The organism is Lentzea alba, from assembly GCF_011067745.1.
GTDB lineage: Bacteria > Actinomycetota > Actinomycetes > Mycobacteriales > Pseudonocardiaceae > Lentzea > Lentzea alba.
The window spans coordinates 1,285,519-1,341,269 of record NZ_JAAMPJ010000001.1; the positions used below are offsets into that span (position 1 = coordinate 1,285,519).

The window sequence follows — 55,751 nt, forward strand, 5'->3', positions numbered from 1 at the left end:
CGAATCCGTCGCAGAACGCGACGCCCGCCGCCTCTCCCGCCGAATCCGGCTGACCACCCCGCGCTGGAACGTCACTCTCGCGGACGCCGACGACCTGATCATCGGCAGACCGGACGCCTGGTTCGACGACGTGGGCCTGGCCTGGGAAATCGACTCGAAGGCCTTCCACTACGGCCCGCGCGACTACGAACGGACCCTCGCCCGCAACAGCAGATACGCGGCCGCGGGGATCCTCGTCGTGCAAACGCTGCCGAACCGGCTGCGCGACAACCCGGAGCAGGTCGCGCGGGAGCTGAAGAAGGCACACCGAGCGGCAGCGGCCCGGCCACGCCCACCAGTGCGGATCGTGGAGGTGGCCTGACGACGCAAGTGCCGCGACGGGTACGCCCCCGTGTGATGCCGCGCCGGGTGACAAGCGGCTGGGTCGGCATGAGCGCATGCCCCGCTGGGCAACAACCGGCTGGGTAGCGGTAGGCACCCACGCAAGGCCGACCCGCACGGCCGAAGGCCCCGAAGGGCTGACCCACCTACCGCCGCCGCCACCGCAACCCGAGCAACGCCCCGACCACAGCCCCCGCCCCCAGCATCAACGAAGGCGAAGGCCCAGTCCGAACCGAAACCACAGGCTGAATCACAGCCGGCGGCGGCGCCGGAACCGGCTCAGGCTCCCGGTTCTCCCGAGCCGTGGCCGTCCAAGCAGCGATGAACAGCAAGAACTGCGCCACCAGGTTCGCGAACACCAGAACACCGATGACCGACCCGAACGCGGCCGAAGTCGGCGATGACGTCACGAACGACAGAAAGATCGTCGCCGCCTGCTTCAGCACCTCGAACCCGATCGCGGCCGCCAGGGCCCCGCGCAGCGCCGAACGCCAGCCGACGGGCTTGCGCGGCAACCGCGCGAGCACCCACAGGAACACCATCCAGTTCGCCAGCAACGACAGGAGGATCGAGCCGATCTTCAGCAGCGCGCGGGCCCAGCCGGCGTCCTCAAGCCCCAGCCACTCCAGCACTTCCTTGGCGAACCCGGAACCCAGAGCGGTGATGCCGAACGACAGAACGATCGCCAGCCCCAGACCGACCAACGACAGCAGGTCGCGCCACAACGTGCCGAAGAACGGCAGGTTTTCCTTGGCGTGCCCCCATTGCGCGGTCAGCGCGTCCCGGAGGTTGCTCATCCAGCCAAGACCGGAGTACGCGGCACCGAGCAGACCGATGATGCCGACGGTGCCCTTGGAGTCCAGGGCGGTGTTCACGGCCTCGTTGATCTGCTCGCGAAGCTGCTTGTCCGGCACCGCCTCGGCGATCGCCGAACGCAGGTCGGCCAGCAGCTCCGGCTGCGACTGCAGCACGAAACCGGCGACGGCGAAACCGATCATCAGGATGGGCACCAGCGACAGCACGCTGAAGTACGTCACCGCAGCTGCGTAGTGGGTGCCGTACCTCTCCGTGTAGCGCTCGTACGCCAGCATGATGTGGTCGAGCCACGCGTACTTCCGCCGCCACTTGTCCACGGGCAAGACGCTAGTGCAAGTGCACTACTCAGGCAGGACAAAACCGATCTTCTCGTACGTGCGGCGCAACGTGCCGGACGCGACGTCACGTGCGCGCTCGGCGCCGCGGGCCAGGATCTTGTCCAGCGAGGCCACGTCGTCGAGGTACGTCCGGACGCGTTCCTGGATCGGCGTGACCCACTCGGTGAAGACCTCGCCGAGGTCCTTCTTCAGGTCGCCGTAGCCCTTGCCGTCGTAGTCGAGGACCAGCGACTCCACCGAACGGCCCGTCAGGGCCGAGTAGATGGTCAGCAGGTTCGAGACGCCCGGCTTGTTCTCGACGTCGAAGATGATCTCGCGGCCCGTGTCGGTGACGGCCGAGCGGATCTTCTTGGCCGAGCGCTTCGGGTCTTCCAGCAGCTCGACGACGCCGCCGGGCACCGACTTGCTCATCTTCGCCGTCGGGTCCTGCAGGTCGAAGATCTTGGCGGTGTCCTTGACGATGTACGCCTCTGGCAGGCGGAAGGTCTTGCCGTAGCGCGAGTTGAAGCGGGTCGCGAGGTCGCGGGTCAGCTCCAGGTGCTGGCGCTGGTCCTCGCCGACCGGCACGTAGTGCGCCTGGTACAGCAGGATGTCCGCGGCCTGCAGGATCGGGTAGGTGAACAGGCCCACGCCGACGGACTGCTCCTGGCGCGCGGACTTGTCCTTGAACTGCGTCATCCGCGACGCCTCGCCGAAGCCGGTCATGCACTGCATGACCCAGCCGAGCTGGGCGTGCTCCGGAACGTGCGACTGGACGAACAGCGTCGCGCGGTTCGGGTCGATGCCCAGCGCGAGCAGCTGGGCAGCCGACACTCGGGTGTTCTGGCGCAGTTCCTTCGGGTTCTGCTCCACGGTGATCGCGTGCAGGTCGACGACGCAGTAGAACGCGTCGTGGTCTTCCTGCAGCGCCACCCACTGCCGCACCGCACCCAGGTAGTTGCCGAGGTGGAACGACCCGGCCGTCGGCTGGATGCCGGACAGGACGCGGGGGCGCTTGACGGGCTGTGCTGGCGCGTTCTCCGTGGACACGACGAAATCTTCTCAGACCAGGTGAATCAGTTCTGCGCGGTGTCCTGCGGTGCCAGGTCGATGCGCTGGTTCGCCGCCGTGACCGTGGCCGGCTTGCGCCGCTTGACCAGGCCGTACACCAGACCGCCGACGCCCGCCGTGACCGCGACCAGGCCCACCGGACCCGCAGCGGTACCGGTCATGCTGCTCTCAACCGCAGCGCTCAGTACCAGACTCATGCCGTGCACTTGCCGAGCCTCCCCAAGGCACAGACTCACCCCGGAAGGGTGAACCTTGCTGACTGATTGGCCGCCAAGCTACCGATGGCCGGTAGCGTCGATGCGCCGAATCAGACTATCGGTCACTGGTGATCGGTTCGCACTCGCCCATATGTCGTAGTCCGCTGACGGGCGTTACGCCCTGCGAGCGAAGCCAGGGTTTCAAGCTCACGCACAGTACGCGCGGACCCGTGTTCGGACCCGGCCATGCGGCTGATGGTCTCCTCCATCAGCGTCCCGCCGATGTCGTTCGCACCACCGTTGAGGATCTCCGCGGTGCCCTCGTCGCCGAGCTTGACCCACGAGCACTGGATGTTGTCGATCCGACCGTGCAACGCCAACCGCGCGAACGCGTGCACGGCGCGGTTGTCGCGGCGAGTGGGGCCCGGGCGGGCGACTCCGGCCAGGTAGATCGGGGCGTTGCGGTGCACGAACGGCAGCGCGACGAACTCGGTGAGCCCGCCGGTGCGGTCCTGCAGGTTCGCCAGCACGCGGAAGTGGCTGAGCCAGTGGCCGGGGTGGTCCACGTGGCCGTACATCATCGTGCTGGAGGAGCGAATGCCCAGCTCGTGGGCCGTTCCGACGACGTCCAGCCAGGTCGCGGTCGGCAGCTTGCCCTTGGTCAGCACCCACCGCACGTCGTCGTCGAGGATCTCGGCCGCCGTACCGGGGATCGTGTCGAGGCCGGCTTCCTTGAGCTCGCTGAGCCACTCGCGCACGCTCACGCCCGCCTTCGCGGCGGCGGAGACGATCTCCATCGGGCTGAACGCGTGCACGTGCATCTCGGGCAGCCGCTTCTTGATCGCGCGCACGACGTCCGCGTAGTAGGTCACCGGCAGCTTGGGGTCGATGCCGCCCTGCATGCAGACCTCGGTGGCACCCGAGTCCCACGCCTCCTGCGCGCGGTCGGCGACCTCCTCCGCCGAGAGCCGGAACGCGTCCGCGTCGCGCTCGCGCTGGGCGAAGGCGCAGAAGCGGCAACCGACGTAGCAGACGTTCGAGAAGTTGATGTTCCGGTTGACGACGTACGTGACGTCGTCGCCCACGACCTCGCGGCGCAGGTCGTCGGCGAGCCTGGTCATCTCTTCGAGCGCCTCGCCGTCGGCGGTGAGCAGCGCCATCGCGGCGTCGGTGTCGCCGAGCAGCGCGGCCGGGTCGTTCGCGGCGATCTTCAGTCCACGTTGGACGTCTTCGGAAAGCCGTTGTGGCGCAACGGGAATCTTCAGCTCGTCCCAGTCGCCGTAGACCTCGTCGAAGTCTCCGCGCCGGTCGCTCGTGCGGCCTTCGGTGTCGATCGCGGTGTTGAGGTCCGCGCGCCCGAACGTGTCGAGCCCGCCGTCCGGCTCCTGCCACTCACGACCGACGACCTCGGCGTCCGGGTTCGCGAGGCCGTTCTCCAGCGCCAGCGCGGAAACGTGCGCGGTGAGCCGGGTGTCGATCCACTGCCCCGCCGCCGCGCGGACGAAGCGCGGGTAGACGTTCAACCGTTCCTGCAAGGAGAAACCGGCTTCACGGGTGATGTCGACGAGCTCGTCGACCTGAGGCCACGGCTTCTCGGGGTTCACGTGGTCGGGCGTGATCGGCGAGACGCCACCCCAGTCGTCGACGCCGGCGCGCAGCATGAGGTCGAACTCCTCGCCGACCAGGTTCGGCGGCGCCTGCACGCTCACGGTCGACGGCATCACCAGGCGCGCAACGGCAATCGTGGCCGCGAGCTCGGTGAGGTCGGCGTCGGGCATGCCGCGCATCGCCGTGTCCGGCTTGGCGCGGAAGTTCTGGATGATCACTTCCTGGATGTGCCCGTACTGCTTGGCGACCTGGCGCATCGCGAGCAACGACTCGGCGCGCTCGGCGATGGTCTCGCCGATCCCGATCAGGATTCCGGTGGTGAACGGGACGTTCACGCGCCCGGCGTCGGTCAGCACCCGCAGGCGGACAGCGGGATCCTTGTCCGGGCTGCCGTAGTGCGGGCCGCCCTTCTCGCTCCACAGGCGCTCGGCCGTGGTCTCCAGCATCATGCCCATGCTGGACGCGACGGGCCGCAGCCGGGTCAGCTCCTCCCAGCTCAGCACGCCGGGATTGAGGTGCGGCAGCAGACCGGTCTCCTCAAGCACCGCAATGGCACTGGCCCGCACGTAGTCCAAAGTGGACTCGTATCCGCGCGCCTCCAGCCACTCCTTCGCGGCGGGCCAGCGGTCCTCCGGCCGGTCGCCGAGGGTGAACAGCGCCTCCTTGCACCCCTGCGCCGCGCCCGCCCGTGCGATCGCCAGCACCTCGTCGCGTTCGAGGAACGCGGCGGGCACCTTGTGCGGCACGGTCGCGAACGTGCAGTAGTGACAGCGGTCGCGACACAGTCTGGTCAGCGGGATGAACACCGACCGGCTGTACGTGACGACCCCGGGCCGTCCCTCCGCGAGCAGGTGCGCGTCCCGCACCTTGCCCGCCGACGTCAACAGCGCGTCGAGGTCCTCCCCGCGCGCGTGCAACAACACGGCTGCCTCGGTCGCGTCGAGCACAGCGCCGTCAGCGGCCCGACGCAACGCACGCCGCATGGCCGCCGCGCTCGGGCGGGGCTGCGGTGGGATTAGCGAGATGTCCACTGCCACGTCAACGACCTTAGGCCGCTGAAATTCCTGATCAGTTGCGATCGGCTGTGGGACATCCCACTTCACCGCACGGTGACCAGCAACTCCGTGTTCCGGTCCAGGGGCGTGCCCAGCGGGTTCGTGCGCGAGTGGATGTCGTTGTAGGTGATCTCCCGGCACAGGCTCGCCAACGCCGTGTCTGACCTGTCGTCGTAGTCGACCTGATACGGCGCGTCCGCCTCTAGAAGCGTCGTGAACAGCGACAACGTGCCGTCCCCGTTGTCCGCGACCTCGATGACACGGGCGTGCTGCGGGTAGTCGACGTGCGCGGCGGTGTTGATCTCCCAGAAGCTCCTGGACGGCGTGTCGTGCCGGTGCGGCGTGATGATGTTGCGGTGCGTGTGCCCGTTGACCCACGCCAGCACGTTCGGAAACCGCTGCAACAGGTTGACGAGCGCGTCACCGTTCATCCGCGGATCCAGCGGCCGGCGCCGGTCCGGTAGTACGTTGCCCATCGTCGTGCTCGTGTGGTGGCTGAACAGCACGAACAGCTCGTCAGTGACGTTCTGCCGTGTGGGCCTGCCGAGCCAGTCGTAGTAGAGCGAGCTGTTGCGCTTGAGCGTCTTCTCGATCCAGTTGAGCTGATGCAACCCGATCGAACCTGTCGCGAACCCGGCGAGGTTCGTGGTGTCCATGCTGATGCCCGTGACGCCGGGCGCCATCCGGAACGTGTAGAAGACGTCCACGCCATCCGCGTTGGCGTCCGTGTAGCCGTGCCCACCCGACGGCAAATGCTTGCGCACGAACTCACCGGTGTCGAACAACCGTCGCCTGCTGTCCGGCGTAACGGTCCGGACGACGCCGCCACTAGCGAGGATGGCCATCGCTTCCGGGATGGCCGTGGGGTCGTTGAACGCCTGCGCGACCTTGGCGTTCTGCACGGGATCGCCAAATCCGACGATCTTCTTCCGCCCGGTGTACCAGCTGTCGAGCAGCCCGTCCGGCAGCGAGCCGACCACGCTGTCGTCGTGGTTGCCGATCGTGGAGTACCAGGGGATGTTCAGGCCGGGGCTGGTGAACTCCCTGATGGCCGCGTCGAGCAGCCCTTGCAGCTGCGGGAAGCCCTTCGCCTTGTAGTCGTCCGACCCGCTGAGGTCCGGCTGCCAGAACGTGCTGATGCCGGCGTTCTGCACACCCTCGTACCTCACGTCGCCGGTGTTCGGCACGATCCGGCCGCCGTTGAGGACCGTGAGGAACCAGTCGAGCTCGATGTTCTCGTGGTTGTCGGTGTTGTCGCCGGTCGTCATGAGGAAGTCGAACGGCCTGCCCGTCAGCGGTCCGTTCCGGACGGCGTTGACCCGCCTGACGAGCGACGTCGAACCCTGCGTGGTGAGCGCTTCCTGCGGCCGGTGCGCGCCCGACCCCATGACCGGGTACAGGTACTCGAACCGCAGCGGGCTCTGCGCGTCGCAGATGTGCATGTCGCTGAACTGCACGAAGCTGGCGAGAGCTGTCCGCCGCGCTTCCCGGCCCGCCTTGGCCTGGACGAGGTCGGTGCGGATCACGGTCGGCCACCCCGGCCCCGCCGCGAGCCTGCGGTAGCCGCCGGTACCGATCGGCGCGGCCGTGGTGTCGAGCGTGGTGCCCGTGGTCGACGCAATCGCTTGCGCGTCGAGGAGTGGCACGCCTGCCGCGCCCACACCCATCGCCAGGAGGAACGAACGCCGATTGAAACCCGTCATGACCGCCCCGATTCATCGATGGTGAATCGTGTTCATGTTCGGGGAGCTGGTGGGTTAAATCGAGCGGTCAGGTGGGGGACGGGAGCGATAAAGGCCGGGTGGGCTGGATCAGTCGGAGTAGACGACGGCCTGCCGAGCGCGACGCTGAAACGCAGCAGACGACCAATCCGACGAGCAGGTCACGGCTGAGGACGAGAAGACGTTCAAGTTCATCGCTGTGCGACGGCCCGGCAACGAACTTGCTCAGCCGAGCCCGGCGAGCAGTTGGCGAATGTGCTCCTCCAACTGAGGGCGCTTCTCCGCGAGCACCTGCCACACCAGAGCGTCGTCCACGCTCGCGTAGCCGTGGATGAGGATGTTGCGGAACGCCACGATGCGGGGCAGATCGGGGATCGAGGCGGCGAGCTTCTGATCGACCTTCGAGAGGTTGTTGAGCGCCTCGCCGATGATCTCGAACTGACGCTCGACCGCCGACCTCAACATCGCGTCGGCCAGGTAGTCCGCAAAGGACTTGCCGCTGCTGAACTCGGCCAGCAGTTCGGTGGCGCGCAAGGCATCCCACAGGTAGGTGCGGGGATCACGCCGCATACAAGGTTTCCTTGGTGTCCATGACCTGCTGACGGAAGTACGGGTTGCGAATGCTCGCGCTGACGACCAGGTCGACAGGCCGGGCGAGGATCCGCTCCAACCCTTCCTTCAGCGCGAAGTAGGTGCCGAAGTGGTCAAAGCTGTCCGTGACGTCGAAGTCCACGAGGACATCCACATCGCTGGACTCGACGTCGAACGACTCGCTGACCGCAGAGCCAAACACGTCGAGCCGCCGAACGCCCAGTGTGCGGCACAGGTCCTCGATCTCAGCCCGCCTTGCGGCTACGACCTCGTGCACCCTTGCCACCTCCCGGCCACGATTGTGCCTGACTTCCGGCGCTTGGTCAGTCCGAGTACTCGACGGTGACCGGGGCGTGGTCCGACCAGCGCTCCGCGTACGTCGCCGCCCGCTCCACCACCGCGGACCGAGCCCGAGCCGCCAGCCCGTCCGTCGCCACCTGATAGTCGATCCGCCACCCGGAGTCGTTGTCGAAGGCCTTCCCTCGGTAAGACCACCACGAGTACGGCCCGACGACATCAGGGTGCAGCGCGCGCACCACGTCGTTGTACCCAGAAGAGAACACCGAGGTCATCCACTCCCGCTCATAAGGCAGGAAGCCGGACTCCTTCTGGTTCGTCTTCCAGTTCTTCAGGTCGGCCTGCTGGTGCGCGATGTTCCAGTCACCACACACGAGCACCTCACGGCCCGACACGGCCGCCTTCTCTCGCAGCGACACCAAGTAAGGCAGGAAGGACGCCATGAAGCGGTCCTTCTCGTCCTGCTTCTCGGTGCCGACGTCGCCGGACGGCAGGTACAGCGAGGCCACCACGACGCCGGGCAGTTCGATCTCCACATAGCGGCCGCTCGACTCGAACTCGGACGCTCCGAAGCCCACACGGACCGATGAGGGCTCGACGCGCGAGAGCACAGCAACGCCCGCGCGGCCCTTCAGCGAGGATGGGGCGTAGACGCCGTGCCAACCCAAGGGCGAGTGGACCTCCGCGGACAGTTCAGAGGGTTCCGCGCGGACTTCCTGCAGACACACGACATCTGCGGACGAAGCCTGGAGCCACTCGAGGTAGCCCTTCTTCGCGGCAGCGCGAAGACCGTTGACGTTGACCGTGGAGACCGTGAGCACGACGGAGGAGCCTACTTGGAGGCCAGGCCCCAGGGCTTCGGGTACTCGGCACCGCAGCCTGCGCAGTGGGCGGTCAGGTCCAGGTACCCGACGATGGTGGCCATCTCGTCGCGGGGCAGCGCCAGTTGACGCTGGCCGTCGATCTCGGTGTAGAGGCCCCGCCACTCGGGCTCGCAGGAGCACTGCGTAACGCCTTTGGCTCTACCCCACCGAAACATGTTCCGCAGCATGCCCACAAGTTTGTCACACGCGACCGGCGTCGTTGGCCAGCGCAAAGGCGCGCACCGGCCGGCACGAAGAGCCTCGAACTTCGCTACTTGCAGGTCGAGTCGCTGGTCAGCGCGACGAACTGCTGGCTCACCCAGCGCCGGTCGCTCAGCATCCGGTAGCCGTTCTCCACGCGTGCCTGAGCGTCGGCCACCGCGTCGCGCGGCATGGTCGACACGATCGGCTGCATGTCGCCCGGCCCAGAACGGACGTTGAGGATGTCCGCGGTCACGGTGATCTTGCAGATCCCCGTCCCGCCGATGTCGCCGCTCATCGGCTTGCCGCCGTTGGTCAGGTACATCACCCCGGCCACCCCGAGCACGCCAATCACGATCAATCCCCTGACCGGTACACCCAACATCGCGCTGCCTCCGCCTACCACAACTGCCCGGACCTGCAGATATAGCGGCTGGAGGTGCCGTGTGGAGGGCTCGGCGCGGCAACCACCCGCAAGAGGAACCAACCGGGTGACGCACCCACGAGAAAGGCCACCCCGGCGTGACCGGGGTGGCCTTTTCGACTACGTGAATCAGGCGAACGTCAGCACGAAGCTCAGAACGACGCCATCTTCTTCTTGAGGTTCTCGTCGAGCGCGGCGAGGAAGTCCTCGGTGGTCAGCCACGCCTGGTCCTTGCTGATCAGCAGGGCCAGGTCCTTGGTCATCTGACCGGCCTCGACGGTCTCGATCACGACCTCCTCGAGCGCCTCGGCGAAGCGGATCACCTCGGGGGTGTTGTCCAGCTTGCCGCGGTGCATGAGGCCACGGGTCCACGCGTAGATCGACGCGATGGGGTTCGTGGAGGTCGGCTTGCCGGCCTGGTGCTGGCGGAAGTGACGCGTCACGGTGCCGTGCGCGGCCTCGGCCTCGACCGTCTTGCCGTCCGGCGTCATCAGGACCGACGTCATGAGGCCGAGCGAGCCGAAGCCCTGCGCGACCGTGTCGGACTGGACGTCACCGTCGTAGTTCTTGCACGCCCAGACGTAGCCGCCCTCCCACTTCATGGCAGCGGCGACCATGTCGTCGATCAGGCGGTGCTCGTAGGTGAGGCCCTTGGCGTCGAACTCCGCCTTGAACTCCTCGTCGAACACGCGCTGGAAGATGTCCTTGAAGGCGCCGTCGTAGGCCTTCAGGATCGTGTTCTTCGTCGACATGTAGACGGGGTAGCCCCGCTGCAGGCCGTAGGAGAACGAGGCGCGGGCGAAGTCCTCGATGGACTTGTTGTAGTTGTACATGCCCATCGCCACACCGCCCTCCGCCGGGAACTCGGTGACGACGTGCTCGATCGGGTCCGAGCCGTCCTCCGGCTGGAACGTGATCGTGAGCTTGCCGGCGCCGGGCACCTTGAAGTTGGTGGCCTTGTACTGGTCACCGTGCGCGTGACGGCCGATGATGATCGGCTTCGTCCAGCCCGGGACCAGCCGCGGGACGTTCGAGATGATGATCGGCTCGCGGAAGACGACACCGCCGAGGATGTTGCGGATCGTGCCGTTCGGCGAGACCCACATCTTCTTGAGGCCGAACTCCTCGACCCGTGCCTCGTCCGGCGTGATCGTGGCGCACTTCACGCCGACGCCGTGCTTCTTGATGGCGTTGGCGGCGTCGATCGTGACCTGGTCGTTCGTGGCGTCCCGGTGCTCGATGCCCAGGTCGTAGTACTCCAGGGTGACGTCCAGGTACGGGTGGATCAGCTTGTCCTTGATGAACTGCCAGATGATCCGGGTCATCTCGTCGCCGTCGAGCTCGACGACGGTGCCCTGAACCTTGATCTTGCCCATAACTCCGGGCGCTCCTCTCGCGACGATGCAAGCAAGACAAGCGTACTGGTAAACCGCCGCCCTGTGCCTGCGACCCTGGTTACATCGATTCAACCGGCGCTGAGCAGAGCAGTGCGCCGTTGGTCCGAACGGTAGTCCTCCCCGCCGCGATCAACGAGTCAGGCCCTGAGCGCGTTCAAGCAACGACTACTGTCGGCACGGTCGAGTGATCACCAAAGGGGAGTAAGTGTCAACTGGGCCAACACATGCGATGAGCGGGTTGCTCGCCTGGAGCGCCGTCACCGCCATCGCGTCGAGTCACCCGATCGGCCAGCTTTCGCCGCAGAGCTGGGCCGTCGGCGCCGTTCTGGCGACTGGCGCGGCGTTGTTGCCCGACCTCGACCACCCCGGTTCGACCATCTCGCGCACGTTCGGCGCGTTGAGCGGCGGCCTGTCCGCGGGCATCAACGCGGTCAGCAGCTTCGTTTACCGGACAACACGTCTGAAGAAGGACTCCAAGAGAGACGGCGGACATCGCGGTCTCACACACACGCTCGTCTTCGCGTTGTTCGCGGCAATCTTCACCACCGCGGTCGTGCAGAACAGCCAGAAGTGGGCGCTGCCTGTGCTGATGTTCGTGTTCGCGGGCCTCGCGGTGCGCGGGATCATGAACGACTGGAACCCCAAGCAGGACGCGCTGATGATCACCGTGGTGTCCGCGGGGATCACGTGGGCGATGATCGCGTGGACCTCGCAGACGAACGCCTCCGCGGCGGCGTGCGGCATCGCGGTCGGTGTCGGGTGTTTCGCGCACTACATCGGTGACGCGATCACCGAACAGGGCTGCCCGATGCTGTGGCCGATCCCGATCATGGGCAAGACGTGGTTCCCGGTGGCGCCGCCGAAGATCATGCGGATGAAGACCGGCGGCGTGGTCGAGATGGCGATCGTCGGACCGATCGTGACGATCCTGTCGATCTGGCTGGGTCTCGCGGCACTGCAGGGAACAGGCGCTTTGCCGTTCCTGGACTGGGTGGACCTCCTTCCGATCTAGTTCATTCAGCGTCCACCTGCGGCTCACCCGATCTGTCTAGCCTCCACGGACCCCGACGAGTCGCGTGGAGGATCAGCCGTGTCCGAAGTAGCCCGCAGGCGCTTTCTGCAGGGAGCGAGTGGGCTGGGTGTGGCGGGTGTCCTGGGCACCGGGAGTGCGTCGGCGTCGTCCCGCTACCACTGGCTTTCCGGCGACCACCACACGCACACGCAGTACTCGTACGACGGCATGTACACGATCGAGCAGCAGATCCGCGGCGCGTTGCGGCACGGCACCGACTGGCTCGTGATCACCGACCACGGCCATGCTGCGCACGAGGCTCATTCCGTCGAGGCGACCGCGGCGGACATCAAGCGGGCGCAACGGAAGTTCCCGCAGCTCCTGCTGTGGCACGGCATGGAGTGGAACGTCCCCGGCGCCGAGCACGCGACCCTGTTCTTCGAGGACTGCCAGGACGAGGCCGGGGTGCTGCGCGACTTCGAGCGGCAGTTCGACTGGCGACTGAACGGCGCCGAAGCGTCCAACCCGGCCAACGAGCGCAAGGCGCTGGACGCGATCCGGTTCCTGCAAACCAAGATCCGCAACGGCACGATGAAGTCCGCGCTGGTGTTCGTGAACCACCCGATGCGCAACGGCCGGGTGGCGCCCCACGAGCTGCGGAACATGCGCGACCTGGCTCCCGACATCGTTGTCGGCATGGAGGGCGCGCCCGGTGCGCAGGGCGACGGCGACCCGTTGCGGGGTCCCGGCGGCCACCGCGGCGGTTACGCGAACAGCCCCGGTTCGAACTCCTACGCGCCCTACCCGCCAGAGGCCTACCGGACCTACGGCGGCTTCGACTGGATGACCGCGCAGGTCGGCGGAGTCTGGGACTCGCTGCTCACCGAGGGACGCGGCTGGTGGATCACCTCGAACTCCGACTCGCACTTCAACTCGCGCGACACGATCGTCCGCGTGCCGGAGCCGGGCGACCAGTTCGACCTCACCGGCAAACACCTCGACCCGCTCGACAGCGGCCCGCCGCAGGTGTCGCCGCCCTATGTCGACTTCTTCCCCGGTGAGTTCTCCCGAACGGTCGTGGGCGCGACCCGCCGGACGCGCGGAGCCGTCATGGAGGGCCTGCGGGCCGGCCGGGCCTGGGTTTCGCACGGCGGACTGGTGGACGACCTGCAGTTTTCGATACACGGCACCGGCGGGTCGGCGACGTTGGGCGGACGGCTGTGCGTGCGGCGCGGATCCGACGTGTCCGTGCTGGTCAAGGCACGTCTGGCCACCCGCCCGAACAGTGCGGGGTTCATCCCCAGGTTGCGCCGTTTGGACCTCATCAAGGGTGCGCTAACCGGTCCAACGTCATCCGAAACGTTGTCCACGCCACATGTGAAGGTCGAGCGATCCTACGAGCCGCGCTGGCACTATGCGGTCTTCACGCACACGTTCCGCAACGTCAGAGAGCCTTTTTACCTCCGATTGCGCGGAACCGACGGCAACCGCGGCGCGTTCGAACCGCAGGCGGACACTCCGGGAGCCGCGAACCCGTGGGAGGACCTGTGGTGCTACACCAACCCGATCTTCGTGGAGGTCAGGTGACCAGCACCTTCGTCGGCATCGACGCCGGCTACGAAAACCGCTGGGAAGCGGAGAAGATCGCGCTGGAGCTGCACGACACGGTGCTGACCACGGCCCGAACGGTCGTGGTGCACGAGGTCGAGTCGCACTACGCGATGTCCTTCCTGGTTCCGGTGCCCCCGTCCGACGCAGTGGTGAACTCGCTGGTCGAACAGGGCTTCGGGGTGGCCGTGCGCGGTGCGTCGTCGGGGCGTCTGGTAGGTCCGGAGGCGCTGCGAGTCGGCGCCTCTGTTGCTGCCGAGGCCCATCAATACCGCCGCGAGGGGCGCGCTCTGCGATTCCAAGGCCAACGGTCGTTGCGCGGCCGTCACGGCGTGTCGGACATCCTCGCGTTCACGGCCATAGAGGTCGTTTTACCGCGCGGCACACACACGGTCGACACGCGCGGGAACCTCACGCCGTTCTTCCGCGACGGCAAGTTGGTGCTGGTCGTCGACTAGGTTTGGGGTGTGCGTGACATCGCTGTCTTCAGTGGATCTGCCCACCCCGCCCTTGCCGCCGAGATCTCCCGTCATCTGGGCGTCGACCTGTCGCCCAGCCGCCTGACGCGGTTCGCCAACGACTGCCTCGAGGTGCAGTTGCAGGCGAACTGCCGTGAGCGGGACGTGTTCCTGATCCAGCCACTGGTGCCACCGGTGCAGGAACACCTCGTCGAACTCCTGCTGATGCTGGACGCTGCCCGTGGCGCGTCGGCGGCACGCACGACCGTTGTGCTGCCGCACTACGCCTATGCGCGCTCGGACAAGAAGGACGCGCCACGGATCTCCATCGGCGGACGGCTCGTCGCCGACCTGATGGTGGCGGCCGGGGCGTCGCGGGTGCTCGCGATGACGTTGCACTCGCCGCAGGTGCACGGGTTCTTCTCGGTGCCCGTCGACCACCTGCACGCCCTGCGGGAGCTGGCCGCGCACTTCTCCCAGTACGACCTGTCCAACACCGTGGTGGTGTCGCCGGATCTGGGCAACGCCAAGGAGGCCGCGCACTTCGCGCGGATTCTCGGCGTGCCCGTCGCGGCCGGGGCCAAGCAGCGGTTCGCCGACGACGAGGTGCAGATCTCGACGGTGATCGGCGAGGTGGCCGGGCGGGACGTGATCGTGCTCGACGACGAGATCGCCAAGGGCTCGACGGTGATCGAACTGCTGGACAAGCTGCGCGAGCGCGGGGCCGGGTCGATTCGGGTGGCCTGCACGCACGGGCTGTTCTCGGCCGGGGCGCTCGACCGGTTGCAGGCCTTCGACGACGTGCTGGAGATCGTCGCCACGAACACCGTGCCGATTCCCGCGGAGAAGTTCGTGCCGAAGCTGAAGGTGCTGTCGATCGCGCCGGCGATGGCGGAGGCGATGCGGCGGATCAACGTCGGCGAGTCCGTCTCGACGCTGTTCGAGGCTCCCTGATCTACTTGAGGTGGGCGAGCGCCGTGATCAGGCGCTCCCCGACGTCGGCCGGTCCTGGCATCTTGCGCACCACAGCACGTTGGTGTGCAAGACCGTGCAGTCCCAGCCACAACGCGACCGCGTCGCCGTACAGATCGTCACTGCCGTGTGCGATCCCCTGATCCACACACGCGCCAAGCACATCAGCGAGCAGCGTCAACGCCTCGGCGCCCAGTGAGTCCAGGTCGGCGTCGGTGATCGAGGTGTCGTCCACGGACGGGGTCCACAGCCCGCCGAACATGATCCGGTAGCGCTGCGGGTGCACCCTGGCGAAGTCCAGGTACGTGGTGCACACCGCGAAGAGCCGCCGGCGCGCGTCCGGGCCCGCGTTCTCGTCGGCCTCGCGCAACGCGACCGCGAGCGCGTCCATCTCCCGCTGGACGACCGCGAGCATGATCGACGGCTGGTCCGCGAAGTGCGCGTAGATCGACGGGGCGGCGATGCCCGCCTTGCGAGCGACCGAGCGCAGCGTGACCGCACGTTCGTCACCGCCTTCGTCCAGCAGTGCGACCGCCGCGGCGATGATCTCCTCGCGCAGTTTCCCGCCCTCACCCCTGCGGTTGCGCCTGCGTGGCTCCGTGTTCGTCACGGCCGTAACCATACACCTGAAAGTTTATGGGTGTTAGGCCTTGCGTCCTTTCACTTACAGCCGTTAGCTTATGGCTGTAAGTACAGCGACTCTAGGAGCCAGAGATGAACACCACCGCCACTGCCATCCGCGCCACCCAGATCGTGCTGCCGGGTGTCGTCGAGCCCGCCGGCCTGCAGGTTCAGGTCCGCGACCTGCCCGCGCCGGGTCAGGGTCAGGTCGTCCTGCGGATGGACGCCACCGGGGTGTCGTTCGCCGAGCAGCAGATGCGCCTGGGCAAGTACTTCGACCAGCCGCCGTTCCCGTTCGTGCCCGGCTACGACGTGGTCGGCACGGTGGTCGCCACCGGTGCCGGCGTGGACCGCGACCTGCGGGGTCACCGGTTCGCCGCGGTCACCAAGGTCGGCGCGTGGGCCAGCCACCTGATCGTCGAGGCGGCCGACCTGGTGCCGGTGCCGGACGGCGTGGACGCGGCCGCCGCCGAGACCGTGGTGGTCAACGGCGTCACGGCGTGGCAGATGATGTACCGCACCGCGAAGGTCAAGCGCGGCAACACGATCGTGGTGTTGGGCGCCAACGGCGGTGTCGGCTCAACGCTCGTGCAGTTGGCGAAGCACGCGGGCATGAAGGTGATCGGCACGGCTTCAGAGCGCCACCACGACGCGGTGCGCGCGCTCGGCGCGATTCCTGTCGACTACCGCGACCCGAACATGTACGACCGGATCCGCGAGATCGCGCCCGACGGTGTCGACGCGGTGTTCGACCACGTCGGTGGCGCGGGCCTGATGGAGTCGTGGAAGTTGCTGCGCAAGGGCGGCGCGCTGGTCAACTACGGTTCGGCCGCGACGAAGGACGAGCCGGGCAACGCGATGCTGCCGGTGCTGAAGCTGTTCGGGCGCCTGATGTTGTGGAACCTCCTGCCCAACGGCAAGCGCGCCGGGTTCTACAACTTCTGGGCAGGCAAGCGGTTCCGCCCGGCCGCGTTCCGCGCCAGGCTGGCCGAGGACCTCACGCAGGTGCTCCGCCTGGTCGGCGCCGGCGTGCTCACGCCGCAGATCGCCGCGCGGATCCCGTTGTCGGAAGCCGCCTCCGCGCTGGCGCTGGCCGAGTCGCGGACCGTGCTGGGCAAGGTCGTCATCGTGCCGGAGTCATGAGCCGTCAGGCCGTCGTGGCGGCGGCGACCGCCCTGGTCGACCGGGAGTGCGCCGTGACGCTGCGGGCCGTGTCCCGCGAGGCGGACGTGCCCACCTCGTCGATCTACCAGCTCTTCCCCGACAGCTCGGCGATCCTGCTGGCCGTGTGCCACGAGGCCTTCCACGAACTCGAAGCCACCGTTCTCGGCACACCTGACGCCTACGCGGCAGGCCTCGCCTACCTCGACTTCGCCGTCGCTCACCCGCGCCGCTACCGCGTGATGTTCGGTGCGGCCGATCTCTCCGAAACGGCACTGCGGTTGTTCACCCGAGTCGTGCACGACCCCGATCGCGCCCTGACGCTGTGGCTGGGCCTGCACGGCCTCGCCGACCAGCGCGCGTCGATCCACCGCTCACCTCAGCTCATGACCATCGCACCGCGCCTGATCACGTCACTCGTCTGACTTCCCGGAGGTCCCCGCCATGAACGCCACCGCGATCCGCGCCACCGTCACGTCCACCGAGGTCGACAACCGCGCCGCCTACCTGGGTTTCGCGTTCGGCTACGTGTTCGGCCACGGCTCCGCGCTGCTCTCCAGGTCAGGCGCCGTGCTGATGCCCTCGTGGTTGCCGATCGCGTTGCTCGCCACCGGCCTCGTCGCCGGCACCGTCTTCGCCATGGCCGCGTCGCTGCGGGCTCAGCAGGCCGCCTCGGAGGCTCGCCGACGCGCCGAGAAGCTGGTCGGCACGGCCTGGGTCACCGGTTTCGCCGCGCTGGCGTTGATGATCACGGCCCTGAGCACGGTGTTCGACAAACCGGAGCTGCAGACCGTGCTCTGGCCCGCCGGTTCGACCATCGTGGTCGGCCTGATCTACATCGCCGAGGGAGCTGTTCGCGGCAACTCCCTGCACTACAACCTGGGCACCTGGCTCATGTTGGTCGCGGCGGCGACGCTGTTCGTACCCGGCGCCGGCTTCTTCGGCGTGCTGGCCGTGCTCGGCGGCGGCGCCTACCTGGTGGCGGCGATGCTGCAACGCCGCCGGCTTGCCGCGTAAGGCTTTCAGTTGGCCTCGGAGCAGGTCACGGACGGGCTTGCAGGTTCGGGACCGGCGGCCACGAACCCGAACGTCGTGGTTCCCCCGGTGGGGAGCACGGCGTTGTGGCCGGCGTTGGTGACGGTCACCGCGCTCGCGTTCTGGGTCAGGGTGCCGTTCCACAGGTTGCCGATGGTGTGGCCAGCGGGTGCCTGCCACGTGACGGTCCAGCCGGTGAGGCCGCGCGGGCCGGTGTTGCGCACGGTCACCTCCACCTGGTAGCCGCCCGGCCACGAGTTGGTCACCCCGTAACGGGCTTCGCAGACGGTCGCGGGCGCAGTGGTCGTAGCGGAGGTCGTGGTGGAGGTGGCCTGGGCACTGCCGAGCCGTTCGCCCTGCACGAAGGTGCCGATCGCAATGCCGCCGGCGACCAGCACGGCGGCACCGGCGACCAGCGCGATCACCCGGCGCGGCCGGTACCGGCGCACGCGCAGCAGCCGCGTCCCGGTCTTCGGGGCCACCTCGGGCAGCGGCAGTCCTTCGGCGACCGCGGCGAGCATCTTGTGGGCCTCGGCCATCGTCGGGCGTTCGGCCACGTCACGACGCAGGAGGCGCAGCAGCACCTCGACGAGCGGACCACTCGACCGCGGCGGCGTCACCTCCGCGCGGACGACACGTTGCAGCAGCGCGTAGGGGTTCTCGTCCGACCCGAACGGCGGCGTGCCCTCCAGCGCCGCGTAGAGGGTCGCGCCGAGGGAGAACACGTCCGAGGCGAACGTCGCCGCCTCACCCGCCGCCACCTCCGGTGCCAGGAATGCCGGCGTCCCGACGATCACGCGGGCATCGGTCACCGTGCCCTCGCCGACCGCACGGGCGATGCCGAAGTCGGTGATCTTCGCGATGCCGTCCTGGGCCAGCAGGACGTTGAACGTCGAGACGTCCCGGTGCACGATGCCCTCGGCGTGCGCCGCCGCCAGCGCGGCGGCGATCTGCCGGCCCACGGCCGCGACCACGTCCGGCCGCAGCGCGCCCTGTTCGGCGATCAGTGCGGCAAGACTGCGGGAGGGCAGGTACTCCAGCACCAGACAGGGTTTCCCGCCGTGCTCGACGACGTCGTACACGCTGATCGCGAACGGGTGGCGCAACCGGGCGGCGACCCGGCCCTCGCGCAGCATCTGTGCGACCGCGTCCGGGGACCGCCGGTCCGCGTTGAGCAGCTTGACCGCGATCACCCGGCCGAGGCGCTCGTCGCGTGCCTGCCAGACGTCCCCCATGGACCCGTGTCCGATCGGCGACATCAGCCGGTACCGCTCGGCGATGACCTCTCCCTGCTCCGGCACGTGCCGACGCTACCTCGCCGACGTCCTGGGACGCGCCCCCTAGAGCTGCACTCGCACCGTGACGCGCCCCTTGTCGTCACGGTGCGATGTCGCGTGTCCGGTCGTTTTGCCGTTTTCGAGGTCGAGGGTGAGCGCGCCACCTTCGCCGTTGAAGTTGCGCCACCACGTCTTGTCGTCCGGCATCATCACCTGGATGTCGATGACGTCGCCTTTGCGTTGGTAGCCAACGGGCGTGGAGAACGTACGGCCCGAACGCCGTCCGGTGTAGGACACGACCGTGATGCCTTTGCGCACGTACTTCCCCACGAGCGGTGCGTCGCGCAGCCCGACCATCATCCTGTTCATGCGGCGGACGAACGCTCCCTTGAAGTTCATGTCCGCCAACGTAGCCTGGTAAGTGGAGACCCCCGTCCGTTTGGCCCGAAGTGAGAAGAAGTGAGCGCTGAACCGTCTCAGATGCGGGCCGATGCGCGGGAGAACCGTGCGCGAGTGCTGACCGTCGCGCGTGAGCTGTTCGCCGAGCGCGGGCTGGACGTGCCGATGGCCGCGATCGCACGGCGTGCCGGCGTCGGCATCGCGACGTTGTACCGGCGCTTCCCCACGAAGGAATCGCTGGTGCGGGAGGCGTTCACCGAGCAGTTCGCCTTGTGCCAGGCCGTCATCGACGAAGCGCTGACCGATCCGGACCCGTGGCGCGGGTTCTGCACGGTGATCGAGAAGGTGTGCCTGCTGCAGGCGAGCGACCGCGGGTTCACCGCCGCGTTCGTCGCGGGGTTCCCCGACCTGCACTCCGAGGTGCGGGAGCGCACGTGGCACGGCTTCACCGCGTTGGCGCAACGGGCGAAGGACACCGGACAGCTGCGTGCCGACTTCTCGCCGCACGACCTGACGCTGGTGCTCATGGCCAACGGCGGTCTCAGCGGTGTGCCGGTGGAGATGGCGACGGCCGCGTCGAAACGGTTGTGCGCCTACCTGTTGGAGTCGTTCCGAGCGGGCACGGACGAACTGCCGCCGCCCGTGCCGCTGAGTCTGGACCAAGTGCTGCGTTAACCCGGATGGGCACCCACGGTGTCGCGGATCATCGCGCCCAGGTCGGTGGACGCCGAACGCGCGCAGTGGGCGCAGCAGAAGAAGCGGCCCTCCACCTCCACGCCGTGCCCGATCACGCGGCAGTCGCAGTGTTCGCAGCGGGGCGCGAGCCGTTGGATCGCGCACTCGAAGCTGTCGAACGTGTGCACGCCGCCGCCGACGGTGCGCACCTCGAAGGCCATCCAGTACTCGTTGCCACAGACGTCACAGGTCGCCATGCGCGGAAGACTGCGGCAGGTCAGTCGGGTCGGCAACTCGAGGCGTCGAGTTGCGCGATCAGGGTCTTCGGGGCAATCACCCGATAGGCGTCCTCGACGAGGTCCCCGATGACGTCCCAGTCCACCTCGACGTCCAGGTACACGCCGAGCCAGCCGCGGTGACCGACGTAGGGCGGCCGGAAGTACCGCTCGGGTGCCTGGGCGACCAGCGTGGCCTGCACGTCGGGGCCGGCAGCGCACCAGAACGCCACGCGGTCGTCGTGGTGCTGGTTCGCCGAGGTCACGAAGGTCTTCTTGCCGCGCACGAACCACGTGGGCTCGCCGTGGCTCAGCCGTTCGGTGACCTCGGGCAGCTCCAAGCAAAGGCGGCGCAGGCGTTCGAGTGCGTCCACCCGGACATTCTCACCCCAGCCGTGCCCACGGCACGGCGTCGGTGCCGCGCATCGCCGCAGCCAGTGCGTCGTACTCCTCGTCGAACCACCGCAGCGGATCGGCGGCGACCTGCGCGATCGTGTCCGCCGGTGGTCGCCAGGCCGGTGCGGGCTCGCGGTCGGGTCCGAACCAGCGCGCGAGCTGGTCGTCGGCCGCGACGGCGAGCGCGAGCCAGCCGAGTCGCAGCCGGGTGATCGACGCGAGGTCGCCCGGATCGGCGAGTTCGGCGGCGACCAGTCCGATCAGGTCGTGCATGCGGTAGCGCGGCCCGGTGACGCCGTGTCCGGCCGGTTCGACCAGGTGCGCCTCCACCAGATCGTCGAGGACGCGCTCCGCCTCGCCGAGGTCGCGGTCGAGCAGCGCGGCGGTCACCCAGCCCGCGAACTCTCCGGTGCCGAGCAGCCCGAGGCGGCAGAGCAGCCGCTGCTGGTCGTCCGTCAGACAGGAAACGCTCTGCACCAGGCTGGTGCGCACGCCGAGGTCGCCGAGCTGCAGCCAGTCGAGCCGGCCGCGGGTGTCGGCGAGCCGGCGGGCGAGGTCGTCGACCTTCCAGTTGGGGCGCGTGCGCAACCGCGCGCCGGCCACCTTGATCGCCAGCGGCAGCCCGCCGCACACCTCGACGATCGAGCTCGCGTCCTCGTCGATCTCCCTGCTACCGGCCTCCGTGCGCAGCAACGACATCGCGGCATCGGCGGGCAGCACGTCCAACGGCAGCGACCGCAGCGACTCCAGTCCCGCGAGCCTCCTGCGGCTGGTCACCACCAGCCCGCACCCGGCGGCGACGGGCAGCAGGGGACGCACGTGCGACTCGTCCGGCACGTCGTCGAGCACGATCAGCGCTCGCCGGGTGCCGAGCAGGCCCCAGAACAACTCGCCCCGCTCGCGCGGGGTGGCGGGCAGCCGGTCGAGCTGGAGGCCGAACGCGCCGAGGAGCCTGGTCAGCACCGCTTCGTCGACCGGCGCGGAACCGCACCTCGTCACGACGACGCCATCGGGGAACCGGTCGCGCTCGCGGTGTGCGAGCCACAGGGCGAAGGTCGTCTTCCCGACACCGCCTGGTCCGGTCACCGCGAGCCGGGGTGACGCCGACGCGAGCACCTCACGGCCGGTCGCGAGCGCGTCGTCCCGTCCGACGAGCGGCGGCAGGTCGTCCGGCAACTGGCACGGGGCGCGGCCGGCGCAGGCCGGTGCGGCGATGATCGCGAGGTGGGCGTCGCGCAGCGCGGGACCGGGATCGACGCCGAGCTCCTCGCGCAGCCGATCGGTGGTCCGCTGACAGGCGTCGAGCGCTTCCGCCGTCCGTCCCGCCTGGTGCAGCGCGCGCATGAGCTGCGCGACGAACCGCTCGCGCAACGGGTGTGCGGCGACCAGTTCGGCCAGCTCGGCGATCACGTCGTGCTCGGCGGCCAGGGCCGCGTCGAACTGCTCCTCGAGGGTGGCGAGCCGCAGTTCGGTGAGCCGGGCGGCCGCGGCGACGATCGCCGGGGTCGGTGGCACGTCGGCGAACGGCGGTCCGTGCCAGCTCTTCTCGGCCAGGCGCAGCAGCTCGACGCGATCCTGCGGCGTGCGCGCGGCCTGTGCTTCCGCGACCCGTTGCCGGTAGCGATGCAGGTCGAGCTCGTTTTCGTCGACGTGGACGAGATAGCCCGGTTTCCGGCTGACGAGGCGGCCGGAGGCGTTGCCGAGCACGCGTCGCAGCCGCGAGATGTAGCTGTGGATGAGCGCTCGGGCGTCCTCCGGCGGTTCCTCTGGCCACAGTTCGTCGACGAGGCGATCGATGCTGAACAGCTGGCCGGGCGCGGTGAGCAAAACCGCGAGCAACGCGCGGGTGCGCGGCGTTCCCAATGCGAGGTTTTGCTCACCGTCGAATAGTTCGAGCGGTCCCAGAATGCGGAACTCCATCAATCCCCCCACGCGATACCGCGGGCTCCCCAACCCGCGGCGCCGAGTCTGGCACCGCCGTCCGTGCAGGTCCAAGCACTGTCCAGCTTTTGGCAAGAATCCTGCAGGGCGGCGTGGGCAGCATTTTGCTCGCGACCGGAATTCGGGTCGCGGGGATGTTCACATTTGAGGGAGATGTCAAAATGGGGAAGAAGTTGCTGGCCAGTGCGGCTGCTACCGCCGGCCTTTCCATCGCGTTGCTGGGTGGGTTCACGGCGGCCGCGACCGCCGCGCCGGAGGCTCCGATCTCCGCCGCCGCCACCTGCAGCGGCACCGGCTGCGACGGCAAAGACCCCTACGACAGCGGCTGCGGGGGCCGGTCGGAGTCCGGTCGCAAGGCGACCGCGAAGGGCACGTTCATCCTGTACTACTCCAGCACGTGCAAGACGAACTGGATCGAGACCCCGAACTACGCGGGCGGCACTCCCAGCCTGGAGCTGACGGTGTGGGACAAGGGACGGAACAAGATCGTCCGCTACGACGCCAAGCCCACGGCCGGTCGGCACTACGGCAACATGGTCTACTCGCCGGGAAGCAGCTGCGCCGTTGGCCTGGCCGACTGGGACTCCGACTCGGCCTGGGAAGTGAGCATCGAGTCGAGCGGCTGCTGATCTCGTGAAACCCGTGGCCGGACACGAGGTCCGGCCACGGGTTTCCGGCTCGCTCAGCCGATGCCGGACCGGATCGCACTGATCAGCTCACCGTTGGACGTGTCTCCGGAGAGCTCCCAGAAGAACACGCCACCCATGTTCTGGCCGCTCGCCCACGAGATCTTGCTGCGGACCGTCGCCGGGGTGTCGTAGCTCCACCACTGGCTGCCGCACTTGGCGTACGCCGTGCCCGCGACGGTTCCGTTGGCAGGACAACGGGTCTTGAGCACCTTGTAGTCCTCGATGCCGGCCTCGTACGTGCCGGGCGCCGCACCCGTCGCCGTGCCACCGGGCGCCGACTGGGTGACGCCGGTCCAGCCGCGGCCGTAGAAACCCAGTCCCAGCAACATCTTGTTGGCCGGAATGCCCTTGCTCTTCAGCTTCTGGATCGCCGCGTCGGTGTTGAAGCCCTGCTGCGGGATGCCGGTGTAGCTGGTGAGCGGCGAGTGCGGCGCGGTCGGGCCCTGCGCCGCCCAGGCACCGAAGAAGTCGTACGTCATCGGGTTGTACCAGTTCACGTACTGCGCGGCACCGGCGTAGTCCGCCTTGTCGATCTTGCCACCGGTGGACGCGTCCGCGGTGATCGCGGCGGTCACGAGGTTGTTGCCGCCGAAGCGGTTGCGCACGGCCTGCATCAGCGTCTTGAACGAGTTGAAACCGCTGGTGTCACAGGTGAGTCCGCACGCGTTGGGATACTCCCAGTCGATGTCGATGCCGTCGAACACGTCCGCCCAGCGCGGGTCCTCGACGAGCTTGTAGCAGGAGTCCGCGAACGCCGCCGCCGCACTCGGGCTGCTCGCCGCCGCTGGGAAGCCACCGGACCACGTCCAGCCGCCGAAGGAGAACAGGACCTTCAGGCCGGGGTGCAGCTTCTTGAGCTTGCGCAGCTGGTTGAAGTTGCCGCGCAACGCACCCGCGTCCCAGGTGTCCGACGTACCGTCCACAGAGGACGCCACGTCGTAGAACTTGTCGTAGTCGGCATAGGCGTCGCCGAGGACGCAGCGGCCGCCGGAGACGTTGCCGAACGCGTAGTTGATGTGCGTCAGCTTGCTGGACGAACCGGACCTGCGGATATTCTTGACGTGGTAGTTGCGCTGGTAGACGCCCCACTGCACGAAGTAGCCGACGACGCGGTTGGTGATCGCCTGAGCGCCCACGTTTTCCTGCGGAGCGGCCTGGGAAGCCGGTGCTGCCAGGGTGAAGGCGATGAGCAGGGCCGTTGTCGCCGCGATGATTCTGCGCCTGAACATGGCGGTCTCCTCGATGGGTGACGGCGCGGCGGCGCTGCTCTCAAGCTAAGTGGACTAGACCACTGTCGTCAATGCTTGAACCGGAACCACGACCGGGCCGTACGAGGAGTCGGGAAGGAGGGAACGCGGGAGCCAGGGAGGGTGTCCCCTGAGAGAGCGGGACCGGCCGGATTCGAACCGGCGTTCTCCCTCCATGACGGAGGGCGCGTCGACCACTGCGCTACAGGCCCCATCGCACTGCGTGAGGACCACACTAGTCGGCGAATGCCGGGCCGTATGCCCTGCGAAAGTGTTGGACCCAATAAGGTTCGTGCATCAACCTCGGACTGGACGGTGTCGTGCCAGGGATCGACTACTACGAGTTGCTCGGTGTCAGCCGGGGCGCCAGCGCCTCGGAGATCAAGTCGGCCTACCGCTCTCTCGCCAAGGTCATGCACCCCGACGCGGGTGGGACGTCTGGCGGCTTCCGCATGCTCCAGGAGGCCTACGAGACGCTGAAGGACCCGGTCCGGCGCGCCGACTACGACCGCCCCGCCGCGCCGCCACCACCGGTCATCCGCCCGCAGGCACGCCCGCGACCTCGTCGAACAGGCCGCGCGGGCAGGTTGCGCGACTTCGGCGACGACCCGAACTACACCGCCCCACGCCCCCGCGTCGACCTCGGCGCGATGGACTGGTGGAACCGCATCGACCTGGGTGCGCGCGTCCGCTACGTTCCCGCCGCGGGCCTCGGCCACGCCCCGGCGGCCGCCGCGATCGGCGGATGGTTCGTCCTGCTCATCCCGTTGGCGCTGCCGCTGTCCCCGCTGCTGCTGGCCGTCTGGCTGCCGCTCGTGGCGGGCGCCGGTTACGCCGCGTTCCGACTGGTACGTCGCTACATCGTGACCGCGCGGGCCGAACGGGCGTTCGCCGGCGAGTACGACGGGAACACAATTTTCGGCCGTACGGGTGAAAACAGACGCGAACGGCTGACCGCCGGATTGTTGACCGAGTACCTGACGCAGCTACCGGGCGTGCGCATCTTCCACGGCCTCGCCTGGCCCGGCTCCGTCTTCACCGACGTCGACCACGCCCTGCTCTGCGGCCGCCGCCTGGTCCTGATCGAGTCGAAGTCGTGGCTGCCCGGCCACTACTACTGCGACGAGGACGGCGAACTCTGGCGCAACGGCCACCCGTTCCGCGGCGGCGGCTCGCAACTCCTCGAAGGCGTCGAACGCTTCGCCGAAGTGCTGCCGTGGCTCGAAGTCCGCGGCGCCCTGATCGTCTACCCGAGCCGAGCCGGCGAAGTCACCTGCGACGACGACCTCGACTTCGACGTGCCGCCGATGACCCCGGAACAGTTCGTGCGCGAGATCGGCGACTGGCTGGCCGACGACCCGGCCACCGTCGACCGCGAGGCACTGCGCGTGCTGGTGCGCCAGGTGGTGTCGGAAGTCCGCGTGGCCGGCGCCTAGTTCCCACCTCCGTTCAGGGCGTGAGCACGATCTTCCCGCGGATGTCGCCCACCTCACCGCGCCCGTGCACCTCCGCGATCGCGTCGAGCGGAAGCACTTCGGTGACATCGAGCGCCAGTTCGCCGCTCTCGACGAGGGCGACGAGTTCAGCCAGCTCAGTGCGGTCGTAACGAGTGACCACGTGCGTACCGACCTTGGTCGTGATGGACACCGTCCGCGCACCGGCAGGCACGTCCGCGGTACCGACGAGGTTGAGCACCACGTCCGCGTCCTGCGGCAGCGGAGCCAGGGTGTAATCGACGACCTCGTCCGCCCCGAACGCCCTGACCGCGGCGGCACTGCGCGGCGACGCGGTCGCGATCACGTGTGCTCCAGCGCGCTTCGCAAGCTGCACGACGATTCCACCGATGCCACCGCCCGCACCGTTGACCAGCACTCGTTCGCCCGGCCGCAGCCGCGCCTGGGCAACCGCCTGCCACGCGGTGAGCCCGGCCAACGGCAACGCCGCCGCGTGGTGCAACGGCACGTTCCGCGGCGCCGAGACCAGGCGCTCCCGAGGCGCCGCAACGAACTCTGCCGCCGCACCGCCGTCGAGAAAGCCGACCACCTGCTCTCCGCTCTCGACCACGGTGCCCGCGACGTCCCACCCGAACGCGAACGGCAACGTCACCGGCATCGGCACCATGCCTCTCCGCAGCCAGCCCTCGGTGGGGTTGAAGCTGGTCGCTGCGACCCGGACCAGCACCTCAGCAGGCCCTGGCACCGGCAGCGGTACGTCGTCGAGCCGAATCACGTCCGGCCCGCCGAACTCGTGGATGCGCGCGATCTTCATGACGATCAAGCTAAGCGGCGCCAGCGAGACCATCCATGTGCTGCAAGCTCAACTTCATATGAGATCGTCTCATCGTGGACGTGCTGAGCGACGTGATCACCGTGATGCGCACCGGCACACCCCGTTCCGCCCGCTTCGAACGCGAAGGTTCCTGGGAACAACGCTACCCACCGGTACCCGGCTCGCTGGGCTTCCACGTCGTGGTCAGCGGGAAGTGCAGGCTCGGGGACATGACTCTGCACGCAGGCGACATCGTCGTGGTGTTCGACGAAGGACACACGATGTCCGGCGAAGGCCCGTGCGTCACGCTCTGCGGCGCCTACGAGGTGGACCCGTCCCGCCTGCACCCGCTCCTGCGCTCGCTGCCAGGGCTCCTGCGCGCACCCTCATCCCCTGCCGCCACGCTGCTGAACGCCGAACTGGCTCAACCGAACCTGGGCTCAGACGCGCTGGTTCCCGCACTGCTCGACGTTCTGCTGGTGCACGCCCTCCGCTCCTGGTGCACCACCACCGGCACAGGCTGGGCAGCGGCACTGCGCGATCATCCGGTGGCCACCGCCCTGCAAGCCATGCACGACATGCCGGCCGCACCGTGGACAGTCGCCAGGCTCGCCTCCACCGCGGGCCTCTCCCGCGCGACGTTCGCTCGCCGCTTCACCGATCACACCGGCCAACCGCCGCTGGCGTATCTGACGTGGTGGCGAATGACCCTGGCGGCACGCGTGCTGCGTTCCACCGACGCGCCGCTCAACTCCGTCGCCGCCGCCGTCGGCTACACCTCGGAGTTCGCGTTCGCCACGGCCTTCAAGCGGTCCTTCGGCATCGCGCCGGGCCGCTATCGGCGATCTTCTCCGTGACGTGTCATCCTTCCCGCTATGACCCGCACGCTGTGCCTCGCGCAGAACCCCGACGCGGACGCGTTGCTGGCGAAGGACATGTTCGCCCTGCTGACTGGAATGCTGCTGGACCAGCAGATTCCGATGGAGAAGGCGTTCTCCGGCCCCAAGGTCCTCGCCGACCGCATGGACGGCCTGGACGTGCACCGCATCGCCGAGGCCGACCCGGAGACCTTCGCCGCGATCATGGCCACCCCGCCCGCCGTGCACCGGTTCCCCGGCAGCATGGCCAAGCGAGTGCAGGCACTCAGCCAGTTCGTCGTCGAGCAGTACGACGGGGACGTCACGAAGATCTGGGCCGACGGTGACGGGGCTACGGTGTTCAAGCGGCTCAAGGCGTTGCCGGGGTTCGGGGACCAGAAGGCCAAGATCTTCCTCGCCCTTTTGGGCAAGCAGTTCGGCGTTCAGCCCGAGGGCTGGCGGGAGGCGGCCGGGCACTACGGCGAGCAGGGAAGCCGACGTAGCGTGGCCGATGTGACCGATCAGAAGTCGTTGCTCGAGGTGCGCGACTTCAAGAAGGCGGCCAAGACCGCCGCCAAGAAGTAGCCCGAACTGTTCGTCGTCTGGTGCACTGGACGTCCGCCGCCCCGAACGAGGTGTGATCATCCTGCCTCGTGAGAGAAGGGCGTTTGCGTTGCGCATCAAGGCGATTGGCGTGTTCACCGTCCTCGTGCTGGGTCTGGCCTGCATTCCCGCGGAGGCTGCGACGTCGTGGCCGGGCGACTCCGCCACCAGGTACGCGGACGGGACGAACGTCTTCGGCAAGAACCTGAGCGGGTTGTCGTTCGAGAGCCCGAGCGTCGTGTGGGCGGTCAAGAACGGGCCCTCGACGCTGTACCGGCTCGTGCCCAGCGGAAGTACTTGGAAGGTTGACCAGAAGCGGTCGCTCAACTTCGCGGACGGGCAGGGCGACCCCGATGCCGAAGGGGTCGTGAGCACGCCGGACGGGCTCTTCGTCGCGGTCGAGCGCGACAACGACGACGGTGACGTGAGCGCGCCGATGATTCTCAAGTACGGCAGTGGCAGCAATGCGATTGCCGAGTGGGAGCTCGGTGGCATGCCGGAGGTCGATCCCAACGACGGGCCCGAGGCGATCTCGTGGGTGCCGGACTCGTTCCTCACGCAGAACGGCTTCAAGGACGACAGCGGTAAGACCTACAACCCCGCGGACTACCCCGGCCACGGCAGCGGGTTGTTCTTCGTCGGGTTGGAGGCCACCGGTGAGGTGTACGTGTACGCCTTGCAGGGCACGAACGCCAGGTTGCTGAGCACGTTCGCGAGCGGTCAGAGCCAGGTGATGGAGCTGGAGTTCGACGGCGCCAAGTTGTGGGCCGGCTGCGACAACAACTGCAGCGGGCGGACGACGACGCTCGCCCTCAGCAGCGGCAGCTTCGAGGTCACGGCCACGTACAACCGGCCGTCGACACTGCCGAACGTGAACCTCGAAGGGTTCGCGATCTCGCCGAGCTGCGTCAACGGCAAGAAGGTCGTGTTGTGGTCGGACGACGACAACACGAGCAGCCACGCGCTCAGGAGTGGTTCGCTGAACTGCACGGTCTAGGCCGGAATTGTCGGGGTGCGGAACTAAGCTGCCGCGCGTGACCGCACCCCACATTCCCGGCCTGTCCGACCTGAGACCCCTGGGCGCAGGCGGGTTCGCCACCGTCTACCGCGCCCATCAGGCACAGCTCGGCCGCGACGTCGCGGTGAAGATCGACAACAGGGTGCTCGTCGACGAGCGCGACAGGAGGAGGTTCCTCCGCGAGGCGCACGCCGCGGCGAAGTTGTCCGGGCATCCGCACGTCGTCGGGGTGCACGACGCGAACATCACCGCCCAGGGCACGCCGTACATGGTCATGGAGCTGTGCACGGGCGGGTCGCTCGCCGACCAGCTCGATCAGCAAGGCCCGTTGCACCCGGAACACGTGAGAGACCTGGGCATCAAGCTGGCGGACGCGCTGGCCGCGGCACACCAGGAAGGTGTGCTGCACCGGGACATCAAGCCCGGCAACATCCTCGTCGACCGCTACGGCACGCCGAAGCTGGCCGACTTCGGGCTCGCGGCGCTGCTGGACGCGCAGGGTGGCAGCACGGTCACGCGGGACGCCCTGAGCCCCAGTTACGCGCCGCCGGAAGCGTTCGCGATGGCCGAGCCCACGCCGCAGGCCGACGTCTACTCGCTCGCCGCGACGCTCTACACGTTGCTCGCCGGCAAGCCGCCGCGTCCGGTGCCGTGGCCGATCACGTCGTTCGACCAGCTCGGCGAGATCCTGCGCAGGCCGATCGCCGCGGTCGACGGGGTGCCGCCGGCGCTGCACGACACGCTGGCGCGGGCCCTGCACCCGGACGCCAACCTGCGCACGCCGAGCGCCGCGCAGTTCCGCGACGAACTGCTCGACCCGATGCGGCAGCCCACCGTGCCGGTCCCTCCCCAGCCCAAGCGCAAGCCGTGGCCGCTGGTCGCCGCCGCGGCAGGACTGGTCGTCGTGGTCGCCGCCGGCCTGCTCACGTGGAACTTCTTCAACAAGGAACAAGCGACCGCCCAAGGTGCCGGACCGGCGACGACGCAGCCGGGCGGCGCCGAGGACATCCCGCCGTTCCTCAAGAAGTGCGATGCCGGGTTCTGCGTCGACCAGTCGACCTGCTTCCGCGGCATCACGAGCATCGGTGGCATGCCCGCGGTCGCGCGCAAGGTCGGCAGCTGCGCGAACGAGCACTACTGGGAGGCGTTCGGCGGGGGCTGGCTCTCCGGCGACATCCCGGCGGTCGACTCCGACGAGTTGCTGGCTTCGGCCGAGGTGAAGAACGTCTGCACGCCGGCGCTGATGAAGGCCAGCACCCGGCCTACCGTCGACACCACCGGCTGGGAGATGACCGCGGTCGGGTTCAAGGACGGCACCCGCAACTACTTCCTCTGCCTCGGCGCGCAGCCGGAGGCAGGCGAGGTCGTGACCAGCGCGTTCGGGTCGAGCTAAATCCACTTGCGACGGTCACTAACGTAGATCGACGTGCGTGTTCACGCCGATTTGATCATTGCTGGATTCCGAAGGTACTCGACCTACCGACAAGCGATGCTGGCCGGAATGACCACGAACGTGGTCTTCGGCCTGCTGCGCCTCGCCATCATCTCCGCCGCGGTCACGGCGGCGAACGGCGAGATCGCGGACTACGACATCGCTGCCACCAACACGTACGTCTGGATCGGGCAGGGGCTGCTCGGGTTCGTCCTGTTGTGGGGGAACAACGAGCTCGCCGAGCGCGTGCGATCCGGTGACGTCGTGGTCGACCTGTATCGGCCATGGCACCTGCAGGGTGCGCTGCTCGCCCAGGACGTCGGGCGCGGCGGTTTCGCGTTCATGACCAGGCTGGCGCCGCCGATGGTGTTCGGCATGCTGCTTTTTCCCTTCCAGTTCCCCGACAACCCGGTCAGGTGGCCGCTCTTCCTGCTCAGCGCAGTCATCGCGCTCGTGATCAGCTTCGGGGTGCGGTTCCTGGTGGAGATCAGCGCGTTCTGGTTGCTCGACAACCGCGGGGTGTACGGGTTCTGGAACGTCACCTCCGGCCTGCTCTGCGGGCTGACGGTGCCGATCTCGTTCTTCCCCGAGTGGGCTCGGGACACGTTGTGGATGACGCCGTTCCCGGCGTTGCTGCAGGCACCGATCGACGTGTTCCTCGGGCACGGCAGCACCGCGAAACTCCTGCTGTACCAACTGTTCTGGGCCGCGGTCGTGCTGGCGACCGGGCATCTCGCGCTGCAGCGCGCGGTGCGCAAGGTGGTGGTCCAGGGTGGCTGACGTCATCTACCCCAAGCTCATCGCCGCGAAGCTCAGAAGCCAGATGGTCTACCGGGCGTCGTTCGCGGTGGACTTCGTCTCGCAGGTGATGGCGCAGTCCTACGAGCTGATCGTCATCCTGGTGCTGTTCAGCCAGATCAACGCGCTCGGCGGGTTCACCAAGAACGAAGTGCTGCTGATGTACGCGTTCGCGGGCGCCGCGTTCGGGGTCGCGGACCTGTTCGCCGGGCAGCTCGACAACCTGCCGACCTACATCCGCACCGGCACCTTCGACGTGCTGCTGATGCGACCGCTCGGCACGTTGCCGCAGATCATGGTGTCCGACATCCGGCTCAGGAGGGTCGGCCGCATCACCGGCGCGCTCGCCGTCATGGCCTACGCGCTGTCGCACGTCGCGATCGACTGGACGCCGGCGAAGATCGTGCTGACGATCCTGACGCCGATGGCCGGCGCGGTGATCTACAGCGCGGTCTGGGTCGTGGCGTGCTCGATCTGCTTCTGGATCGTCGAGGGGCGCGAGTTCGCCAACGCGGTCACCTACGGCAGCAACGCCTTCACGTCGTACCCGATCAACGTCTACTCCGCGCCGCTGCGCTGGGTCATGGCGTTCATCGTGCCGGGGGCGTTCGTCGCGTACTACCCGAGCCTCGCTCTGCTCGGAAAAGAAGATCCGCTCGGCCTGCCGGGCTGGGTCGGCTGGACATCACCGCTCGTCGCGGCGCTGGCGGCAACCGTCGCCGGGCTCGTGTGGCGGTTCGCGGTCAGGCACTACCGGGGAACGGGATCATGATCGAGGTCAGGGAGCTCCGCAGGGAGTTCAAGGTCGCCACGTCGAAAGGCCTGCGGCGCAACTACAAGACCGTCACGGCGGTCGACGGTGTCACGTTCGACGTCAAGGCGGGAGAAGCCGTCGGGTACGTCGGGCCGAACGGTGCCGGCAAGTCCACGACGATCAAGATGCTGACCGGGATCCTGGTGCCGACCAGCGGTCACATCCAGGTCAGCGGGGTGGACCCGGCGAAGCAACGGCGCGATCTGGCGAAGCGCATCGGCGTGGTGTTCGGGCAGCGCAGCCAGCTCTGGTGGGACCTGCCGCTCAAGGACAGCTTCGACCTGCTCAAGTCCATCTACCGGGTGTCCACACAGGACTACCAGGCGCGGCTCGACGAGTGCGTCGAACTCCTCGGCATGCAAGAGCTTCTGATCACTCCGGTGCGGCAGCTCTCGCTGGGCCAGCGGATGCGCGGCGAGATCACCGCCGCCCTGCTGCACGCACCCGAACTGCTGGTGCTCGACGAACCGACCATCGGCCTGGACCTGGAGTCGAAGGAACGCCTCAGGGAGTTCCTGGCGGACATCAACACCCGCCGCGGCACCACGCTCCTGCTCACCACGCACGACCTGGACGACATCGAACGTCTCTGCCCGCGGCTGATGGTGATCGACCACGGCCGGGTGCTCGCCGACGGCCCGCTGGCCGAACTGCGCGCCGAGGTCACCCCGGACCGCGAGCTCGTCATCGACCTGCGGGAACCCGGACCGGCGCCGGACGTCCCAGGAGTAACGGCGGTGCGCAGCGAGGCCAACGGATTGCGACACCACCTCACGTTCAGGAGAGCGGAGATCACGGCGGCTCAGTTGATCACGCAGGTGGTGCGGCAGGTGGAGGTCCACGACCTCGCCGTCGTGGAGCCGGAAATCGACGACGTCATCCGAAAGCTCTACCAACGCCAGGTCGATCAAGAAGCACATCGGTAGAGTAATTGGTAACGGTAAACGGACACATCGGGCAGAGGGAGAGCGAATGCGCGTAGTCGGACCGCTGGTAGCAGCCGTCATCGCGTTGGGCAGCCTGACGGCTTGCGACACGATCCAGGGCGTCAGCGACACCGCGGACAAGGTGAAGCTGTGCGCCGACGCGGTCTCGCTGCTGGGCTTCTCGCCGGACCTGAGCGACCCGCAGAAGGCGCTCGAGGACACCCAGGCGAAGGCGAAGGAGCTCGAGAACCTCGCGAACTCCGCTCCGGACGAGCAGGTCAAGAAGGCTCTCGAGGAAGCGGCCAACGGCATGCAGAACGTCAACTCCGCGGCGGACTGGGTGCAGAAGAAGGCCGACCTCGTCGCGAAGGTCTCCGCAGCTTGCGGCGGATGAGCATTTGAGCCCTGTTGCGCACCTCCGGCGTCGGCCTACGCTTTAACGCGTTCATCGCCAAGCCTCACGCCGCACACCGGAGGTGTTGCAGCATCATGCAAGCAACAGTTGGTGACAGGCTCCACGTCCACAGCCGCTCCGTCGGCCTCGAGGAGCGCCTGGGCGAGATCCTCGAAGTGCGCGGGAACGACGGCCAGCCGCCGTACCTGGTCCGTTTCAACGACGGCCACGAGGGCCTGGTCTTCCCCGGTCCCGACTGCATCGTCGAGCCACGGGGAGCCATCTAGTCCCCGAGCACCGTCGCGATCAACTCCTCGGCAAGCTGAGGAGTCGCTGCCGCCACGCCTGACCACCGGTGGGTCAGGTCGGGCTCGAACGTGAACGGCCGCCCGTGCAGGTCGACCAGCACGCCACCCGCGGCGGGCACGGTGACCAGCGCCGTCGCGAGGTCCATGATCCGGTGCGTGTCGCTGCCCGGATCGATGAACGCGTCGACCGTGCCCTCGGCGACCAGCATGGTCTCCAGGCAGGTGGTGCACAGCACCCGGATGCGGTCGGCGCGGTTCGCGATGCGCAGCCACGCGTCCTGCGTGCCTGTCTTCGGGCGCATCAAACACACGGACGCGCCGTCCAACGTCGTACGCCCAGTCGTGCGGAACGCCGTTGGAACCCCTGCGCGCGCATGCCACGCACGGCCCGTGTCGAACCATGTCGTCAACGCTTCGCGAGCCGTGCCGTCTTCAACGAGCGCGCCGGCGAAGCACGAGAGAGGAACGCCGAACGCGGCGTTCGCGGACCCGTCGACCGGGTCGATGACGAGGGTGATCGAGGAGCCGTTGTCGACGAAGCCGGCTTCCTCGGAGAGCAGGTTCACGCGATTGCGGTGGATGGATTCCAGGATCGCGTCCTCGACGATGCGATCGACGCGCATCGTCGGTGTTCCGTCGGCGCCGTCCGCCACTTCTTCGCGGAGTTCGAGGCGCGTGTGCAACGAGCGGGCGCGCCCGTACGCCGCCGACGCCGCACGAGCGGCATCGGCGAGCGCAGGGTGCACGTCGTCGGAGAGCTGTGGCTGGGGCACGTCCCATGGAATCCGCACGCGCCCCACACTGTCACAATCAAGGACAGGCACGGATCAGATCAGGCCGAGGCCCTTCACCGCGTCGCGCTCCTCGACCAGCTCGGCCACGGAGGCGTCGATGCGGCCGCGGGAGAACTCGTCGATCTCCAGGCCCTGGATGATCTCGTACGAACCACCGGAGCACTTGACGGGGAACGACGAGATGATGCCCTCGGGCACGCCGTACGAACCGTCCGACGGGATGGCCATCGAGGTCCACTCGGTGCCGTTGACCCAGTCGTAGATGTGGTCGATGGCGGCGTTCGCGGCCGAAGCGGCCGAGGAAGCGCCACGGGCCTCGATGATCGCCGCACCGCGCTTGGCGACGGTCGGGATGAAGTCGTTCTCCAGCCACGCCTGGTCGTTCACGGCCTCGGCGGCGGTCTTGTCGCCCACCTTGGCGTGGAACAGGTCCGGGTACTGGGTGGCCGAGTGGTTGCCCCAGATCGTCATGTTCTGGATGTCCGTGACCGCGACGCCCAGCTTCTTGGCGAGCTGCGACAGGGCGCGGTTGTGGTCCAGGCGGGTCATCGCGGTGAAGCGCTCGCGCGGGACGTCCGGCGCGTGCTGCTGGGCGATGAGGGCGTTGGTGTTGGCAGGGTTGCCGACCACGAGGACCTTGACGTCGTCCGCGGCGCCGGCGTTGATCGCCTCGCCCTGCGGCTTGAAGATGCCGCCGTTGGCCTCGAGCAGGTCGCCGCGCTCCATGCCCTTGGTGCGGGGGCGGGCGCCGACGAGCAGGGCCACGTTCACGCCGTCGAACGCGGTCTTCGCGTCGTCGGTGATCGTGATGCCCTTCAGCAGCGGGAAGGCGCAGTCGTCGAGCTCCATCGCGGTGCCCTCGGCGGCCTTCAGCGCCGGAGTGATCTCCAGCAGGCGCAGGTTGACCGGGGTGTCCGGGCCCAGCAGGTGGCCGGAAGCGATGCGGAAGAGCAGTGCGTAGCCGATCTGGCCGGCTGCACCGGTGACAGTGACGTTCACGGGCGTGCGGGTCATGAGCCTTCCCGAATGACGGTCCTCGTTGACGTCGGGCAGGTCGCCCGGCGTCCCGCACGTTACCAACACGTGGCCGATGGCAGAGTGTGAGAGTGGACAACCCCGACGAAGAGATCGGCGAGGACTACGCCGACGCCAACCTTCCCGGTCAGCACTGGGAGAAGCGGTCTTTCACCGACTGCGACTTCACCGAAGCCGATCTCCGCGAGCTCGTCACGACGGGGTGCACGTTCACCCGGTGCGACTTCACCCGGACGGACCTCGGCGAGTCGAAGCACCACGCGACGGCGTTCCGGCAGTGCACCTTCGACCGCACCGTGCTGACGCGGTCGACGTTCAACTCGTGCAGCCTCATGGGTTCGAACTTCGTCGACTGCGTGCTGCGGCCGATCACCTTCACCGAGGTGGACTTCACGCTGGCGTCGTTCGTGAAGGCACCGCTGTACGACCTGAAGCTCGGCGGGCAGCGGTTCCGCGAGACGAACCTCAGCGAGGCCGACCTGCGAGACACCGACCTGAGCAAGGCGGACCTGATGGGCGCACGGCTGCTCGACGCCAAGCTCGAAGGCGCGGACCTGCGCGGGGCGCAGATCGACGCGAACGGGCTCCGGCAAGCCAAGCTCGCCGGAGCCCTGATCGACGTCGAGCAGGCGATCACTTTCGCGGCCGCCTACGGACTAGTGGTCAGCTGATCCCGTGATCTCCACCAGGACGCCGTCGGCGACCATCTCCTCGATCGCCTTCGGCAACAGGTAGGCGGTTCCGCCACCGGGCTGCTCGAACCACGGCACCGCGACCCCGCTCAGCACCTCGAGCGGGCGGCGCAACCGGTACACGCGGTACGGGCGGTTGATCCACGACGGCACGAGGCTGCGTTCCGGGAACGGCGTGCCCGCCACGTAGACGAGGTTGCCCGCCTGGTCGCCGTAGCGGTCGACCTCGGTGCCCGCCGGCAGTTCGAACATCTGCTTGTGGCGGAACAACGTCAGCGGCGGCTCGCCCGCGAGCGGTGAGATCGGGAACTTCCGCTTCGACGGCTCCTCCTGCGCCACGGCCGCGGCGATCGGTGCCGGCGCGGGAGCCGGGACCTGCTGCGTCGGCGCGGGCGGTGGCGGTGCCTGCGGTGCGGGTGCCTGCTGGACCGGTGCCGCCTGCGGTGCGGGTGCCTGCGGGGCAGGCTGGGCGGGTGGCGGCATCGGCGGGCGCTGCGGCGGCACGGGGCGGCGCGGCTCCTCGCGGAAACCGTTGCTCATCGGCCGTTGCGGCGGCGGGGGCGGGGGCGGCGTACGCACGATCGTGCGGAAGTTGCCCATCACCAGCCTGCCGACCAGGTACGCCGACGCGTCCTCGACCTTGTCGAACCGCACCGGGTTCTTCGGGCCGTGGTCGAACCAGCACACCTCCCAGCTGTCGCCGTCGAGGCGCAGCGTCCAGGTGCGGTCGGCCGGCTCGCCGATCCGGTAGACGCCGTGCGGCACGCTGAGGTCGTCGAGCGCGCGGCGGGTGCCCGCCAGCTCGCGGTCCTCCTCCTGCGTGACCTGCCGCGGCGGCTTCACCGGTTCCGGCTCCGGCTCCGGTTCCGGTTCGACCTCTGGCTCGACCTCCGGCTCGTTGAACAGCGCCGCGTCGAACTGGGTCGTCTCCTCGACGTGAGTCGGGGCGGGCGCCGCGACGGGCAGCGGCGCGACCATCGCCGGCGAGGGCTCGGCAACGGGCTCGACGACCCGCGGTGCGTCGAACTGCGACTCGAACTTGTTCTCGAAGTGCGGCTTCTGGGGCTCGAACCCCGCAGCTTCGAAGCCGGTCGGCTCGAAACCGGCGGGCTCGAAACCGGCGGGCTCGAACGCCTCCCGCTCGAACGACGCGGTGGACTCGACCTCGTCCTCGGTCAGGTCGGGCTCGTCCTCGGCGACGGGGACGACCGGGTGCTCCTCGGTGACCTCGGCCGGGCTCTCCTGGGGCTCGTCGAGGACCGGGCTCCACGCCATCGTGTCCTGCATGGCGTCGCGGGGGCGTTCCGCGGTCTCCGCGACGAGGTGGTCCGTGCGCTCCTCCTCGCGGTGGTGTGTGAGGAGCTCCGGCTCGTCCGGCCCGGCGGTCGGGATCTCGGGTTCGTCGTCGACGTCCACGACGTCTTGTTCGTGGTCGAGGTCCGTTTCGGTCGGTTCCTCGGCCACCACGTCGGGCACCGGGGCCGGAACCACGACGGCGACCGGCTCCGGTTCCTCGACCTCGGTCGGATGCGGCGCGAAGAGGTCCATGCCCGCGCCGTACGTGTCGCGCAGACGCCGGTCGTCGACGTCGGGCACGCCGTCGGAGTCGAAGACCACCCGGTACGGCGGGCCGTCGACGCCTGGCACCGGCACCGCGACCGTGGCGGGGACGTCCTCCGGTTCCCGCTCGGGCTCCGGCTCGACGTGCTGGACCTGCGGCTGGATCAGGGGCTGGATCTGCGGCTGCTCGGTCGTGACCTCGGCGGCCTGCGGCTCGGGCGTCAGCGGCTCGAAGTCGTACTCCTCGACCTCGGGCTCCGGCTCGTCGTCGAACTTCGGCGGCGTGACGTACTGCGTCTCGTCCGACTGCGGTTGCGGCTCCGGCTCGGGTGCCGGCTCGACCTGCGGCGGTGCCGGCACGACGGTTCCGGGAGGCGCGGCCGGTGCGCCGAGGTTCGCGGCGGCGGCGAGCCGGGACTCCTCGGACACCTCGGGCAGGCTGAACCCGGCGGCACGGGCGCGTTCGACCAGCTCCGGCTCGGGCGGCACGCCGTACTTGCGCAAGTAGTACGAAACGCCCACGGGCCAGATCCACGCACCGTCCGTCTGGAACCCGGACGGCACGACCTGCGGGGACTCTCGGTCCAGCACGTCGGCGTCGAACCCGCGACCGGCCACGGCGACCGGCGCGTTCGACAGGTACGCGAGCAGCGGCGCGACCTCGGGTTCCGGCACCGGCGGCCGGTTGACCGACGGACGGCCGCCAGGGCCCGCCCCGTCGAACACCCGGACCGTGCGGAACACCGGCGTCGGCGGGTTCAGCCGGCGGCGCAGCCAGTCCGGCACGTTCTCGTCGACACGCGGGAAGAACCGCATCTCGTCGAAGTACGCCTGCTGCGGAGGAGGCGTCTGCCAGCTCGGCTCGGCGCGGTCGAAGTCGAGGTTGTAGCTGGACGGGTGATCGAGCTGGTAACGGGCGTTCGTCCAGCTGCCCCTGCCCTCGCGGTGCATGCCCGCGCGCAGCCTGGCGAACAACGAGGCCACGTCCTGCGGCACGGCCCACGAGTGCGAGGTGCCGTCCTGCAGGCGCAGTTCGGCCTCCAGCTCGAAGTACCGGCCGGTGGCTCGGTACTGCGCGATGACGCTGCGCCAGTCCTCGGGGGCGGCCCGCATGAGAGTCAGGCCGATCTGCTTAACCAGAGCGTCCTGCTCTGTAGGGTTCAACGGCTTCGGCTCGGACACGCCAACATCTTCCCCCGCAACTCGCCGGATCGCACACGTCCCCCGCCACTGCGCCGAACGGTGGAGGCCCGACCATAACGCGGTGCACGGGCCTGGTTAAAGCTGATCAAGAACACCCCTGTCTCGGCTGGAGGAGCAATGTCGGGGTCCACGCAGGTGACCGGCGGTCTGCTGGCCGCGGTCGGTGGACTCGCCATCGCGGTCCAGGCGCGCGTCAACGGATCGCTGGCCCAGTCGTTGCAGAACGGCCTGCTGGCGGCGTGGATCTCGTTCGCCGGCGGCTGGTTGGTGCTGCTCGTGCTGGTCCTGTCGCGACAGTCCGGACGGGACGGACTGCTGCGGCTGCGCGACGCGCTGCGACATCGGCGCATCCGGTGGTGGGAGTGCGTCGGTGGCATCAGCGGCGCCGTGCTGGTCGGTTCGCAGGGACTCGCGGTCGCGACCATCGGTGTGGCGGTGTTCACGGTCGCGGTGGTGATCGGGCAGGTCGTGAGCAGCATGGTGATCGACCGACTCGGGGTCGGGCCGGGCGAGCCGAAACCGTTCACAACCACACGTGTCGCTGGAGCGGTCGTCGGCGTTATCGCGGTCACAGTCGCCGTCTCGCATCAGTTCGCGTCGCCCGGCGGGTTGTGGCTCGCGGTGCTGCCGTTGGTCGCGGGTCTGCTGATGGGCTGGCAGCAGGCGGTGAACGGGCTGGTCCGCGAGGCCGCGGCCCACTCGCTGGCGACGATCCTGGTGAACTTCACCGCGGGCACGGCGGCGTTGTCGCTGGTCAACCTGGTGGCGTGGGGTGGCGTGCCGGGCACCTTCACCTCGCACTGGTGGCTCTACCTGGGCGGGTTGATCGGCATCGTCGGGGTGGGTGGAGCGATCGTGTCCGTGCGGTTCATCGGTGTGCTGATGGTCGGGTTGTGCGGGGTCAGCGGGCAGCTCGTCGGGGCCGTGCTGCTGGACGCGGTGAGCGGGCATCTGGCGTTGCCGACCGTGATAGGTGTGGTGCTGACGCTGGTGTCGGTCGGCATCGCGGCGCTGCCCAATGGGAGGATGAAGACGTGACTGCGACGCTGCTCAACGGCAACGAAACCCGGAACGCGCTGTTCGAGGACCTCAAGGCGCGGGTCGCCGCGCTGCCGGTCTCGGTCGGTCTGGCCACCGTGCTGGTCGGCGACGACCCCGGCTCGCACTCGTACGTCAAGGGCAAGCACCGGGCGTGCGAGAAGGTCGGCATCAAGTCGATCCGCCGCGACCTGCCCGAGGAGACCACGCAGGAGGAGCTGGAGGCCGTCATCGACGAGCTGAACGCGAACCCCGAGGTCACCGCCTACATCGTGCAGCTCCCGCTGCCCAAGCACCTCAACGCGAACGCGATCCTGGAGCGGATCGACCCGGCCAAGGACGGCGACGGCCTGCACCCGGTCAACCTGGGCAAGCTCGTGCTCGGTGAGGAGGCCGCGCTGCCCGCGACGCCGCGCGGCATCGTGGAGCTGCTGCGCCGCTACGACGTGCCGCTCGCCGGCGCGAACGTCACGGTCGTCGGCCGCGGCGTCACCGTCGGCCGCCCGATCGGCCTGCTGCTGACCCGCCGTTCCGAGAACGCCACCGTGACGCTGTGCCACACCGGCACCAAGGACCTCGCGGCCGAGGTGCGCCGGGCGGACATCGTGATCGCCGGCGCCGGCAGCCCGGGCCTGATCACCGCGGACATGGTCAAGCCGGGCGCGGCCGTCGTCGACGTCGGCATCACCCGCACCGAGGCGGGCCTGGTCGGTGACGTCGCTCCCGAGGTCCGCGAGGTCGCGGGCTGGCTCGCCCCGATCCCCGGTGGCGCCGGTCCGATGACCGTCGCGATGCTGCTGACCAACACCGTCGAAGCCGCCGAGCGCGCCAATGCAGCGGTCTGACGCCGAGGCGCTCATGTCCGAACAGCGCTGGCGGTCCGGCCCCGGCAAGCACCTGCCGTTCGCGCTGGTGCTCGGGGTCAGCGCGCTCGGGCTGGTGCGGATCTTCCAGTACCACTGGCGGCAGGGCGCGGTCCTGCTGGGCGTGTCGCTGCTGGTCGCGGCCGTGCTGCGGATCCTGGTGAGCGACGAGCAGGCGGGTCTGATCAAGATCCGCGGCCGTGGCATGGACGCGTTCCTGTACTCGACCCTGGGCATCGTGGTGATCGCCGTGGCCCTGACGATCACCGGCGGTCCGCTCAGCCGATAGCGCGGTCGACGAGGACCTCGATCAGCTGGTCGAGGTCCATCGGTTCGACCACGCCCGGCAACGTCAGCCGTTCGTAGATCAACCCCGTCATCCCGAAGTACATGAGGAGGACGGTCATCCGGTCGCCCGGCAGCTTCGACTCCTCGTTGAACGCGATGTTGAAGTCGAGGTTGGCGGCGAACGTCTTCGTGAGTGCCGTCCGCAGCTCCGGGCGCCGCGTGGCTTCGAGCCGCAGCTCCATCATCGCGAGATAACAGGCCTTGTTGGCATCCGCCCGCCTGATGATGTCGTGCATGAACTTCACGCTCAGCGCCTTGTCCCTGGGCAGCGCGAGCGACTCCGCGATCGACTCGTCCGACGGCATGAGCCGCTCGGTCACCCTGGTCGAGACCTCGGCCATCAGCTCGTCGCGGTTGGCGAAGTAGTTCGACGCCGTGCCCGCGGGCACCTCCGCCTTCGCGTCGATCGCGCGGTAGGTCAGCCCCCGCGCGCCTTCCTCGGCCAGGACGTCGATCGCCGCGTCCAACAGAGCAGTTCGCCGTGCCTCGTTCCGGACCACGATGCCTCCTTGACAACCACTACAGGCATAGTACTACAGTTGTCGTGGTTGAACGAGTTCTGAGGGGATGATCTGCATGCGAAAGCTCGTCTACTACGTGGCAGTGACGCTGGACGGTTTCATCGCGGCCGAGGACGGGACCTTCGACGGGTTCGTCTTCGAAGGCGACCACATGGCCGGCATCAACGCCGACTACCCGGACACGCTGCCCACCCAGCTCCGGGAACCGTTCGGCTTCTCGGACACGCCGAACCGGAACTTCGACACGGTGCTGATGGGCCGCCACACCTACCAGGTCCCGGGCGGACTGGCCTCGCCCTACGCCCACCTGCGCCAGTTCGTCGTGTCGTCGAGCCTGACCGACACCCCGGACGACGTCGAGGTGATCAGCTCGGACGTGGCCGGTCGCGTGCGGGCGCTGAAGGAAGAGGACGGCCTCGACATCTGGCTGTGCGGCGGCGGCAAGCTGGCGGCCGAACTGCTGCCGCAGATCGACAAGCTGCTGCTGAAGATCCACCCGGTGGTGTTCGGTCGCGGTATCCCGTTGTTCGACGGGAAGGCCGACATCACCAAGTTCCAGCGCACCGACGCGCGACTGTTCGAGAGCGGAGTTTCGTTCATGACTTACGAACGCCCCTGAAATGACAGGGAGAGCCGCACCGAGCAGGGCGGCTCTCCCGTTTCTGACAGCGAACTACGGCTGAATCGCCGCGTAGAACTGCTTCACCACGTCACTGGCGAGCCGACGGCACTCCTCGCTGCGCGGGTCCAGCTTCTTGCCGACGTTGTTGTACCTGGTCATCAACACCGCGTTCTCGTCGAGGACGTTCAGCCGGCAACCAGGACCGCTACCAGGGTCCGCCCACCGGGCCTCGGAACCCAGATGCAGGCTGCTGTCCTTCGTCTCGCCCATCGGGGTGGCGTTGAACCCCGACTTCGCACGTTCCGCTCCGGACGAGTCCCGCAGGTTCTCGTACAGCTCGACTTCCAGGGTGATCATCGGAATGTCGTCGTTCTCCGACGTCGTGAACGTGCACGTCAGCGAGAACCGGTCGTCGCCCCGAAGCGGCTCGGAGGCCAGCGGGGACGGCAGGCCGGGAACCTTCTGCTGGATCTCCAGACAGGTCTTGAAGGTCGCGGAGGCGTACTTGACCGGACCGGGAGCCGGGGTGGTGGTCGGTGTCGGGGCGCTGCTGAAGGTGGTGGTGGACACCGGTTTGACCGTGCAGCCGCCGGCGAGTGCCATCGCCGTGATCGCCAACGCGATGATCGGGCGTGGCCTCACCCGGTCACCGCCTGCGGCCACATCCCGTTCTTGAACTTGGGATCGGACATCGTCCGCGAGATGCGCGCGCGTTCTCGGATCGTCGGGAACGTCGAGTTCTGCCGGCTCAAGGTGCTCAAGCGGCACGCCACCCCCAGATGCATGCTTGATCGCGGTTGCTCGAACGTAGCGGTGCCCAATGGATTTCGCAGTGCGAATCGCATCTCCGCCAGCTGTGCGAGCTTCAGCAGCCCGGCCGCCCAGGAGTGCGCTGAGGAAGCGGGTGACGTCACTCGTGGTGCTGATGATCGAAGCGTCGCCGTGACCCGCGACGCAGGTGGACACCTGCGGGCCGCCCAGCCGCAGGCGCTCGTGCGGCAATCCCTGGTGCACCCCGGGGTTCTGATTCGAGACCGAAGTTTCGTTCCCGAGTTTCGGACGAGTTCAGAAATAATGATTGACGACGGACACCGACCGCCGCAATACTTGTGTCACACACCAAGACCCAAGGGGACGTCATGATGAGCACGCGAGGTCAGGAGCGGCGATTCAGCACCGCTGTCCTGTGCGCGCACCCGTCCCGGCGCCCCGGTTCGTTGCGACCGTTTCCGCAGGTGAGCTCCTTGTAGTGGCCTATAAGTCCAGCCACTTCAGGGAGCCGCCCGTCGGGAAACCGACAGGGCGGCTCTCTTTTTGCTGTGCATTTAATTTTGCCCTTGTAGCTCAATGGAGAGAGTGCGGCGCTACGAACGCCGAGATTCAGGTTCGACTCCTGGCAGGGGTACTCACGGGTGCGAGGGAGACGGCAACCCACCTCATTTGGGATGAGGACACACCGCGTTCGACTCGCGGGCATCCGACGGAAAGGCGTCCTTCGGGACGCGCAGTCAACGCAGGACAATGGAGGATTGGCCGAGTCCGGTAAGGCATCCGTCTCGAAAACGGTCGTCGGCGCGCGAGCGTCGCGCAGGTTCGAATCCTGCATCCTCCGCCACACCCTCGTGGTCCAACGGACACGACACCGGCATCCGTTGCCGGAGACGCAGGTTCGACTCCTGCCGGGGGTACTGCTCCACCGATCCTCTGAGGTGCTGGCGGCAGCACGCCCGACTGTTACGCGGGAGGACCAGGTTCGAGTCCTGGCAGGGGAACTACGGCCGGCGGGTCGCGCGGCCGCCCTTCGAGACAGTGGCGCTGACGTTCATGCGCTTGCTGAGCTTGAACATCTTGACCGGGCTGCTGCTCACCATCTCCTTGTAGACGACGGCGGCACGTCCCTTCAGGTAGATCCGGCGCGGGCTCTCGTCGGCGTGGGTGAACCCGATGACCGCGTCGCGGCGGCCGAGACTGATCGGCTGGTGGTAGTAGCCGAACCGGAACGGCTTGGCCTGCTTGCCGCGCACCAGGCGGGCGATGGTGTCGGCGGTGTGCTGGGCGGTGGGCAGACCGCTCTGGCAGGTGCCGTGCAGTTCTCCCCAGGCCAGACGGATCGCGGCGGCGTCCCCGATGACGTGGATGTCGGGGTGCGACACCGACCGCAGCGCCGCGTCCACCACGATCAGGCCGCGGTCGTCCACGGTCACGCCCGACTCCCTGGCCAGCGGCGACACCTTGACGCCCGCGGTCCACAGGCAGGCGTCCGATTCGACGCGCTCGCCGGTCTCCAGTTCGACGGCGTCGGGCAGCACCTTGGCGACCCGTCGGCCGGCCGCCACCGTCACGCCGAGGCGGTCCAGTGACCGGTGGAGGTACGCGCGCGCCTTCTCGCCCATCATCGAACCGGGCTCGGTCGTGCTGATCAGCGTGACGTTCAGGTCGGGGCGGGCTTCGGCGATCTCGGCCGCCGCCTCGACACCGGTGAGTCCGCCGCCGCAGACGGTGACGGTGTCGCCCGCGGTCAGTTCCCGCAACCGGTCGTGAAAACGTGCGGCGGCCTCCAGACCGTTGAGCGTGAAGGCGTGGACGTCCGCACCGGGGACCAGGCTGGTGTCAGTGGCGCTGCCCAGCGCGTAGACCAGGGTGTCGTAGTCCAGCAGCGTGCCGTCGTCGACGGCGAGGCTGTGGCCCTCGGGGTCGATGGCGATGGCCTTGCCCTGCACGAACGTGATGTTCGTGCCCGCGACCAGGTCGGCGATCCGGTGGTCGGCCAGGGTGTGACCGGCGGCGATCTGGTGCAGCCGCAGGCGCTCGGTGAACCGCACCGACGGGTTGACGAGTGTGATGCGGACACCGGTCCGCCGCGTGCGGTGCGCGAGACGGATCGCGGCGTACATGCCGGTGTATCCCGCACCCAGCACGACGACGTGGCGGTTGTTCTCCATGGCCTGTCACCCCTCATGATCACGCCACCGGATTTCGATGACGGTCTTCTGACAAGCCAGCCGACTCAGACCTGACACTCGCAGATGTGACGTGCGGCACAGTCAACGGAAGTCGCGTGACTTCGACGGGATCCGCAGGTCGAGGTGCTGCAACCGGTCCGCCATCAGGCTGACCACACCCTCCGCGGACTCGACCACGCCCCGCACCAGCATCGCCCCGCTGCTGCGCGCCACCCGCCGGTACCGCGCCCACAACCCCTGCGAGCACACGACGTTCACCATCCCGGTCTCGTCCTCGATGTTGAGGAACGTGACCCCGCCCGCGGTCGCCGGGCGCTGCCGATGCGTCACCGCGCCCCCGATCAGCACGCGTGTTCCGGGTTTCACCGACGAGAGCGCGGCGGTGGGCAACGCACCCATCGCGTCCAGCTGGGACCGGACGAACTGGGTCGGGAAGCTGTCCGGCGACAGGCCCGTGGCCCACACGTCCGCCACCGCCAGCTCGACGTCGTCCATGCCGGGCAACGCGGGCGCGTCCACGCCGACCGTGGTGCCGGGCAAGCGGTCGGGCCTGATCGCGGCTACCGCACCGGCCGCCCACAGGGCTTCGCGACGCTCCAGCCCGAAACACCCGAAAGCACCGGCGGTGGCCAGGGCCTCTACCTGGGCCGTGCTGAGCTGCACGCGCGAGCCGAAGTCCTCCATGTCGCGGAACGGTTGTGCCGCAACGATTCGCTCGGCATCAGCAGCTCCGACGCCGCGCACCGCCGACAAACCGATGCGGACGGCGTTCGCACCCTCGAAACGCTCCAAGCTCGCCCACGGGAGCGACGAGTTCACGCACGGGCCGTGCACCGTCACGCCGTGGCGGCGAGCGTCGGCCACCAGGGACTGCGGGGAGTAGAAGCCCATCGGCTGGGCGCGGAGCAGGGCCGCGCAGAAGGCCGCCGGGTAGTAGAGCTTGAACCACGCGCTCACGAACACCAGGTGCGCGAACGACAGGGCGTGCGACTCGGGGAAGCCGAAGTTGGCGAACGCCAGCAGCTTCGCGTAGATCCGCCCGGCGAGTTCCTCGTCGATGCCCTGCGCGGCGCAGCCCTCGTAGAAGCGGTCGCGCAGGCGTTCCATGCGAGCGGTCGAGCGCTTGGCACCCATCGCGCGGCGCAGCTCGTCGGCCTCGGCGGCGGTGAAGCCGGCCACGTCGACGGCGATCTGCATGAGCTGTTCCTGGAACAACGGCACGCCGTAGGTCTTCTTCAAAGCGTTCTCCAGCAACGGGTGGTCGTAGTCCCACTCCTCGACCTTGTTGCGGCGCCTGATGTACGGGTGCACCGAACCGCCCTGGATCGGGCCCGGCCGGATCAGCGCCACCTCGACGACCAGGTCGTAGAACTCGCGCGGCTTCAGCCGCGGCAACGTCGCCATCTGGGCGCGGCTCTCCACCTGGAAAACGCCGACGGAATCGGCTTTCCGCAGCATCTCGTAGACGCGCTGATCGTCCAGCGGCACCTTTCCCATGTCCACCTCGACCCCTTCGTGGTCACGCACGAGGTCGATGGCGTAGTGCAGGGCGGAGAGCATGCCGAGGCCGAGCAGGTCGAACTTCACCAGGCCGATGGACGCGCAGTCGTCCTTGTCCCACTGCAGCACCGTGCGCTTGTCCATGCGCGCCTTCTCCACCGGGCACACCTCGCTGACGGCGCGGTGGCAGATCACCATGCCGCCGGAGTGGATGCCCAGGTGCCGCGGGAAGTTCTCCAGCTGCGCGGACAGCTCCAGCACCGGACGCGGGATGTCGCAGTCGTCGGTGGTGGTGTTGAGCGGGCCCCACCTGTCTATCTGCTTGCTCCACGCGTCCTGCTGGCCCGGCGAGTGGCCGAGCGCGCGGGCCATGTCGCGCACCGCGGAACGGGCGCGGTAGGTGATGACGTTCGCGACCTGCGCGGCGTGGCGGCGGCCGTACTTGGTGTAGACGTGCTGGATGACCTCCTCGCGCCGGTCGGACTCGATGTCGACGTCGATGTCGGGAGGGCCGTCGCGGGCGGGAGCCAGGAAACGTTCGAAGAGCAGGTCGAAGCGGACCGCGTCGACGTTGGTGATGCCGAGCGCGAAGCACACCGCGGAGTTGGCGGCGCTGCCCCGGCCCTGGCAGAGGATGTCGTTCCTCCGGCAGAAGTCCACGATGTCGTGCACGACGAGGAAGTAACCGGGGAACTCGAGCTGTTCGATGATCTTCAGTTCGTGCTCGATCTGCCGGAACGCCTTCTCGTCGCCGTCGGGATACCGGCGGTGCGCGCCCTCGTAGGTGAGCTTGCGCAGCCAGCTGCTCTCGGTGTGACCGGGTGGCACGTCGAACGGCGGCAGCCGCGGCGCGACCAGCCTCAGGTCGAACGCCAGCTGCATGCCGAGCAGCGCGGCGTTGTGCACGGCGCCGGGGAAACGGCGGAACCGGTGGAACATCTCCTCGCCGCTGCGCAGGAACGCGGCGGGTGACGGCGGCAGCCAGCCGGCCATGTCGTCGAGGCTGCTTCGCGCGCGCACGGCGGCCATCGCGGCGGCGAGCCGGCCACGGCTCGGAGTCGCGTAATGCACGGCGTTCGTTGCCACCACAGGGAGTTTGAGGTCCTGTGCCATCGCGAAAAGAAGGTCGTTGCGCTTGCTGTCCTCCGGCAGGCCGTGGTCGGTCAGCTCGACGTGCACGCGTCCCTTGCCGAACAGATCGGTCAGCCTGACGATCTCCCGGTACGCCGCCTCCGGCCCTTCCCTGGTCAGCGCTCTGCGCACGGTTCCCTTGCGGCACCCCGTCAGCACCACGACCTCGCCGCGGGTGTCCTCGACGATCTGATCGATGTCGTAGACGGGTTTGCCCTTCTCCGCGTTGTGGTCGAGGTGTCCGGTGGTGAGCGTGCGGCACAGGGCGTGGTAGCCGTCCTGTTGGCGCGCAAGGAGAAGCAGGTGATCACCCTCGGGGTCCGGTTCGCCGTTGGCCGGTTTGCCGAGCCCGATGCTGAGCTCGGCGCCGAACACCGTGTGCATCCCGAGTTCCTTGGCAGCCTCGGCGAACCGCACCACGCCGTACATGCCGTCGTGGTCGGTGATCGCGATGGCGTCGAGCTTGAGCCGTTGTGCCTCCTCGACGAGCTCCTCGGGATGGCTCGCGCCGTCGAGCCAGCTGAAGTTGGAATGGCAGTGCAGTTCCGCGTACGGCACGCGCTTGCGGGTGACCGCGAGCTCGTCCACGCGCAGCTCGAAACCCGGCGGGGCGGTGTACCGGTCGCGGTGCCGTGACCATCCCGGACCGTCGTCGCCGTCGGGTTTCTGCTCGACGGGCTTGCCGGAAAGAGCCCGTTCCAACTCCTTCCAGCGGACCGGAGGGTTATTCCAGCCCACTTGTTTCCTTGCGCGGCAACGGGATCAGGGTCTCCAGCAAATCCCAGTACTCGTCCTGCATCAGTCGTACACCCCTTCCAGAAACCACCTCTGGTCCCTGCGGATCAGCAGGAACGCCTGGTCGTTCGTCTGCACCTGGATGCGCGCGGCCCGGTGCGGATCCGGCGCCCACCACCGCTCGTCGACCGGCCACGGTCCGGCCCACGCGCTGATCTCCTGCGTTCTCCCTTTGACGGTCAGCTTTTTCGGCTGCGCGGTGAGTTCGAGCCGGCCGGTGACGCCGACTTCGTCGCCGTCCGCGTCCTTGAGGACGACGGGGTCGTCGGCGAGCGTCGCGGGCGCCCTCGGCAGCCGGCCGGGCCACGGGTGGTCCGGGTTCGTCGACGGCACCCGTTCGTCGCCCCACGGCACGAGCCTGACCTGCTCCTTCGGTCCTCTGCCGCCGTCGAGCACCGGGGTGAGCACGCCGTCGGGGCCGAGCAGACCCTGGACGTGCAACAGGGCCCGCACCGCACGTTCGTCGTCGTGGCCCCACAACCCGAGCTGCAGCGCGGTGCCGTTGACGACCTCGACAGGTTCGAGGGTGAGCGTCCTGATGCCGGACGTGAGCCGCTCGCGGGTGAGCCAGCCGTCGAGCTGCCAGCGCACGCGGTCCGCGATTCCCCGTGGTGTCAACGGTTCCGCGGCCCGCCACACCCGGTGCAGCTCCTCGTCGTTCTCGGTGCGGGCGTGGATGCCGAGGCGCGTGCACGCGAGACTTCTGCTCGCGAGGTTCTCGTGCAGCCGTTCCGAGAGGATCTTCGCGGCGAACGCGGCCGAGTCGATGCGGTCGACCGGTTCGTCGAAGGTCTCCGCGACGGCGAGCTCGGGTGCGGGTCTGCGTTTGTCGAGCGGACGTTCGGGCAGGCCGCGCGCCAGCCGGTGCTGCCGGGTGGCCGGACCGCCGAACCTCGACGCGACAGCGTTCTCCGGCACCTCCGCGAACGCGCCGAGCGTCTTCAAACCCAGTCTGCGCAACAGGTCGACCAGTTCGGGAGAGTCGAGTTCGTGCACGCCCAACGGTCCGAGGAACTCCGCGGTCCGGCCCGGCGGCACGATCACGTTGCGGTGCGCGGCTTTCGTGGCCGCGAACAAGCTGTCGGCCACACCGACCTGAGCCTCGACATTTGTGTGCACCGCGATGTGGTCCACGATGCGTTCGGCTGCCTGCTCGGCGGACTTGAAGTACCCGACCGGTCCCCGTGCCGGCACCGCGACCAGCCCTGGCTGCACGACCTCGATGCCGGGCGCGATCTCCTCGACGGCCGCCGCGACCGGCTCGAAGAACCGGGCGTCGCGCTGCGGGTCGTGCTCGAAGGTGATCAGCTCGGGGCACATCGACTCGGCCATGCGCTTGCGCATCGCCCGGCGAATCCCCTCGGCGCGCGCCACGGCCGAGGTGGACACGATCTCGTTGCCGTCGACGACCGCCACCGGCACGTGCTGACCGGTACCGGTGGCGGTGCAGGCGGCGACGACCGGCCAGTCCGGGCACCAGACCGCGAGGAGACGGGTGTCCTTCACGCAGGACGACCTCGGGTTGTAGCCCGCTTGGCGGCCAGCTCGTCGACCCGGTCCGGACCGGCATCAGCCGGCTCGTCGGACCCGGCAGGTTCACCGGCCACCAGCGGGAGCTCGATTTCCTCTTCCCCGAACGTCAGCAGCACGTGCCGCGGCTTACCTGCCGAACCGCGGCCACCACTGCGCACGCTGATCTCCTGACGCCGCAACGTTTCCGCGCCGTCGTCGAGCGGGTTCCAGCGCACCGACTCCGCGGTCAGCTCCACATCGGCCGAGGGCCAGGAGCCGCACGCGATGAGCACCGCACGGCGTTGACGCGCGCGGGCCGTCAGCCGGCGCGCGAGTGAGGGAGGTAGTGGGCAGGCGACGGCCACCAGGTCCAGGCCGTCCAGCAGGGCCGCGATCACCGGTCCCGGATCGGAGCCGGGGCGTGGGACGAGTGCCAGCCGCTGCACCGAGACCCCGAGCTCGGCCGCGGCCAGCACGCCCACCTGCGGCAGACCGACCACGGCGGCCCAGCAGCCGTCCGCGGTCGCGCCCGCGAGCAGAGCGAGCAGCAACGATGTCGATCCGCCCACCGACACCGTGCTGCCTCGCCGCAAGCCGCCCCACGGCAGCAGGCCCGCCAGTTCCCCGCGAACTGGCAACACCCGCCCCGTGGTGTGGTCGGTGGTGGTGCTGGTCAGCTCGCTGGCCGGGTTCACCCCGAGCGCGGCCAACGACGCCGTTGCCGACCTGGACACTCCACCCACCTCCCGTCTCGGACCGTGCGCACCCCTGTGCACGGCCGCCGCGGGAAGTTCGGCGACTTGCTTATTCGAACTCTTGTTCGAACGAACGGGATGATCGTAGCGCGCGAGCGCACCCCTGTGTCAATGCCAGAGCGTCACCCTTTTGGTGGACAAGCCCACGCAGGTCCGGGAGGTCCTCTACGGTGCCTTCAGCACCACTGGGGAACTGGGGAAACATGAACCAACCACCACCGCACGGCTGGTACCAGCAGCCGCCGCCTCCACCCGGATGGCCGCAGCCGCCGAAGAAGAACAGGGCACCGCTCGTCGTCGGGATCATCGCGGGCGTGCTGGTGCTCGGCGCCGCGGCGACGTTCGGGTTCCTGTACCTCGGCGCGAACGCCGACGGCGGCAGCCCCAAACGCGGCGGCACGATGCCCGGCGTCTGCGCGGACGTCCCTGAAGCGGCGCTGGCCAAGGCGCGCACCACGAACGGCAATCCCGCGATGTCACGGGTGCGCAAGCTCGCCGATCACACGCAGACGTCCTGCGCGTGGGACCAGACCAAGGGCGAGGACGGGTCCGGGCTGCGCAACACCGACGCCTACGTCGTCGTGGGCGACGCGGCCGCCGAGTACGAGCGGCGCGTGTCGCAGTCGAAGCAGAACAACCAGGGCACGATCAGCAACCGGCCGCTGGAGGGACTCGGCGACGAGGCCACGGCGGTGCTGGTGGACGGCAAGTCGGCGTTCCTGCAGATCGACGTCATCGTGCGCAAGGGCGACACCGTGGTCGAGGTAGAGCACACCGGCTGGGACGCCGGCTTGTTCGGCAACAAGCGCCCGGACATCACGGAGTTCGAAGCCGCAGCCCGAGGCGTAGCCGAAGCCCTGCTGGCCCAAAGTTGATGAGGGGAGCTTTCATAAACCTGAGGTTTATGAAAGCTCCCCTCATCAACGTCAGTGGGCGAAGTGGCGGGTGCCGGTCAGGTAGAGGGTGATGCCGTGCTCCTCGGCCTTGGCGATGACCTCGGGGTCGCGGACAGAGCCACCGGGCTGGACGACGGCGCGCACGCCGGCCTCCAGCAGCACCTCGAGGCCGTCCGGGAACGGGAAGAACGCGTCCGACGCGGCGACCGCGCCCTTGGCTCGCTCACCCGCGCGCTTCACCGCGAGGTGCGACGAGTCGACCCGGTTGACCTGGCCCATGCCGACGCCGACGGTGGCGCCGTTGTCCGCCAGCAGGATCGCGTTCGACTTCACCGCGCGGATGGCGCGCCACGCGAACTCCAGGTCCGCCAGCGTCTTCTCGTCGGCGGGCTTGCCACACGCCAGGGTCCAGTTCTTCGGCGAGTCACCGGAGGCGTCGATGGCGTCGCGCTGCTGCAGCAGCAGGCCACCGGACACCGGACGCATCTCGGCGCCGGCCCGAGCGGGCGGCTCGGCCACGAGGATGCGCACGTTCTTCTTGCGCTGCAACACCTCCACCGCACCGTCCGCGTAGGACGGAGCGATGACGACCTCGGTGAAGATCTCCGAGACGAACTCGGCCATCTCGACGGTGACCTCGCGGTTCGCCGCGATGATGCCGCCGAACGCGCTGACCGGGTCGCACTCGTGCGCCTTGCGGTGCGCGTCCGCGATGCTCAGCTCGGACACCGCGATGCCGCACGGGTTCGCGTGCTTGATGATCGCGACGCACGGCAGCTCGTGGTCCCACGCGGCACGCCAGGCGGCGTCGCCGTCGAGGTAGTTGTTGTACGACATCTCCTTGCCGTGCAACTGCTTCGCCGACGCCAGGCCGACGCGGCCGTCGCCCTGCGTGTAGATCGCGGCGTTCTGGTGCGGGTTCTCGCCGTAGCGCAGCACGTTCGACCGGTTCCAGGTCGCGCCGACCCAGCCGGGGAAACCGGAGCCCTCGTCGTCCGGCGCCAGCACGTTGCCCATCCACGACGCCACGGCGACGTCGTAGGAAGCGGTGTGCCGGAACGCGTCCGCGGCCAGGTGCTGCCGGTCGGCCAGGGTGAAGCCGCCCTCGCGGACGTTCTCCAGCACCCACTCGTACCGCGCCGGGTCGACGACGACCGCGACGTTCGCGTGGTTCTTCGCCGACGCGCGCACCATCGCGGGGCCGCCGATGTCGATCTGCTCGACGCACTCGTCGGCGTCCGCACCGGACGCGACGGTCTGCGTGAACGGGTACAGGTTCACGACCAGCAGGTCGAACGGCGCGATGTCCATCTCGCGCAGCTGCTGGACGTGCGATTCCTTGCGCAGGTCGGCCAGCAGCCCGGCGTGCACGCGCGGGTGCAGCGTCTTCACGCGGCCGTCGAGGCACTCGGGGAACCCGGTCACCTGCTCGACCGGCGTCACCGGGACGCCCGCGTCGGCGAGGACCTTCGCGGTGCCGCCGGTGGACACGATCTCGACTCCGGCCGCGTGCAGGCCGGTGGCCAGTTCCAGCAGGCCGGCCTTGTCGGAGACCCCGATCAGGGCCCGGCGGACCGGTCGCCTCTCGGCAGGAGTGCTCACGGAATGCTCACCTTTCGTCCGTTCACGGTGCAGCCCTCGCGGGCCAGCCTGCCGACCGTCTCGACGAGCAGTCGGCGTTCGACGACCTTGATGCGTTCGTGCAGGGTCTCTTCGGTGTCGCCGGGTTCGACGACCACGGCCTCCTGCGCGAGGATCGGCCCGGTGTCGACGCCCGCGTCGACCAGGTGCACCGTCGATCCGGTGACGTGCACGCCGTAGTCCAGCGCGTCGCGGACGCCGTGGGCGCCGGGGAACGCGGGCAGCAGCGCGGGGTGGGTGTTGATCATCCGGCCGCCGAAGCGGGCGAGGAACCGCTCGCCGATGATCTTCATGAAGCCGGCGGACACCACGAGGTCGGGCTCGAAGGACGCCACCGCCTCGGTCAGCGCGAGGTCCCACGCGGCTCGGTCGGCGTGGTCGCGCAGCTTCACGACGAAGTGCGGCACCCCGGCGCGTTCGGCGCGTTTGAGGCCCTCGATGTTCTCGCGGTCGGCGCCGACCGCGACCACCTCTACGGGCAAGTCGGCGTCCAGCAACGCCTGCATGAGGGTTCCGGAACCGGAGACGAGTACGACGACGCGCGCCGGTGCGGGAAGCCGAAGTTCGGTGCTCAGCGTCTACTCCTGGGCGTGGCGTGTTGTAGCAGCTCAGGGGCAGTTTAGGCCGTCACCGTTCTGGCTTGCCCTCCAGGTCCTCCTCGGGCTCCATGCCGAGCATCTCGTCGAACTCCGCGTCGAGGTCTTCCTCGTCGTCGAGGGCCTCTTCTTCGGCGCCCTCGTCGACGGGTTCGTCCTCTTCGTCTTCGTCCACAACGTCTTCTTCGACGTCGTCCACGTCGGGGTCTTCTTCTTCGTAGTCCTCGTCGTACTCGTCTTCGTCGTAGTAGTCGTCGTCCTCGAGGTCTTCCTCGACCTCGAACTCGTCGGAGTCCACGACCTCGAGCTGCTCGAACTGTTCGGTGAGCTCGTCGTCCTCGAACACGACGTCCGGGTCGGCGGCTTCCTCGTCGTAGTCCGGCTCGACGAACTCGGTCTCCGCGACCGCGACGGCCTTCGTGCGGGACCCGGCGAGCCAGGCGACCAGCGCGCCCGGCACCAGCACCCACACCGCCACCATCAGCGCGAGCAGGCCCGCCGGCACCGTCACCGGGTCGAACGCGCCGGACGCCAGCCGGCCACCCGCCGTCGCGGCGAGCACCAGGCTGCCCACGGCCGCCGTGATCGCGGCGACCAGCACCGCGCGGATCCGCGAAGACGGCCGGTCGGACACCTTGCGGCAGGTCCAGCCGACGAACACGCCGATCAGCGCCGCGCCCACCAGCACGACCGGGCTCCACACGAACGAGTTCTCCGGCATCGCCGCCAGCAACGGCACCGGGGGCACCACACCGCCGACGAACCGCATCGGCGAGACCTCGACCCCGCCCAGCGAGAACCCGGCGCCGACGACGTACGAGAAACCGGCGATGATCGCGTTCGGCAGATAACCGAGGCACAGCAGGAACACGCCCAGGCCCACACCGACCGACGGCCCCGCCTCCGCGAAGAGTTCGCTGGTCCTCGGCCACGAGGCCGCGAGGCCGGCCGCCACCGCCAGCGCACCCGCGCTGACCAGCGCGAACAATGCCATGAACCCGGCCCGCAGGCCGTGCAGCGCCACCGGGTCGAGCTTGTCGAACACCATCTCGACCAGACCGCAGCGCCGGGCGACGCCGATGGTGGCTGCCAGAGCGGACACGGCGGCACAGCCGAAGAACGCGACCGCCGGGGTAGCGCGCACGACACCGTCGCCCATCACC

General features: G+C 68.6%; 58 protein-coding genes and 5 tRNA genes (2 of these 63 only partly in view). 30 read left to right on the plus strand and 33 right to left on the minus strand.

The features are described 5' to 3' along the window. On the plus strand, positions 1–361 hold the end of the coding sequence (locus tag G7043_RS06105; RefSeq protein ID WP_166044534.1) for a hypothetical protein. It extends 554 nt beyond the left edge of the window; only the last 361 of its 915 coding nucleotides appear in the window; the start codon falls outside the window, past its left edge; its stop codon occupies positions 359–361. 166 nt (positions 362–527) lie between these two features. On the opposite strand, the gene yhjD is transcribed toward G7043_RS06105, so the two are convergent. From yhjD to G7043_RS06160, 11 genes are all read right to left on the minus strand, one after another. Beyond that, on the minus strand, positions 528–1,514 hold the full coding sequence (gene yhjD, locus G7043_RS06110) for an inner membrane protein YhjD (RefSeq protein ID WP_313887718.1): 987 nt from the start codon (positions 1,512–1,514) through the stop codon (positions 528–530). A gap of 24 nt (positions 1,515–1,538) precedes the next feature. Then, positions 1,539–2,564 carry a tryptophan--tRNA ligase gene (gene trpS / locus G7043_RS06115; RefSeq protein ID WP_166044535.1) on the minus strand — a complete coding sequence of 342 codons (1,026 nt, stop codon included), beginning with the start codon at positions 2,562–2,564 and terminating at the stop codon, positions 1,539–1,541. A gap of 26 nt (positions 2,565–2,590) precedes the next feature. Beyond that, positions 2,591–2,746, minus strand: coding sequence for a hypothetical protein (locus G7043_RS06120; RefSeq protein WP_207310570.1), 156 nt, complete (start codon positions 2,744–2,746; stop codon positions 2,591–2,593). 158 nt (positions 2,747–2,904) lie between these two features. Beyond that, positions 2,905–5,427, minus strand: a complete 2,523-nt coding sequence (locus G7043_RS06125; RefSeq protein WP_166044537.1) for a bifunctional FO biosynthesis protein CofGH — start codon at positions 5,425–5,427, stop codon at positions 2,905–2,907. Positions 5,428–5,489: 62 nt separating this feature from the next. After that, positions 5,490–7,148 carry a TIGR03767 family metallophosphoesterase gene (locus G7043_RS06130; RefSeq protein WP_166044538.1) on the minus strand — a complete coding sequence of 553 codons (1,659 nt, stop codon included), beginning with the start codon at positions 7,146–7,148 and terminating at the stop codon, positions 5,490–5,492. A 243-nt stretch (positions 7,149–7,391) separates the two neighbouring features. Beyond that, positions 7,392–7,736, minus strand: coding sequence for a HepT-like ribonuclease domain-containing protein (locus tag G7043_RS06135; protein ID WP_166044539.1), 345 nt, complete (start codon positions 7,734–7,736; stop codon positions 7,392–7,394). After that, entirely contained in the window at positions 7,726–8,034 is a 309-nt protein-coding gene (locus G7043_RS06140; protein ID WP_166044540.1) for a nucleotidyltransferase family protein, read from the minus strand. The genes G7043_RS06135 and G7043_RS06140 overlap by 11 nt, the downstream gene beginning before the upstream one ends. A 46-nt stretch (positions 8,035–8,080) precedes the next feature. Next, a complete protein-coding gene (locus tag G7043_RS06145) occupies positions 8,081–8,875 on the minus strand; it encodes an exodeoxyribonuclease III (RefSeq protein ID WP_166044541.1) in 795 nt (264 codons plus the stop codon). Positions 8,876–8,886: 11 nt separating this feature from the next. Beyond that, on the minus strand, positions 8,887–9,093 hold the full coding sequence (locus G7043_RS06150) for a hypothetical protein (RefSeq protein ID WP_166044542.1): 207 nt from the start codon (positions 9,091–9,093) through the stop codon (positions 8,887–8,889). 95 nt (positions 9,094–9,188) lie between these two features. Further along, a complete protein-coding gene (locus G7043_RS06155; RefSeq protein WP_166044543.1) occupies positions 9,189–9,473 on the minus strand; it encodes an SH3 domain-containing protein in 285 nt (94 codons plus the stop codon). A gap of 221 nt (positions 9,474–9,694) precedes the next feature. Then, positions 9,695–10,918, minus strand: a complete 1,224-nt coding sequence (locus G7043_RS06160; RefSeq protein WP_166044544.1) for an NADP-dependent isocitrate dehydrogenase — start codon at positions 10,916–10,918, stop codon at positions 9,695–9,697. Between the two features lie 226 nt (positions 10,919–11,144). Here G7043_RS06160 and G7043_RS06165 point away from each other — a divergent pair, with 226 nt between their 5' ends. From G7043_RS06165 to G7043_RS06180, 4 genes are all read left to right on the plus strand, one after another. Further along, positions 11,145–11,951, plus strand: a complete 807-nt coding sequence (locus G7043_RS06165) for a metal-dependent hydrolase (protein WP_166044545.1) — start codon at positions 11,145–11,147, stop codon at positions 11,949–11,951. A 78-nt stretch (positions 11,952–12,029) separates the two neighbouring features. Further along, complete coding sequence (locus G7043_RS06170; RefSeq protein WP_166044546.1) at positions 12,030–13,538, plus strand: PHP domain-containing protein; 1,509 nt, start codon at positions 12,030–12,032, stop codon at positions 13,536–13,538. Next, on the plus strand, positions 13,535–14,017 hold the full coding sequence (locus tag G7043_RS06175; RefSeq protein ID WP_207310572.1) for a hypothetical protein: 483 nt from the start codon (positions 13,535–13,537) through the stop codon (positions 14,015–14,017). The genes G7043_RS06170 and G7043_RS06175 overlap by 4 nt, the downstream gene beginning before the upstream one ends. Positions 14,018–14,026: 9 nt before the next feature. Then, on the plus strand, positions 14,027–14,971 hold the full coding sequence (locus tag G7043_RS06180; protein ID WP_166044548.1) for a ribose-phosphate diphosphokinase: 945 nt from the start codon (positions 14,027–14,029) through the stop codon (positions 14,969–14,971). Position 14,972: 1 nt separating this feature from the next. Here G7043_RS06180 and G7043_RS06185 read toward each other — a convergent pair whose 3' ends face one another. Then, positions 14,973–15,599: a TetR/AcrR family transcriptional regulator gene (locus G7043_RS06185; RefSeq protein WP_207310573.1), complete on the minus strand. Its 627-nt coding sequence runs from the start codon at positions 15,597–15,599 to the stop codon at positions 14,973–14,975. 104 nt (positions 15,600–15,703) lie between these two features. On the opposite strand from G7043_RS06185, the gene G7043_RS06190 reads away from it, so the two are divergent. Genes G7043_RS06190 through G7043_RS06200 form a run of 3 tightly spaced genes read left to right on the plus strand, consistent with a single transcriptional unit; the run spans position 15,704 to position 17,788 of the window. Then, positions 15,704–16,753, plus strand: a complete 1,050-nt coding sequence (locus tag G7043_RS06190) for a medium chain dehydrogenase/reductase family protein (protein WP_166044550.1) — start codon at positions 15,704–15,706, stop codon at positions 16,751–16,753. Continuing rightward, complete coding sequence (locus tag G7043_RS06195) at positions 16,750–17,196, plus strand: TetR/AcrR family transcriptional regulator (protein ID WP_166044551.1); 447 nt, start codon at positions 16,750–16,752, stop codon at positions 17,194–17,196. Before G7043_RS06190 ends, G7043_RS06195 begins: the two co-directional genes overlap by 4 nt. A 19-nt stretch (positions 17,197–17,215) precedes the next feature. Beyond that, positions 17,216–17,788: an ABC transporter permease gene (locus tag G7043_RS06200; protein WP_166044552.1), complete on the plus strand. Its 573-nt coding sequence runs from the start codon at positions 17,216–17,218 to the stop codon at positions 17,786–17,788. 5 nt (positions 17,789–17,793) lie between these two features. On the opposite strand, the gene G7043_RS06205 is transcribed toward G7043_RS06200, so the two are convergent. Both G7043_RS06205 and G7043_RS06210 read right to left on the minus strand, forming a co-directional pair. Then, positions 17,794–19,107 carry a protein kinase domain-containing protein gene (locus tag G7043_RS06205; RefSeq protein WP_166044553.1) on the minus strand — a complete coding sequence of 438 codons (1,314 nt, stop codon included), beginning with the start codon at positions 19,105–19,107 and terminating at the stop codon, positions 17,794–17,796. A gap of 39 nt (positions 19,108–19,146) precedes the next feature. After that, entirely contained in the window at positions 19,147–19,482 is a 336-nt protein-coding gene (locus G7043_RS06210; RefSeq protein WP_166044554.1) for a hypothetical protein, read from the minus strand. 60 nt (positions 19,483–19,542) lie between these two features. On the opposite strand from G7043_RS06210, the gene G7043_RS06215 reads away from it, so the two are divergent. Further along, entirely contained in the window at positions 19,543–20,157 is a 615-nt protein-coding gene (locus G7043_RS06215) for a TetR/AcrR family transcriptional regulator (protein WP_313887719.1), read from the plus strand. Here G7043_RS06215 and G7043_RS06220 read toward each other — a convergent pair. From G7043_RS06220 to G7043_RS06230, 3 genes are read right to left on the minus strand one after another with little or no spacing between them, the layout of a single operon-like run. Next, entirely contained in the window at positions 20,154–20,414 is a 261-nt protein-coding gene (locus tag G7043_RS06220) for a Prokaryotic metallothionein (RefSeq protein ID WP_086669330.1), read from the minus strand. The two genes, G7043_RS06215 and G7043_RS06220, sit on opposite strands and share 4 nt — an antisense overlap. A gap of 20 nt (positions 20,415–20,434) precedes the next feature. Further along, positions 20,435–20,806 carry an MmcQ/YjbR family DNA-binding protein gene (locus G7043_RS06225; RefSeq protein ID WP_166044555.1) on the minus strand — a complete coding sequence of 124 codons (372 nt, stop codon included), beginning with the start codon at positions 20,804–20,806 and terminating at the stop codon, positions 20,435–20,437. Positions 20,807–20,816: 10 nt separating this feature from the next. Then, positions 20,817–22,748 (minus strand): AfsR/SARP family transcriptional regulator, encoded by a 1,932-nt coding sequence (locus G7043_RS06230; RefSeq protein WP_166044556.1) that lies wholly within the window; start codon positions 22,746–22,748, stop codon positions 20,817–20,819. 182 nt (positions 22,749–22,930) lie between these two features. On the opposite strand from G7043_RS06230, the gene G7043_RS06235 reads away from it, so the two are divergent. Then, the gene (locus tag G7043_RS06235; RefSeq protein WP_166044557.1) at positions 22,931–23,398 is read left to right on the plus strand and encodes a DUF2690 domain-containing protein; all 468 of its coding nucleotides are present in this window, start codon (positions 22,931–22,933) and stop codon (positions 23,396–23,398) included. 53 nt (positions 23,399–23,451) lie between these two features. On the opposite strand, the gene G7043_RS06240 is transcribed toward G7043_RS06235, so the two are convergent. Both G7043_RS06240 and G7043_RS06245 read right to left on the minus strand, forming a co-directional pair. Beyond that, positions 23,452–24,687 carry a glycoside hydrolase family 18 protein gene (locus G7043_RS06240; protein ID WP_166044558.1) on the minus strand — a complete coding sequence of 412 codons (1,236 nt, stop codon included), beginning with the start codon at positions 24,685–24,687 and terminating at the stop codon, positions 23,452–23,454. Between the two features lie 157 nt (positions 24,688–24,844). Then, positions 24,845–24,918: transfer RNA gene (locus G7043_RS06245), tRNA-His, on the minus strand. Between the two features lie 107 nt (positions 24,919–25,025). Here G7043_RS06245 and G7043_RS06250 point away from each other — a divergent pair. Beyond that, positions 25,026–26,141: a DnaJ domain-containing protein gene (locus tag G7043_RS06250; protein WP_166044559.1), complete on the plus strand. Its 1,116-nt coding sequence runs from the start codon at positions 25,026–25,028 to the stop codon at positions 26,139–26,141. Positions 26,142–26,154: 13 nt separating this feature from the next. Here the strand turns inward: G7043_RS06250 and G7043_RS06255 are convergent, their stop codons facing one another. Continuing rightward, positions 26,155–26,973 (minus strand): NADP-dependent oxidoreductase, encoded by an 819-nt coding sequence (locus G7043_RS06255; RefSeq protein ID WP_166044560.1) that lies wholly within the window; start codon positions 26,971–26,973, stop codon positions 26,155–26,157. A 74-nt stretch (positions 26,974–27,047) separates the two neighbouring features. Here G7043_RS06255 and G7043_RS06260 point away from each other — a divergent pair, with 74 nt between their 5' ends. The 9 genes from G7043_RS06260 (at position 27,048) to G7043_RS06300 (ending at position 34,102) form a co-directional block, all read left to right on the plus strand. After that, complete coding sequence (locus G7043_RS06260) at positions 27,048–27,830, plus strand: AraC family transcriptional regulator (RefSeq protein ID WP_166044561.1); 783 nt, start codon at positions 27,048–27,050, stop codon at positions 27,828–27,830. An 18-nt stretch (positions 27,831–27,848) separates the two neighbouring features. Continuing rightward, positions 27,849–28,415: an HhH-GPD-type base excision DNA repair protein gene (locus tag G7043_RS06265; protein ID WP_166044562.1), complete on the plus strand. Its 567-nt coding sequence runs from the start codon at positions 27,849–27,851 to the stop codon at positions 28,413–28,415. 109 nt (positions 28,416–28,524) lie between these two features. Then, entirely contained in the window at positions 28,525–29,430 is a 906-nt protein-coding gene (locus G7043_RS06270; RefSeq protein ID WP_207310574.1) for a hypothetical protein, read from the plus strand. 37 nt (positions 29,431–29,467) lie between these two features. Beyond that, the gene (locus G7043_RS06275; protein WP_166044564.1) at positions 29,468–30,844 is read left to right on the plus strand and encodes a serine/threonine-protein kinase; all 1,377 of its coding nucleotides are present in this window, start codon (positions 29,468–29,470) and stop codon (positions 30,842–30,844) included. A 108-nt stretch (positions 30,845–30,952) separates the two neighbouring features. After that, the gene (locus G7043_RS06280) at positions 30,953–31,663 is read left to right on the plus strand and encodes an ABC transporter permease (RefSeq protein WP_242641841.1); all 711 of its coding nucleotides are present in this window, start codon (positions 30,953–30,955) and stop codon (positions 31,661–31,663) included. Then, positions 31,656–32,453: an ABC transporter permease gene (locus G7043_RS06285; RefSeq protein ID WP_166044566.1), complete on the plus strand. Its 798-nt coding sequence runs from the start codon at positions 31,656–31,658 to the stop codon at positions 32,451–32,453. Before G7043_RS06280 ends, G7043_RS06285 begins: the two co-directional genes overlap by 8 nt. After that, positions 32,450–33,421, plus strand: a complete 972-nt coding sequence (locus G7043_RS06290; RefSeq protein WP_166044567.1) for an ABC transporter ATP-binding protein — start codon at positions 32,450–32,452, stop codon at positions 33,419–33,421. Before G7043_RS06285 ends, G7043_RS06290 begins: the two co-directional genes overlap by 4 nt. Before the next feature lie 46 nt (positions 33,422–33,467). Beyond that, positions 33,468–33,815, plus strand: coding sequence for a hypothetical protein (locus G7043_RS06295; RefSeq protein ID WP_166044568.1), 348 nt, complete (start codon positions 33,468–33,470; stop codon positions 33,813–33,815). A 95-nt stretch (positions 33,816–33,910) separates the two neighbouring features. Beyond that, the gene (locus G7043_RS06300; protein WP_166044569.1) at positions 33,911–34,102 is read left to right on the plus strand and encodes a DUF1918 domain-containing protein; all 192 of its coding nucleotides are present in this window, start codon (positions 33,911–33,913) and stop codon (positions 34,100–34,102) included. Here G7043_RS06300 and G7043_RS06305 read toward each other — a convergent pair. Both G7043_RS06305 and G7043_RS06310 read right to left on the minus strand, forming a co-directional pair. Continuing rightward, complete coding sequence (locus G7043_RS06305; protein ID WP_313887720.1) at positions 34,099–34,914, minus strand: inositol monophosphatase family protein; 816 nt, start codon at positions 34,912–34,914, stop codon at positions 34,099–34,101. The two genes, G7043_RS06300 and G7043_RS06305, sit on opposite strands and share 4 nt — an antisense overlap. Positions 34,915–34,950: 36 nt before the next feature. Beyond that, positions 34,951–35,931: a malate dehydrogenase gene (locus G7043_RS06310; protein WP_045313228.1), complete on the minus strand. Its 981-nt coding sequence runs from the start codon at positions 35,929–35,931 to the stop codon at positions 34,951–34,953. A 92-nt stretch (positions 35,932–36,023) separates the two neighbouring features. Here G7043_RS06310 and G7043_RS06315 point away from each other — a divergent pair, with 92 nt between their 5' ends. After that, positions 36,024–36,623 (plus strand): pentapeptide repeat-containing protein, encoded by a 600-nt coding sequence (locus G7043_RS06315; RefSeq protein ID WP_166044570.1) that lies wholly within the window; start codon positions 36,024–36,026, stop codon positions 36,621–36,623. On the opposite strand, the gene G7043_RS06320 is transcribed toward G7043_RS06315, so the two are convergent. Further along, entirely contained in the window at positions 36,609–39,386 is a 2,778-nt protein-coding gene (locus G7043_RS06320) for a TNT domain-containing protein (protein WP_166044571.1), read from the minus strand. The genes G7043_RS06315 and G7043_RS06320 overlap by 15 nt on opposite strands. 138 nt (positions 39,387–39,524) lie before the next feature. Between G7043_RS06320 and G7043_RS06325 the strand changes: the two genes are divergently transcribed. The 3 genes from G7043_RS06325 to G7043_RS06335 are packed head-to-tail and all read left to right on the plus strand — an operon-like array spanning position 39,525 to position 41,597. Next, positions 39,525–40,445 (plus strand): DMT family transporter, encoded by a 921-nt coding sequence (locus tag G7043_RS06325; protein WP_166044572.1) that lies wholly within the window; start codon positions 39,525–39,527, stop codon positions 40,443–40,445. After that, positions 40,442–41,290, plus strand: coding sequence for a bifunctional methylenetetrahydrofolate dehydrogenase/methenyltetrahydrofolate cyclohydrolase (locus G7043_RS06330; protein ID WP_166044573.1), 849 nt, complete (start codon positions 40,442–40,444; stop codon positions 41,288–41,290). Before G7043_RS06325 ends, G7043_RS06330 begins: the two co-directional genes overlap by 4 nt. A 13-nt stretch (positions 41,291–41,303) precedes the next feature. Continuing rightward, positions 41,304–41,597, plus strand: a complete 294-nt coding sequence (locus tag G7043_RS06335; RefSeq protein WP_166044962.1) for a DUF3017 domain-containing protein — start codon at positions 41,304–41,306, stop codon at positions 41,595–41,597. On the opposite strand, the gene G7043_RS06340 is transcribed toward G7043_RS06335, so the two are convergent. Continuing rightward, a complete protein-coding gene (locus tag G7043_RS06340) occupies positions 41,587–42,156 on the minus strand; it encodes a TetR/AcrR family transcriptional regulator (RefSeq protein WP_166044574.1) in 570 nt (189 codons plus the stop codon). The two genes, G7043_RS06335 and G7043_RS06340, sit on opposite strands and share 11 nt — an antisense overlap. Before the next feature lie 76 nt (positions 42,157–42,232). On the opposite strand from G7043_RS06340, the gene G7043_RS06345 reads away from it, so the two are divergent. Further along, the gene (locus G7043_RS06345) at positions 42,233–42,796 is read left to right on the plus strand and encodes a dihydrofolate reductase family protein (RefSeq protein WP_166044575.1); all 564 of its coding nucleotides are present in this window, start codon (positions 42,233–42,235) and stop codon (positions 42,794–42,796) included. Positions 42,797–42,850: 54 nt separating this feature from the next. Here the strand turns inward: G7043_RS06345 and G7043_RS06350 are convergent, their stop codons facing one another. Both G7043_RS06350 and G7043_RS49255 read right to left on the minus strand, forming a co-directional pair. Beyond that, entirely contained in the window at positions 42,851–43,441 is a 591-nt protein-coding gene (locus G7043_RS06350) for a hypothetical protein (protein ID WP_166044576.1), read from the minus strand. Then, on the minus strand, positions 43,438–43,560 hold the full coding sequence (locus tag G7043_RS49255) for a hypothetical protein (protein WP_278185677.1): 123 nt from the start codon (positions 43,558–43,560) through the stop codon (positions 43,438–43,440). Before G7043_RS49255 ends, G7043_RS06350 begins: the two co-directional genes overlap by 4 nt. 572 nt (positions 43,561–44,132) lie before the next feature. Between G7043_RS49255 and G7043_RS06355 the strand changes: the two genes are divergently transcribed. From G7043_RS06355 to G7043_RS06370, 4 genes are all read left to right on the plus strand, one after another. Further along, positions 44,133–44,204: transfer RNA gene (locus tag G7043_RS06355), tRNA-Arg, on the plus strand. Between the two features lie 118 nt (positions 44,205–44,322). Next, a tRNA-Ser gene (locus tag G7043_RS06360) sits at positions 44,323–44,414 on the plus strand. 1 nt (position 44,415) lies between these two features. After that, positions 44,416–44,487: transfer RNA gene (locus G7043_RS06365), tRNA-Arg, on the plus strand. A 12-nt stretch (positions 44,488–44,499) separates the two neighbouring features. Next, a tRNA-Asn gene (locus G7043_RS06370) sits at positions 44,500–44,571 on the plus strand. Here the strand turns inward: G7043_RS06370 and G7043_RS06375 are convergent. From G7043_RS06375 to G7043_RS06390, 4 genes are all read right to left on the minus strand, one after another. Beyond that, on the minus strand, positions 44,572–45,741 hold the full coding sequence (locus tag G7043_RS06375) for an NAD(P)/FAD-dependent oxidoreductase (RefSeq protein WP_166044577.1): 1,170 nt from the start codon (positions 45,739–45,741) through the stop codon (positions 44,572–44,574). Between the two features lie 102 nt (positions 45,742–45,843). Next, positions 45,844–49,131: an error-prone DNA polymerase gene (locus G7043_RS06380; RefSeq protein WP_166044578.1), complete on the minus strand. Its 3,288-nt coding sequence runs from the start codon at positions 49,129–49,131 to the stop codon at positions 45,844–45,846. A 60-nt stretch (positions 49,132–49,191) separates the two neighbouring features. Further along, positions 49,192–50,694 carry a DNA polymerase Y family protein gene (locus G7043_RS06385; protein WP_166044579.1) on the minus strand — a complete coding sequence of 501 codons (1,503 nt, stop codon included), beginning with the start codon at positions 50,692–50,694 and terminating at the stop codon, positions 49,192–49,194. Beyond that, a complete protein-coding gene (locus tag G7043_RS06390) occupies positions 50,691–51,434 on the minus strand; it encodes a hypothetical protein (protein WP_313887721.1) in 744 nt (247 codons plus the stop codon). The genes G7043_RS06385 and G7043_RS06390 overlap by 4 nt, the downstream gene beginning before the upstream one ends. A gap of 224 nt (positions 51,435–51,658) precedes the next feature. Between G7043_RS06390 and G7043_RS06395 the strand changes: the two genes are divergently transcribed. Further along, positions 51,659–52,330 carry a hypothetical protein gene (locus G7043_RS06395; protein ID WP_166044580.1) on the plus strand — a complete coding sequence of 224 codons (672 nt, stop codon included), beginning with the start codon at positions 51,659–51,661 and terminating at the stop codon, positions 52,328–52,330. Positions 52,331–52,381: 51 nt separating this feature from the next. Here G7043_RS06395 and purH read toward each other — a convergent pair whose 3' ends face one another. The 3 genes in view from purH to G7043_RS06410 are tightly spaced (at most 52 nt apart) and all read right to left on the minus strand, a layout consistent with a single transcriptional unit that may run on beyond the window. Beyond that, the gene (purH, locus tag G7043_RS06400) at positions 52,382–53,953 is read right to left on the minus strand and encodes a bifunctional phosphoribosylaminoimidazolecarboxamide formyltransferase/IMP cyclohydrolase (protein WP_166044581.1); all 1,572 of its coding nucleotides are present in this window, start codon (positions 53,951–53,953) and stop codon (positions 52,382–52,384) included. Then, on the minus strand, positions 53,950–54,567 hold the full coding sequence (purN, locus tag G7043_RS06405) for a phosphoribosylglycinamide formyltransferase (RefSeq protein WP_166044963.1): 618 nt from the start codon (positions 54,565–54,567) through the stop codon (positions 53,950–53,952). Before purN ends, purH begins: the two co-directional genes overlap by 4 nt. A 52-nt stretch (positions 54,568–54,619) precedes the next feature. Next, positions 54,620–55,751, minus strand: partial view of a cell division protein PerM gene (locus G7043_RS06410; protein ID WP_166044582.1) — the 3' portion only. The gene runs 425 nt beyond the window's last position; 1,132 of the gene's 1,557 nt are visible here — the last part of the coding sequence; its start codon lies beyond the right edge, outside the window; the stop codon is at positions 54,620–54,622.

What these genes read in the sequence shown, in the direction of transcription:
- G7043_RS06120 (WP_207310570.1), bottom strand. Translation starts at nt 2,746, where the DNA reads ATGACCGGTACCGCTGCGGGTCCGGTGGGCCTGGTCGCGGTCACGGCG.
- G7043_RS06130 (WP_166044538.1), bottom strand. Translation starts at nt 7,148, where the DNA reads ATGACGGGTTTCAATCGGCGTTCGTTCCTCCTGGCGATGGGTGTGGGC.
- G7043_RS06135 (WP_166044539.1), bottom strand. Translation starts at nt 7,736, where the DNA reads ATGCGGCGTGATCCCCGCACCTACCTGTGGGATGCCTTGCGCGCCACC.
- G7043_RS06150 (WP_166044542.1), bottom strand. Translation starts at nt 9,093, where the DNA reads ATGTTTCGGTGGGGTAGAGCCAAAGGCGTTACGCAGTGCTCCTGCGAG.
- G7043_RS06160 (WP_166044544.1), bottom strand. Translation starts at nt 10,918, where the DNA reads ATGGGCAAGATCAAGGTTCAGGGCACCGTCGTCGAGCTCGACGGCGAC.
- G7043_RS06190 (WP_166044550.1), top strand. Translation starts at nt 15,704, where the DNA reads ATGAACACCACCGCCACTGCCATCCGCGCCACCCAGATCGTGCTGCCG.
- G7043_RS06195 (WP_166044551.1), top strand. Translation starts at nt 16,750, where the DNA reads ATGAGCCGTCAGGCCGTCGTGGCGGCGGCGACCGCCCTGGTCGACCGG.
- G7043_RS06200 (WP_166044552.1), top strand. Translation starts at nt 17,216, where the DNA reads ATGAACGCCACCGCGATCCGCGCCACCGTCACGTCCACCGAGGTCGAC.
- G7043_RS06210 (WP_166044554.1), bottom strand. Translation starts at nt 19,482, where the DNA reads ATGAACTTCAAGGGAGCGTTCGTCCGCCGCATGAACAGGATGATGGTC.
- G7043_RS06220 (WP_086669330.1), bottom strand. Translation starts at nt 20,414, where the DNA reads ATGGCGACCTGTGACGTCTGTGGCAACGAGTACTGGATGGCCTTCGAG.
- G7043_RS06230 (WP_166044556.1), bottom strand. Translation starts at nt 22,748, where the DNA reads ATGGAGTTCCGCATTCTGGGACCGCTCGAACTATTCGACGGTGAGCAA.
- G7043_RS06235 (WP_166044557.1), top strand. Translation starts at nt 22,931, where the DNA reads ATGGGGAAGAAGTTGCTGGCCAGTGCGGCTGCTACCGCCGGCCTTTCC.
- G7043_RS06240 (WP_166044558.1), bottom strand. Translation starts at nt 24,687, where the DNA reads ATGTTCAGGCGCAGAATCATCGCGGCGACAACGGCCCTGCTCATCGCC.
- G7043_RS06255 (WP_166044560.1), bottom strand. Translation starts at nt 26,973, where the DNA reads ATGAAGATCGCGCGCATCCACGAGTTCGGCGGGCCGGACGTGATTCGG.
- G7043_RS06265 (WP_166044562.1), top strand. Translation starts at nt 27,849, where the DNA reads ATGACCCGCACGCTGTGCCTCGCGCAGAACCCCGACGCGGACGCGTTG.
- G7043_RS06280 (WP_242641841.1), top strand. Translation starts at nt 30,953, where the DNA reads ATGACCACGAACGTGGTCTTCGGCCTGCTGCGCCTCGCCATCATCTCC.
- G7043_RS06290 (WP_166044567.1), top strand. Translation starts at nt 32,450, where the DNA reads ATGATCGAGGTCAGGGAGCTCCGCAGGGAGTTCAAGGTCGCCACGTCG.
- G7043_RS06295 (WP_166044568.1), top strand. Translation starts at nt 33,468, where the DNA reads ATGCGCGTAGTCGGACCGCTGGTAGCAGCCGTCATCGCGTTGGGCAGC.
- G7043_RS06300 (WP_166044569.1), top strand. Translation starts at nt 33,911, where the DNA reads ATGCAAGCAACAGTTGGTGACAGGCTCCACGTCCACAGCCGCTCCGTC.
- G7043_RS06310 (WP_045313228.1), bottom strand. Translation starts at nt 35,931, where the DNA reads ATGACCCGCACGCCCGTGAACGTCACTGTCACCGGTGCAGCCGGCCAG.
- G7043_RS06325 (WP_166044572.1), top strand. Translation starts at nt 39,525, where the DNA reads ATGTCGGGGTCCACGCAGGTGACCGGCGGTCTGCTGGCCGCGGTCGGT.
- G7043_RS06335 (WP_166044962.1), top strand. Translation starts at nt 41,304, where the DNA reads ATGTCCGAACAGCGCTGGCGGTCCGGCCCCGGCAAGCACCTGCCGTTC.
- G7043_RS06345 (WP_166044575.1), top strand. Translation starts at nt 42,233, where the DNA reads ATGCGAAAGCTCGTCTACTACGTGGCAGTGACGCTGGACGGTTTCATC.
- G7043_RS06375 (WP_166044577.1), bottom strand. Translation starts at nt 45,741, where the DNA reads ATGGAGAACAACCGCCACGTCGTCGTGCTGGGTGCGGGATACACCGGC.
- G7043_RS06395 (WP_166044580.1), top strand. Translation starts at nt 51,659, where the DNA reads ATGAACCAACCACCACCGCACGGCTGGTACCAGCAGCCGCCGCCTCCA.